Source organism: Pseudomonas sp. ADAK21, assembly GCF_012935735.1.
Classification (GTDB): domain Bacteria; phylum Pseudomonadota; class Gammaproteobacteria; order Pseudomonadales; family Pseudomonadaceae; genus Aquipseudomonas; species Aquipseudomonas proteolytica.
This window is the reverse complement of record NZ_CP052857.1, coordinates 5,840,222-5,896,597: the sequence shown is the minus strand read 5'-3', so window position 1 is coordinate 5,896,597 and position 56,376 is coordinate 5,840,222. Positions and strand designations below refer to the sequence as shown.

At 62.1% G+C, this 56,376-nt stretch carries 50 protein-coding genes and 1 riboswitch (2 of these 51 only partly in view); of the genes, 31 read left to right on the top strand and 19 right to left on the bottom strand.

Annotated features, from left to right (window positions below):
* The 3 genes in view from pvdO to pvdM are tightly spaced (at most 28 nt apart) and all read right to left on the bottom strand, a layout consistent with a single transcriptional unit that may run on beyond the window.
* Positions 1-343, bottom strand: the beginning of a protein-coding gene (pvdO, locus tag HKK57_RS26520; protein ID WP_169391136.1) for a dihydropyoverdine dehydrogenase. Its footprint begins 536 nt before the window's first position; 343 of the gene's 879 nt are visible here — the first part of the coding sequence; the start codon lies at positions 341-343; its stop codon lies beyond the left edge, outside the window.
* Between the two features lie 28 nt (positions 344-371).
* Positions 372-1,643, bottom strand: a complete 1,272-nt coding sequence (pvdN, locus tag HKK57_RS26515) for a pyoverdine-tailoring periplasmic protein PvdN (protein WP_169391135.1) — start codon at positions 1,641-1,643, stop codon at positions 372-374.
* Entirely contained in the window at positions 1,640-3,001 is a 1,362-nt protein-coding gene (gene pvdM, locus HKK57_RS26510; protein WP_169391134.1) for a pyoverdine-tailoring dipeptidase-like protein PvdM, read from the bottom strand. The genes pvdN and pvdM overlap by 4 nt, the downstream gene beginning before the upstream one ends.
* Positions 3,002-3,195: 194 nt before the next feature.
* Between pvdM and pvdP the strand changes: the two genes are divergently transcribed.
* Entirely contained in the window at positions 3,196-4,824 is a 1,629-nt protein-coding gene (pvdP, locus tag HKK57_RS26505) for a pyoverdine maturation tyrosinase PvdP (protein WP_169391133.1), read from the top strand.
* 245 nt (positions 4,825-5,069) lie between these two features.
* On the opposite strand, the gene HKK57_RS26500 is transcribed toward pvdP, so the two are convergent.
* From HKK57_RS26500 to HKK57_RS26490, 3 genes are read right to left on the bottom strand one after another with little or no spacing between them, the layout of a single operon-like run.
* Entirely contained in the window at positions 5,070-6,470 is a 1,401-nt protein-coding gene (locus HKK57_RS26500) for an efflux transporter outer membrane subunit (RefSeq protein WP_169391132.1), read from the bottom strand.
* 7 nt (positions 6,471-6,477) lie between these two features.
* On the bottom strand, positions 6,478-8,451 hold the full coding sequence (locus tag HKK57_RS26495) for a MacB family efflux pump subunit (RefSeq protein ID WP_133715622.1): 1,974 nt from the start codon (positions 8,449-8,451) through the stop codon (positions 6,478-6,480).
* Positions 8,452-9,624 (bottom strand): efflux RND transporter periplasmic adaptor subunit, encoded by a 1,173-nt coding sequence (locus HKK57_RS26490; RefSeq protein ID WP_092235484.1) that lies wholly within the window; start codon positions 9,622-9,624, stop codon positions 8,452-8,454.
* Positions 9,625-10,010: 386 nt separating this feature from the next.
* Between HKK57_RS26490 and HKK57_RS26485 the strand changes: the two genes are divergently transcribed.
* The 5 genes from HKK57_RS26485 (at position 10,011) to HKK57_RS26465 (ending at position 17,633) form a co-directional block, all read left to right on the top strand.
* The gene (locus tag HKK57_RS26485) at positions 10,011-11,348 is read left to right on the top strand and encodes a lysine N(6)-hydroxylase/L-ornithine N(5)-oxygenase family protein (RefSeq protein ID WP_029293121.1); all 1,338 of its coding nucleotides are present in this window, start codon (positions 10,011-10,013) and stop codon (positions 11,346-11,348) included.
* Positions 11,349-11,671: 323 nt separating this feature from the next.
* Positions 11,672-12,388 carry an MgtC/SapB family protein gene (locus HKK57_RS26480; RefSeq protein ID WP_029293117.1) on the top strand — a complete coding sequence of 239 codons (717 nt, stop codon included), beginning with the start codon at positions 11,672-11,674 and terminating at the stop codon, positions 12,386-12,388.
* Positions 12,389-12,810: 422 nt separating this feature from the next.
* Complete coding sequence (locus HKK57_RS26475; protein ID WP_029293115.1) at positions 12,811-13,437, top strand: response regulator transcription factor; 627 nt, start codon at positions 12,811-12,813, stop codon at positions 13,435-13,437.
* 1 nt (position 13,438) lies between these two features.
* Positions 13,439-17,083, top strand: a complete 3,645-nt coding sequence (locus HKK57_RS26470; protein WP_169391131.1) for a transporter substrate-binding domain-containing protein — start codon at positions 13,439-13,441, stop codon at positions 17,081-17,083.
* A 115-nt stretch (positions 17,084-17,198) separates the two neighbouring features.
* Entirely contained in the window at positions 17,199-17,633 is a 435-nt protein-coding gene (locus HKK57_RS26465; protein WP_029293111.1) for a hypothetical protein, read from the top strand.
* A 1-nt stretch (position 17,634) separates the two neighbouring features.
* Here HKK57_RS26465 and dkgB read toward each other — a convergent pair whose 3' ends face one another.
* The 4 genes from dkgB to HKK57_RS26445 form a co-directional block, all read right to left on the bottom strand.
* Positions 17,635-18,438, bottom strand: a complete 804-nt coding sequence (dkgB, locus tag HKK57_RS26460) for a 2,5-didehydrogluconate reductase DkgB (protein WP_169391130.1) — start codon at positions 18,436-18,438, stop codon at positions 17,635-17,637.
* Positions 18,439-18,749: 311 nt separating this feature from the next.
* The gene (locus HKK57_RS26455) at positions 18,750-19,664 is read right to left on the bottom strand and encodes an ABC transporter substrate-binding protein (RefSeq protein ID WP_029293107.1); all 915 of its coding nucleotides are present in this window, start codon (positions 19,662-19,664) and stop codon (positions 18,750-18,752) included.
* On the bottom strand, positions 19,661-20,020 hold the full coding sequence (locus HKK57_RS26450; RefSeq protein WP_029293105.1) for a (2Fe-2S) ferredoxin domain-containing protein: 360 nt from the start codon (positions 20,018-20,020) through the stop codon (positions 19,661-19,663). The genes HKK57_RS26455 and HKK57_RS26450 overlap by 4 nt, the downstream gene beginning before the upstream one ends.
* A complete protein-coding gene (locus tag HKK57_RS26445) occupies positions 20,020-21,960 on the bottom strand; it encodes a TonB-dependent receptor plug domain-containing protein (RefSeq protein ID WP_029293103.1) in 1,941 nt (646 codons plus the stop codon). The genes HKK57_RS26450 and HKK57_RS26445 overlap by 1 nt, the downstream gene beginning before the upstream one ends.
* Positions 21,961-22,052: 92 nt before the next feature.
* Positions 22,053-22,257: riboswitch (cobalamin riboswitch) on the bottom strand.
* Positions 22,258-22,359: 102 nt separating this feature from the next.
* Between HKK57_RS26445 and HKK57_RS26440 the strand changes: the two genes are divergently transcribed.
* Positions 22,360-22,911: a histidine phosphatase family protein gene (locus HKK57_RS26440; protein ID WP_169391261.1), complete on the top strand. Its 552-nt coding sequence runs from the start codon at positions 22,360-22,362 to the stop codon at positions 22,909-22,911.
* A gap of 47 nt (positions 22,912-22,958) precedes the next feature.
* On the top strand, positions 22,959-23,717 hold the full coding sequence (cobF, locus tag HKK57_RS26435) for a precorrin-6A synthase (deacetylating) (protein WP_169391129.1): 759 nt from the start codon (positions 22,959-22,961) through the stop codon (positions 23,715-23,717).
* A 134-nt stretch (positions 23,718-23,851) separates the two neighbouring features.
* Here cobF and HKK57_RS26430 read toward each other — a convergent pair whose 3' ends face one another.
* Both HKK57_RS26430 and HKK57_RS26425 read right to left on the bottom strand, forming a co-directional pair.
* A complete protein-coding gene (locus HKK57_RS26430) occupies positions 23,852-24,436 on the bottom strand; it encodes a hypothetical protein (protein ID WP_029293097.1) in 585 nt (194 codons plus the stop codon).
* A 73-nt stretch (positions 24,437-24,509) separates the two neighbouring features.
* Positions 24,510-26,318 carry a monovalent cation:proton antiporter-2 (CPA2) family protein gene (locus HKK57_RS26425; protein WP_070995227.1) on the bottom strand — a complete coding sequence of 603 codons (1,809 nt, stop codon included), beginning with the start codon at positions 26,316-26,318 and terminating at the stop codon, positions 24,510-24,512.
* Between the two features lie 195 nt (positions 26,319-26,513).
* On the opposite strand from HKK57_RS26425, the gene HKK57_RS26420 reads away from it, so the two are divergent.
* The gene (locus HKK57_RS26420; RefSeq protein ID WP_050492765.1) at positions 26,514-28,088 is read left to right on the top strand and encodes a DUF726 domain-containing protein; all 1,575 of its coding nucleotides are present in this window, start codon (positions 26,514-26,516) and stop codon (positions 28,086-28,088) included.
* A gap of 102 nt (positions 28,089-28,190) precedes the next feature.
* The gene (locus tag HKK57_RS26415; protein WP_029293091.1) at positions 28,191-29,510 is read left to right on the top strand and encodes an Nramp family divalent metal transporter; all 1,320 of its coding nucleotides are present in this window, start codon (positions 28,191-28,193) and stop codon (positions 29,508-29,510) included.
* A 1-nt stretch (position 29,511) separates the two neighbouring features.
* On the opposite strand, the gene HKK57_RS26410 is transcribed toward HKK57_RS26415, so the two are convergent.
* Positions 29,512-30,444 carry a LysR family transcriptional regulator gene (locus tag HKK57_RS26410; RefSeq protein ID WP_029293089.1) on the bottom strand — a complete coding sequence of 311 codons (933 nt, stop codon included), beginning with the start codon at positions 30,442-30,444 and terminating at the stop codon, positions 29,512-29,514.
* A 116-nt stretch (positions 30,445-30,560) separates the two neighbouring features.
* On the opposite strand from HKK57_RS26410, the gene HKK57_RS26405 reads away from it, so the two are divergent.
* From HKK57_RS26405 to HKK57_RS26390, 4 genes are all read left to right on the top strand, one after another.
* Positions 30,561-31,052: a DMT family transporter gene (locus HKK57_RS26405; RefSeq protein WP_178121282.1), complete on the top strand. Its 492-nt coding sequence runs from the start codon at positions 30,561-30,563 to the stop codon at positions 31,050-31,052.
* Between the two features lie 4 nt (positions 31,053-31,056).
* Entirely contained in the window at positions 31,057-31,512 is a 456-nt protein-coding gene (locus HKK57_RS26400) for a DMT family transporter (protein ID WP_070995228.1), read from the top strand.
* Positions 31,513-31,602: 90 nt separating this feature from the next.
* Positions 31,603-31,773: a metallothionein gene (locus HKK57_RS26395; RefSeq protein WP_029293082.1), complete on the top strand. Its 171-nt coding sequence runs from the start codon at positions 31,603-31,605 to the stop codon at positions 31,771-31,773.
* A 70-nt stretch (positions 31,774-31,843) separates the two neighbouring features.
* Positions 31,844-32,260, top strand: coding sequence for an SRPBCC family protein (locus HKK57_RS26390; protein ID WP_029293080.1), 417 nt, complete (start codon positions 31,844-31,846; stop codon positions 32,258-32,260).
* 9 nt (positions 32,261-32,269) lie between these two features.
* On the opposite strand, the gene HKK57_RS26385 is transcribed toward HKK57_RS26390, so the two are convergent.
* Both HKK57_RS26385 and HKK57_RS26380 read right to left on the bottom strand, forming a co-directional pair.
* A complete protein-coding gene (locus HKK57_RS26385; RefSeq protein WP_169391128.1) occupies positions 32,270-33,658 on the bottom strand; it encodes a sensor histidine kinase in 1,389 nt (462 codons plus the stop codon).
* Positions 33,636-34,319, bottom strand: a complete 684-nt coding sequence (locus tag HKK57_RS26380) for a response regulator transcription factor (RefSeq protein ID WP_029293076.1) — start codon at positions 34,317-34,319, stop codon at positions 33,636-33,638. Before HKK57_RS26380 ends, HKK57_RS26385 begins: the two co-directional genes overlap by 23 nt.
* A 379-nt stretch (positions 34,320-34,698) precedes the next feature.
* On the opposite strand from HKK57_RS26380, the gene HKK57_RS26375 reads away from it, so the two are divergent.
* A complete protein-coding gene (locus tag HKK57_RS26375; protein ID WP_092235530.1) occupies positions 34,699-35,586 on the top strand; it encodes a hypothetical protein in 888 nt (295 codons plus the stop codon).
* A gap of 144 nt (positions 35,587-35,730) precedes the next feature.
* On the opposite strand, the gene HKK57_RS26370 is transcribed toward HKK57_RS26375, so the two are convergent.
* Positions 35,731-36,636, bottom strand: a complete 906-nt coding sequence (locus HKK57_RS26370) for a MurR/RpiR family transcriptional regulator (protein ID WP_029293072.1) — start codon at positions 36,634-36,636, stop codon at positions 35,731-35,733.
* 241 nt (positions 36,637-36,877) lie between these two features.
* On the opposite strand from HKK57_RS26370, the gene HKK57_RS26365 reads away from it, so the two are divergent.
* The 13 genes from HKK57_RS26365 to HKK57_RS26305 all read left to right on the top strand — a co-directional run bounded on the left by HKK57_RS26365 (position 36,878) and on the right by HKK57_RS26305 (position 51,751).
* The gene (locus HKK57_RS26365) at positions 36,878-38,815 is read left to right on the top strand and encodes a bifunctional 5-dehydro-2-deoxygluconokinase/5-dehydro-2-deoxyphosphogluconate aldolase (RefSeq protein ID WP_169391127.1); all 1,938 of its coding nucleotides are present in this window, start codon (positions 36,878-36,880) and stop codon (positions 38,813-38,815) included.
* Positions 38,816-38,902: 87 nt separating this feature from the next.
* A complete protein-coding gene (iolE, locus tag HKK57_RS26360; protein ID WP_029293068.1) occupies positions 38,903-39,796 on the top strand; it encodes a myo-inosose-2 dehydratase in 894 nt (297 codons plus the stop codon).
* Positions 39,793-40,587 carry a 5-deoxy-glucuronate isomerase gene (iolB, locus tag HKK57_RS26355; protein WP_029293067.1) on the top strand — a complete coding sequence of 265 codons (795 nt, stop codon included), beginning with the start codon at positions 39,793-39,795 and terminating at the stop codon, positions 40,585-40,587. The genes iolE and iolB overlap by 4 nt, the downstream gene beginning before the upstream one ends.
* Before the next feature lie 33 nt (positions 40,588-40,620).
* Entirely contained in the window at positions 40,621-42,552 is a 1,932-nt protein-coding gene (gene iolD, locus HKK57_RS26350; protein WP_029293065.1) for a 3D-(3,5/4)-trihydroxycyclohexane-1,2-dione acylhydrolase (decyclizing), read from the top strand.
* A gap of 19 nt (positions 42,553-42,571) precedes the next feature.
* Positions 42,572-43,582, top strand: a complete 1,011-nt coding sequence (locus HKK57_RS26345) for a Gfo/Idh/MocA family protein (protein ID WP_029293063.1) — start codon at positions 42,572-42,574, stop codon at positions 43,580-43,582.
* Between the two features lie 137 nt (positions 43,583-43,719).
* Positions 43,720-44,766 carry a Gfo/Idh/MocA family protein gene (locus tag HKK57_RS26340; RefSeq protein ID WP_169391126.1) on the top strand — a complete coding sequence of 349 codons (1,047 nt, stop codon included), beginning with the start codon at positions 43,720-43,722 and terminating at the stop codon, positions 44,764-44,766.
* Positions 44,767-44,910: 144 nt separating this feature from the next.
* On the top strand, positions 44,911-45,084 hold the full coding sequence (locus tag HKK57_RS26335; RefSeq protein ID WP_166647900.1) for a hypothetical protein: 174 nt from the start codon (positions 44,911-44,913) through the stop codon (positions 45,082-45,084).
* Positions 45,085-45,132: 48 nt separating this feature from the next.
* On the top strand, positions 45,133-46,068 hold the full coding sequence (locus tag HKK57_RS26330; protein WP_029293060.1) for a sugar ABC transporter substrate-binding protein: 936 nt from the start codon (positions 45,133-45,135) through the stop codon (positions 46,066-46,068).
* 62 nt (positions 46,069-46,130) lie between these two features.
* A complete protein-coding gene (locus tag HKK57_RS26325) occupies positions 46,131-47,669 on the top strand; it encodes a sugar ABC transporter ATP-binding protein (RefSeq protein WP_029293058.1) in 1,539 nt (512 codons plus the stop codon).
* A gap of 21 nt (positions 47,670-47,690) precedes the next feature.
* The gene (locus HKK57_RS26320) at positions 47,691-48,728 is read left to right on the top strand and encodes an ABC transporter permease (RefSeq protein ID WP_029293056.1); all 1,038 of its coding nucleotides are present in this window, start codon (positions 47,691-47,693) and stop codon (positions 48,726-48,728) included.
* A gap of 438 nt (positions 48,729-49,166) precedes the next feature.
* The gene (locus HKK57_RS26315) at positions 49,167-49,571 is read left to right on the top strand and encodes a TraR/DksA family transcriptional regulator (protein ID WP_010173153.1); all 405 of its coding nucleotides are present in this window, start codon (positions 49,167-49,169) and stop codon (positions 49,569-49,571) included.
* 222 nt (positions 49,572-49,793) lie between these two features.
* On the top strand, positions 49,794-51,422 hold the full coding sequence (locus HKK57_RS26310) for a methyl-accepting chemotaxis protein (RefSeq protein ID WP_405045202.1): 1,629 nt from the start codon (positions 49,794-49,796) through the stop codon (positions 51,420-51,422).
* Between the two features lie 125 nt (positions 51,423-51,547).
* Positions 51,548-51,751, top strand: a complete 204-nt coding sequence (locus HKK57_RS26305; RefSeq protein ID WP_029293050.1) for a hypothetical protein — start codon at positions 51,548-51,550, stop codon at positions 51,749-51,751.
* A 7-nt stretch (positions 51,752-51,758) separates the two neighbouring features.
* On the opposite strand, the gene HKK57_RS26300 is transcribed toward HKK57_RS26305, so the two are convergent.
* Together HKK57_RS26300 and HKK57_RS26295 are read right to left on the bottom strand one after the other, a co-directional pair.
* Positions 51,759-51,995, bottom strand: coding sequence for a DUF2789 domain-containing protein (locus HKK57_RS26300; RefSeq protein WP_029293048.1), 237 nt, complete (start codon positions 51,993-51,995; stop codon positions 51,759-51,761).
* 67 nt (positions 51,996-52,062) lie between these two features.
* Complete coding sequence (locus HKK57_RS26295) at positions 52,063-52,329, bottom strand: hypothetical protein (protein ID WP_169389586.1); 267 nt, start codon at positions 52,327-52,329, stop codon at positions 52,063-52,065.
* Between the two features lie 388 nt (positions 52,330-52,717).
* Here HKK57_RS26295 and HKK57_RS26290 point away from each other — a divergent pair, with 388 nt between their 5' ends.
* The 3 genes from HKK57_RS26290 (at position 52,718) to HKK57_RS26280 (ending at position 54,496) form a co-directional block, all read left to right on the top strand.
* Entirely contained in the window at positions 52,718-53,167 is a 450-nt protein-coding gene (locus HKK57_RS26290; RefSeq protein ID WP_029293046.1) for a hypothetical protein, read from the top strand.
* On the top strand, positions 53,167-53,364 hold the full coding sequence (locus HKK57_RS26285; protein ID WP_029293044.1) for a hypothetical protein: 198 nt from the start codon (positions 53,167-53,169) through the stop codon (positions 53,362-53,364). The genes HKK57_RS26290 and HKK57_RS26285 overlap by 1 nt, the downstream gene beginning before the upstream one ends.
* A gap of 115 nt (positions 53,365-53,479) precedes the next feature.
* Positions 53,480-54,496 carry an ABC transporter substrate-binding protein gene (locus HKK57_RS26280; RefSeq protein ID WP_169391125.1) on the top strand — a complete coding sequence of 339 codons (1,017 nt, stop codon included), beginning with the start codon at positions 53,480-53,482 and terminating at the stop codon, positions 54,494-54,496.
* Between the two features lie 147 nt (positions 54,497-54,643).
* Here HKK57_RS26280 and HKK57_RS26275 read toward each other — a convergent pair whose 3' ends face one another.
* On the bottom strand, positions 54,644-56,376 hold the 3' portion of the coding sequence (locus tag HKK57_RS26275) for a TonB-dependent receptor (RefSeq protein ID WP_169391124.1). It continues 382 nt past the right edge of the window; the window shows 1,733 of its 2,115 coding nt (coding positions 383-2,115); the start codon falls outside the window, past its right edge; it ends in the stop codon at positions 54,644-54,646.

Sequence of the window (56,376 nt, the reverse complement as noted above, 5' to 3'; positions counted from 1 at the left end):
GCCCTGGTCGGTCGTCGCCGTCGGGCATTTTATAGCCGGTCTCTCGTATAAAACGGTCCCACTCGCCGGCCAGTACCTGGAAGCGGCTGATGGCCACGGGTTTAGCGAAGGTCACGTCATGGATCGGCCCCTCATCGGGCTGGCGGCCGACTTCATCGTCCGGGGTGCCCATCTTGAAGGTGCCGGTGGGCAGCACCACCATTTCCGGGCAGTGCTTGCAGTCCTTGAACACAGTGCCGGGCTTGGGCGGTGTTGCAGCCTGGGCGGCTGGCGCCAGGCAGGCCATCAATGCCGTCAGGGCCAGGGACTTGAGCAGCGTTGGGGTGAGCGGTTCATCGTTCATGAGTCGTCTCGATAACAAGAAAAAGGTGTCAAAGGGTTTTGTCGAGCAGCGCCAGGAAGCGGTCGACTTCATCTTCGGTATTGAGCAGGCCCGGCGCAGTGCGCACCACCGGGCCGACATCGCGGTTCACCGCGTCGCTGATGACCCGGTTGCGCATCAGGTAGGCGGCCACCTTGTCGCTGTCCTGGCCCTTGACCCGGAAGAAGCTGAAACCGGCCGACAGTTGCGGGCTGGCGGGGGTGACCAGCTCGATGTTCGGGCGTGCCTGCAAGCGTTCCTTGAGGTAGGTATTGAGGCTGTGGATGCGCTGCTGGACCTCGGCCTTGCCCAGTTGCAGGTGCAGCTTGAAGGCCTCATCCAGCGCCCAGCGGTGCTCAAAGGCGTGATAGCCGCCGGGGGAGAAGGAAGTAGCAAAGTCAGTGTCTTCGGAGAACGTCGGCAGGCTCGGGGTGAGGTTGGTCACTTGCTCCGAGGCGGCGCATACCAGGCCGGTGCCCCGTGGCCCGAACATCCACTTATGGGTGCCGGCAATAAAGAAGTCACAGTGCATGTCCGGGAAGGCCAGGTCTTCGACGCCAAAGCCATGCACGCCATCCACCACGTAGAGAATGCGGTCCTTTTCGTCACGCCCCTGGTTGTGGCGCTTGACCAGTTGGCCGATTTCGCCGATCGGCAGTTTCACGCCACTGCCCGACTGGACCCAGGTCATGCCCAGCACCCGGGTATTGGGGCGGATACTGCGCTCGATGTTCGTCAGCACTTCATCGACCGACACGTGGTGGGCGTTGGCGAACAACTTGATCTTGCGCACTTGGGTGGCGTCACGCTGGGTGCGGAACGCGAGGATGCTGTCAGTGGAAAAGTGTTCGTGCTCGGTGGTCAGGATTTCCTGGTCGGGGCGCACGCGCAGGCCGCCGTAGATCATCGCCAGCCCTTCGGTGGTGCTGCCGGTGAGGGCGATCTGGCCGGGCTTGGTCTGCAGATAACGCGCGGCCCATTCACGCACCTGGCCTTCGCGTTTCCAGGGCTCCTGCAGGTCCCAATCCATGGTCAGGCCGGGGTTGCGGTCAATGGCGGCGCGGTGGCGCTCGATGGCCTCGCGTACCGGCCTTGGGTGGGAGGTGATCAGGAAGTTGGAGAAGTGGATGTAGTTCGGGTCCTGGTCGAACAGTTGGCGCAGGCTGGCCCACTTATCGGCGGGTGCCTTGGCGCTGGCGGCCTGAACGTCCAGGCTGGCCCCCAACGGCAGGCTGGCGGCGAGGATGCCAGCCTGTTTGAGAAAGGTGCGGCGGTCGCTCATGGCATCTGCTCGCTTGGCGGCACGCCGGGCTTGGCGGACTGTTGCACCTGCTCCCACACCCGCAGGAAGTTGCCGCCCCACAGCTTGGCGATATCGGCTTCGGAGTAGCCACGGGTGAGCAGTTCGGCGGTCACGTTGCGCACCTCACTCACATCGTTCCAGCCCTTGACGCCGCCGCCCTCGTTGAAGTCCGAGGCGATACCGACGTGGTCGATACCGATCTTGCGTACGGTGTAGTCGATGGCATCCCCCAGGTCCTTGAGGCTGGCCTTGGGCTCCTCTTCGAGAATGGCGTAGAGCTCGCTGGCGTATTCGCCGAACTTCTGTTCCGGCCAGGCGGCAATGATCGGGTCGCCGGGCATCAGGGCCATCGCCAGGTTGGGCAGGGGCGGCAGGTCGAAACGCGCGCGCAGTGCGTTGAGCTTGTCCTGGATCGGTTGGCTCAGCGGGCGCAGATACCCGCCGAACGCCACCACTTGCACCACGCCGCCGCTGTTCTTGATCAGTTGCAGTTCTTTGTCGCTGAGGTTGCGCGGGATATCCACCGAGGCGCGGGGCGCGGAGTGGGACGCGACCATGGGCGTGCGGCTCAACTGCGCCACTTGCTCGAGGGCGGTGGTGGACATTTGCGACACGTCGATGATCACGCCCAGGTCGTTCAGGCGCTGCACCGCTTGCTTGCCGATGGGTGAGAGGCCGCCGAGGGCGTCCGGCGAGTCATTGAAAAACGGCAGCGGGCGCGAAGAGTCGGCCCAGCTGTTATTGCCGATGTAGCTGAAGCCGAACATGCGCATGCCCCGCGCCGTCCACATGTCCAGCAGGTTCAGGTCATTGCCCAGGGGGTAGGCGTTGAGCATGCTGATAAAGATCGCAAACTTGCCCTCGCCATGCAGGCGGCGGAAATCGGCCGGGGTGTAGGCAATGCCCACCTGGTTGGGAAAGTCGCGAACCGTGCCGGTAATGATCTTGTAGCGCACCTCTTGCTGGTTTCGGGCCTCGTCGACAAAGCCTGCGGTGGGTTTGTGCGGCGCGTTGGGGCCATTCCACAGTTCGGGCCAGCCGAACACCGTCAGCGCCGCCCCCGACAGGCGCCCGCGACTGGCCTTGGCCAGGTCGAACTGGCCGCTGCCGTCCTTGTCTGCTTCATGCCCGGCGGTGCCGAAGTCCAGGGGCACGGTGATATGGCTGTCGAACGAAAGCAGGCGGTCCTGCAGTTCATTGGCCTGCTTGATCACTTCCAGCGAATAGCCGGCGTTGCCGCGAAACCAGTGGTCCCAGGCAAAGCCTGCGCCGGCAGCGATGGCCAGGGCCAAGGGCAGACCGATGTATAGAGCCTTTTTCGAACGTGGTTTTGTCATTGCCATCTCAGTCGGTTCGCCTTTGAGGTGCAGGCGCAAGGGGCCTTTGCTATCTGGGAAGAACGAGCGCAGGCCCGGAAAATTTAAGTATCCCCACCATCAACGGTGGGAGCCGGCTCCCACAGTAAATTTGCTGTCCGGCAAAACGTTCTAGCTTGGATAAAGCCTGCTCCAAGGCTGACACAGGTAGGAACATGACGATTTCTCGACGAGGGTTTATCGCAGGCCTGGCGCTGACCGGCGCCGCCGTACCTGCAGCCTTTTATGCCCATCGCGAGTTGACGCGTGAGGAGTTCCCCATCACGCCCGAGGAAGCCACGGTGGACCTGGCGGACACCGCCGGCCAGCAGTTGGCGAACAGCCTGCGCGGGATCTGGAGCCTGCGCCTGGAGGGGCGTGATGCCGGGCTGCACGGCTTGCCCCTCGATGATCTGCAACTGTTTATTGATATCGCACCGCGTGGCCGTAGCGTGCGCGGCTACCTGGACACCGCTGGGCACCTGCGGGGGCCGGATGAGCCGCGCTACCAAGTCCTGGGTGATCTGGTTCCGGGCAATGCAGCGCTGCTGTACTGGCGCCTGATCGACCGCGACTCGCCAGATGGCATGCCGGCCTATGAATTCAAGATGAGCCTGGACGAAGTCTGGGACAGTTTCGGCAATGCTGGCAGCGGCACCCTCAGCGGGCAGATCCTCAACCTCGACCGGCCCCTGGCAGCGTTGGAGCTGGATAACCGGTTTGTCGCCACCAAGCAGTTGTTCCCCGAAGCCCGCGAACGAATCGGCCTGAACCCTGCGCTACTGGCCTGGTTGATAGCCCCCGAGCACCGCCTGTTCCACCAGCTCTGGCACGCCTCGCGGGACCAGTGGCACAAGCTGCCCGAAGACAAGCGCAATGCCCTGCGCGGTATCGGTTGGCAGCCCGGGCCACGGGATAACGAGCGCGACGCCCGTGGCCCGCGCAAGGATCGCAATGGTTCGGGTATCGACTTTTTCTTCATGCACCGGCACATGCTTGGCACCGCGCGTTCCCTGCAGGATTTACCGTCCTGGCCGCGCTTCCCGCAGCCCCAGCCAGAGCTTGAGCGTGATCGCCAGGGCTTTGCGCGCTACTTCGACAATCACGATGGCTTCGCACTGCCGCCGACCTGGACGGCCAGTGGCGACGAGCAGTACAGCCAGTGGGTCAGTGATATCAAGGCGGCCGAGACCTATCACAGCAACTTCCAGGTGTGGGAGTCGCAGTACCGCGACCCGCGTTACCTGGCCAAGTTGACCCTGGGCCAGTTTGGCTCTGAGGTTGAGTTGGGGCTGCACGATTGGTTGCATATGCGCTGGGCGTCGGTACCGCGCGACCCGTCCAATGGCGCGCCGGTGCCCTTTGCCCGGGATCCGGCGGATTTTGCGGCGCGTTGGTATGAGCCGGAGAATGACTTTTTGGGCGACCCGTTTTCCTCCCATGTAAACCCGGTGTTCTGGCATTTTCACGGTTGGATCGATGATCGCCTTGAGGATTGGTTTCGCGCCCATCAGCGCTTTCATCCGGGTGAGCTGAACCGCCTGGAGGTCAATGGTGTGCCATGGTTTGCGCCTGGGCGCTGGGTTGAGGTGGGTGATCCTTGGCTGGGGCCGGATACCCATGGTTGCAGCACTACCCCGGGACTGCAGATGGGCCGCACCGTGGAAATGGACCCGGAAACCATGAAACTGGCATTGCGCATCACCTTTGGTGCCGATGACGACAAACTGCAGGACTTGTTCCGCAAGGTGCCCAAGCGGCCGTGGTATGCGCGGCATTTGAAGGTCAAGGAACGCACGATTTGACCGCCGCGTGTGTGGGCTTATTGTGGCTAGCTGGCTTTTTGTGGGGCGCGGGCTTGCTGTGGCGAGCGGGCTTGTTGTGGCGAGCGGGCTTGCCCCGCGCTGGGCTGCGGAGCGGCCCCCCCTAAACCTCCCCGCGTTTATTCAGGCAGACCGAGGCACCTGGTTTTAGGGCTGCTTCGCAGCCCAGCGCGGGGCAAGCCCGCTCGCCACAACAAGCCCGCTCCCCACAACAAGCTCGCTACCTGTTAGATATCGGACGCCTGCCAACCGCCGCCCAGCGCCTTGTACAGCGCAATACTCGCCGCCAACCGCGCCTGGCGCAGTTGCACGTTCAAATCCTGGGCGGCATACAGCGTGCGCTGGGTTTCCAGTACGGTAAGCAAGTCCTCCGCGCCGGCCTCGTAGCGGCTTTGGGCGATGCGGAACGCGGTCTGCGCCTGGTCCAGCTCCTCGCGCTGCCACTGGCGCTGTTCGTCCAGCCGGCGAATGCTGCTCAGGGCTTTTTCCACATCGGCAAAGCCATTGATGATCGCTGCGCGATAGGTTTGCAGCAGTTCATCCTGGCGTGCCGTGGCCTTGTCACGTTCGGCGCTGAGGCGGCCGTTGTTGAAAATCGGTGCGATCAGCCCGCCCGTGAGGTTGTAGAACGGGTTGCGCAGCATATCTGCGGCGCGGTTGGCGCCGGAGCCCAGGTTGGCGGTAAGGGTGATGCTGGGCAGCATGGCGGCGCGGGCGACAATGATGTCGGCCTGGGCGGCCGCCAGTTGTGCTTCGGCACTGGCGATGTCCGGGCGGCGGCTGAGCAGGTCGCTGGGCACGCCGGCAGCGATGTTCGGCCAGCGCAGTTGATCAAAGGCCTGTGGCGTCAGTTGCAGCGCCTGCACCGGTTGGCCGAGCAGGGCGGCGAGGCTGATTCGGGCAGCTTCGGCGCGCTGGCGTACTTCTGGCAACTGGCGTTGCTGCGCGGCGACCAGGCTCTTTTGCTGGGCCAGTTCAAGCTGGGTGGCAGAGCCGGCTTCATAACGGGTCTGCACCAGCTTAAGGACGTTCTGCGCATTGGCCAGGTTCAGTTCGGCGATGCGTTGTTGCTCGTGCAGGGCCAGGAGCTGGGTGTAGGTGGTGGCCACGCCGCTGAGCAGGGTCAACTCCACCGTGGCACGCTCGAATTCACTGGCGCGCACCGCCAGTTCGGCACTGTCGCGCGCGGCGCGCTTGCCACCCCAGAAATCGATTTCGTAGGTGGCCGTCAGGCTGGCATTGAAGTAGTCCACCGCGTCGTTGTTGTTGTCGGCGTCCAGTTCGCTGTAGCCCTTGCCGCGCAGCAGTTTCTGGCGGTTGGCGTTGAGTCCGCCCTTGAGTTCGGGCAGCAACGGCGCGCCGGCCACCACGGCGCCGGCCTGGGCCTGACGCACTCGCGCCACGGCGCTGGCCAGGTCGAAGCTGGCGTTGCGAGCCTGTTCGATCAGTTGGTCGAGCTGCGGGCTGGCGAAGGCTGTCCACCATTGCTGGTTGGCGTGCAGGGCGCTGGCCTGGTTTGCGGTGGCCCAGGCAGGGGGTGGCTGCAGGCCGCTGTCCGGGCGCTGCGCCGGGCTGCTGCATGCGGCCAGCAGCACGCTGGCGGCGACAAGGGTCAAGTGCGCTTTCATAGGGCGATCATTCACTGGTAAGGGCTGTGACCGGGTCGAGCCGGGCTGCTTTGCGGGCGGGCATAAAGCCGAAGATGACGCCGGTGACCAGGGCGCAGGCGAAGGCGCCCAAGGCGGCAGGCAGCGAGAAGGCGACAGCCACGCTGCTGAGGATCAGCGCGCCACCCACCAGCAGGGCCAGGCCGATCCCGGCCACCCCGCCAACCACCGTGAGCATCACCGCTTCGGTGAGGAACTGGCGCAGGATGTCCCGCTGTCGAGCGCCGGTGGCCATGCGGATGCCGATTTCCCGGGTGCGTTCGCGTACGGTCATCAGCATGATGTTCATCACCCCGATGCCGCCCACCAGCAGCGAGATGGCGGCAATCGAACCCAGCATCAGCGACAGGGTGTTCTGGGTCCGCGCCTCGGCCTGGATCATCGCGGCGTTGTTGGTCAGTTCGAAATCGCGCTTGCCGTTGTGCAAGCGCAGCAGCAACTGGTCGATGGCTTTTTCTGCCTCATGCACCTTGCGCGCGTCGGCGGCGGCAATCACCACGTATTCCGGGTTGTAGCTGCCGAACAGGCGGATACTCGCGGCGGAGTAGGGGATGGCGATACGGTCGTCGCTGTCCTTGTCGCCGGAACTGGCACCTTTTTCGGCGAGCACACCGATCACCTGGAACGGCACGTTTTCGATCAGGATGTATTGGCCGATAGGGCTGGGGAGGTCCTTGAACAGCTTGTCGCGCACCCGCTTGCCAATGACCGCGACGGTCGCGGCGGCGCGTTCGTCAGCCTCGGTGAAGTAGCTGCCCTCGACCACCGGCCAGTTGAAGATCGCCGGGAAGTTGGTGTCGTTGCCACCCACGTAGGCCATGTGGTCGACGTTGCCGAAACGCACTCCGGCCTCCGCGCCATTGACCGGCATGATGCGCTTGACCTGTGGCAGCGCGGCCATCGCGGCGACGTCGTTCATGGTGATGATGCCGGGCGGTGTGCGCGGGTTGGGCGCCGAGCCGCTGACATAAAGGATATTGGAGCCAAAGGCGCCCATTTGCGCCATGACCTGGCGTTTGCTGCCTTCACCCACCGCAAGCATCACCACCACCGAGGCTACGCCGATAATAATCCCCAATAGGGTCAGGGCCGTGCGGAAGCGGTTGATCCACATCACCCGCCAGGCCGCCTGCACCGCATCCAGCAGTTCGGCTTTCCACGCACCGTTGTGCTCGGCGCCATCGGCCAGGCGTTGGCGCAGGTCCACCGCTTGCAGGGCCTTGGGGTTGGGCTCGGCGGCAGGTTGGTCGTGGGTGTTGGGGGTGTCGCTGATGATCAGGCCGTCGCGGATTTCGATGATGCGCTTGGCCCGGGCCGCCACTTCGCGGTCATGGGTAATCAGGATCACCACGTGACCCTGGCTGGCCAGCTCGTCGAGCAGGGTCATGACCTCGGCGCCACTATGGCTGTCGAGGGCGCCGGTGGGTTCGTCGGCGAGGATGATATGGCCGCCGTTCATCAAGGCCCGGGCAATCGACACCCGTTGCTGCTGGCCGCCGGACAGTTGGTGCGGGCGGTTGCCGGTGCGCCCGGCCAGCCCCAGGCGGGCCAGCAGGGCGGCGGCGCGGGCGTGGCGCTCGGCGGCGGGCGTGCCGGCATAGATCGCCGGCATCTCGACGTTTTCCTGGGCTGAGCCGGAGGGGATCAGGTGGTAGCCCTGGAATACAAAGCCAAAGGCCTCGCGGCGCAGCCAGGCCAGTTCGTCGGTGTCTAGTTGAGCAACGTTTTCCCCGGCGAACAGGTACTGGCCGACGGTGGGGCGGTCGAGGCAGCCGAGGATATTCATCAAGGTGGACTTGCCGGAGCCCGAGGCACCGACAATCGCCACGAATTCCCCGGCATGGATCGACAGGTCGATCCCGCGCAGCACGTCGACCTGAGGCGCATCACCGCCACCGTAGGATTTGCGGATGTCCCGAAGTTCGATCAGCGGCGTCAACATTCAGCCTCCGCTGCTTTGGGCGGGGCCGATCAGCAGGTGATCGCCTTCGTTGAGGCCATCGAGGATCTGGATGCGCAGGCGATCACTGATACCGACCCGCACCTCGCGGTCTTCGATGCTGCCGTCCTTGGCCACCACGCGGGCCAGTTGCATGTCGGGGCGGGTGCCGCCTTGCAGGGCTGCAACCGGCGCAGTCAGCGCATTGGTGACGCGGCTGGCGACGAAAAACACCTGGGCGGTCATTTCCGCCATCAACGCGTTATCGGCATTGTCGACATCCAGCAGCACGGTATAGAGCACCACGCGGCCGCTGCCACTTTTGCTTGAACTGCTGGGGCTGCCACCGCCCTGGCTGGTTTCGTTCAGGGGCTTGGGGGGGACCGGCAGGATCTGGCGCACGGTGCTGGTCCAGCGCCGGTTGCCACCGCTCAGGGTTGTGAAATAGGCCTGCATGCCAGGTTTGACATGGCCGATATCGGCTTCCGAGACTTCCGCCCAGACGGTCATGGGCGACAGGTTGGCGATCCGCAGGATCAGCGGCGTCTGCTGCTGGCTGTTGAGGGTCTGGCCTTCGCGGGCATCCACGGCGACTACCGTGCCGGAGATCGGCGCGTAGATGCGCGTGTAGCCCAGCTCGGCCTGGTCGACCCGCAGCGTGGCCTGGGCCTGGCTGATCTGGGCCTTGAACATGTTGATGCGTGCCTGGGTGGCGTCCAGTTCGGCCTGGGCAGTCTGCACGTCTTCATCGCGGGTGGCGCCACCTGCGGCCAGACGTTGCTGGCGCTGGAACTTCTGCTGCGCCAGGCGGTTTTGCGCGTGCTGCTCCTGCAGTTGGGCCTGCAGATTGGCGATGGAGTAACGAGTGGCGTCGAGCTTGGCTTGTTGGGTGGCGGGATCGATCTCGACCAGCAGGTCGCCTTCCTTGACCTGGGCGCCGGCTTCGACGTGAATCCGGCGGATCTGCCCCGACGCCTGGGCGCCGACATCGACGTAGCGCCGCGGCTGCAGGGTGCCGAGGGCGGTCACGCTGCTTTCGATATCGCCCCGGTGTACTTGCAGGGTGGCAAATTTATCCCGACCGGGCGGGATCAATTGCCAGGCGGCGAAGGCGGCCACGGGGATCAGGCAAAGTGCTGCCAGCAGAGCGCGCCGGGTGTGTCGGGGACGGTTCATGCACGGGTTCCAGCCAGGAAAGTTCGGACCGCAACTCAATCGCCCGCAAGGGCAGAGACAGGCGCGGGAAGCTGTCAGGTAAACGAGGTATTTGCTCTGAAATTTAACTGCTTACATACGCCGTTACAGCTGGGCGAAACGCCAGTATTGGACGGCGAGGGTGAGGCAATTCAAATCTAGATGAGAATTACTATAAATTAGAAGAGCCCAAACTGCCATCACTGTGCGGCCACGGCAGCTACCTTCGTGGCTGCTGGAGTGAATCAGGTGCGGGCCTTAAATTTTTTTTCATTGTCCTCGTTTCCTATCAACACATGGCCTGTTGTTCAGCAGGTCGCCCAGGCTTTCCGCCCCACCGCCACGGGGCTTATCCAGAGGACACTGGAATGACACAGGCAATTGCATCGCCCGCGGTTCACGACCTGATCGGTATTGGTTTCGGTCCTTCGAACCTGGCGCTGGCCATCGCCCTGCAAGAGCGCGAGAAAGCCCAGGGCAAGCTCGATGTACTGTTTCTCGACAAGCAGGCCGACTACCGCTGGCACGGCAACACCCTGGTGAGCCAGAGCGAGTTGCAGATTTCCTTCCTCAAGGACCTGGTGACCCTGCGCAACCCCACCAGCCCCTATTCCTTCGTCAATTACCTCAAGGCCCACGGGCGCCTGGTGGACTTTATCAACCTGGGCACGTTCTACCCGTGCCGCATGGAGTACAACGACTATCTGCGCTGGGTCGCCGGGCAATTTACCGAGCAGAGCCGCTATGGCGAAGAAGTGCTGGCCATCGAGCCGATCCTGCATCAGCAGCAGGTCGAGGCGCTGCGGGTGATCTCCCGCGATGCCCACGGCGAGCAACTGGTGCGCACCGCGCGCTCGGTGGTGGTCAGTGCCGGTGGCACGCCACGTATCCCCGAGGCGTTCAAGGCGCTCAAGGATGACGGGCGGGTGTTCCACCATTCCCAGTACCTGGCGCGCATGGCCCAGCAGCCCTGTGTCGAGGGCAAGCCAATGCGCATTGCGATCATCGGCGGCGGGCAGAGCGCGGCGGAGGCGTTTATCGATCTGAACGACAGCTTCCCTTCGGTACAGGTGGATATCATCCTGCGCGGCTCGGCCCTCAAGCCTGCCGATGACAGCCCGTTCGTCAACGAAGTGTTCTCCCCGGAGTTCACCGACCTGGTGTTCCAGCAGCCCAGCAGCGAGCGCGAACGCCTGGTCAACGAGTACCACAACACCAACTATTCGGTGGTGGACCTGGACCTGATCGAGCGCATCTACGGGATTTTCTACCGGCAGAAAGTCTCGGGCATCGCCCGTCACGCCTTCCGCACCCTGACCACCGTGGAAAAAGCCAGTGCCGGGCCACTGGGCATCGAATTGGTGGTGCGTCACAACGCTACCGGCGAGACCGTGATCAATCACTACGATGCGGTGGTCCTGGCCACAGGTTATGAGCGGCAGATGCATCGCCAGTTGCTGGCGCCGCTCGAAGCCTACATGGGTGAGTTTGAAGTGAGCCGCGACTACCGCGTGGTCACCGACGAGCGCTGCAAGGCCGGTATCTATATGCAGGGTTTCAGCCAGGCCAGCCATGGCTTGAGCGATACCTTGCTGTCGATCCTGCCGATTCGTGCCGATGAGATTGCCGCGTCGCTGCATCAACATGATCGGCACCTGGGCCAGGGGCGTTCGGTGCGTGACGTGCTGCTGGCCACCGCGAGCTGACAGCCTGGAGCGTCGTTCCCGTGCCCGCGGGAGCGACCCTTGCCTGAACCCTTGCTGAAGAACCCGCCGATTCGCCGCACTGTCACTTTGCTCGCGCAGACTGCGGGCGTAAGCTGCGCCGGTTTTCAACCATAGCGCAGACTTTCGTGAACAGACTTTCGAGTGACAGTTGTCGACCAGGCTTGGCCAGCTGACGCGCATCTTCGTGCCGTTGCCTCGCCGTTAAAGCGAGAAGCGGTATTTCGGTGGCGAACCTCCCTGGTTCCTGCCTTATCCCCCTTTTTTCGACGCTGATTCTGCGGGCAATCAAAGGGAGATTCATCATGCAAGCCCTCAACAACATCAATCTGGATTCCCTGATCGACACCGTGGTCAGCCTTAGTGCCGCCTTTATTCTGGGCGGGCTGATCGGCTTTGAGCGCCAGTTCCGCCAGCGCACGGCGGGGCTGCGCACCAACGTACTGGTGGCGGTGGGGGCGGCAATATTTGTCGACATGGCCAACCGCCTGGCCGGGGCCGAAGGCGCCGTACGAGTGGTGGCGTATGTAGTGTCTGGCATTGGCTTTCTCGGCGCCGGGGTAATCATGCGCGAGGAGGGCAACGTGCGCGGGCTCAATACCGCAGCCACGCTGTGGACGTCCGCCGCCGTGGGCGCCTGCGCCGGTGCAGACCTGATCCTCGAGGCGTTCCTGGGCACGATGTTTGTGCTGGCGGCCAACACGCTGCTGCGCCCGATCGTCAATAACATCAACCGCCAGCCGCTGGATGTGGTGTCTGCCGAGGTCACCAACATCCTCTACGTGATCGCCCGGCGTACCCAGCAGCAAGCGGTGATGGCGTTGCTGGAGTCGGAACTGGCGCGCTGTAACTACCCGGCCAGTGATGTCGACGTAAGGCCCTTTGGCAGTGATGAGGTCGAGATCGAGGCCACCCTGGCGGCCAACTCGGTGGATGGCGACGAACTGGATGCCCTGGTCACGCGGATCTCACAGTCGACCCTGGTGGTGCAAGCGTTCTGGAGCCCCAGCACCACGGACTGACGGCAAAGGCTTACACCAGCCACAACAAGCCCGCCTTACACAACTAGCCCGCTCCCCACAACTCGGCGGTTGCCCTCAACTGATCGGAACTAGTCAAAAACGGTTTCTCAAACACCTTGAAAGGAATTTGCCTTAGAAGAGGGAGGCGGTTTTTTGCGTGTATTTGACTACGCTCTAGTGAGGATTAGTCCTACGTGATGGTCGGATTTTCCCTTCGGTTAAGGCATCGTCGCGTTGTTAATGTTGCGCCGTTGCACCTAGCCAGGTTCCGTTGAAACGTTCTGTGTAGACAGTGCCGCTGGTCGGAACTGGTACTTTTCACAGGTACAGGGGTTTCGTGTGATGTGTAAGGGTATTGGCGCCGCAAGAATGGCAAGGCGCCAGTAATGCAACTAATCGGTGGTGTCTTCCCAGGGAGTCGCATGAGCAAAGCATTAATCGTGGATGATCATCCGTTCATTCGTGCAACCGTCAAGTACCTGTTGCGCCAGGAAGGCTTTGACAAGATTTTCGAGGCTGGCAACGGCGCTGATGCCTTACAGATTGCCAGGGAGGAGCGGCCTGACCTGCTCATTCTGGACTTGGCGATGCCCAAGTTGGGCGGGCTGGAGGTGATAAGCCGGGTCAAGACCTTGGGCCTGCCCTGCAAGATTCTGGTATTGACCTCGTATCTGGCGGTTTTTTTCTCGGCTCGTTGCATGCGCGCCGGGGCGATGGGATTTGTCGCGAAAACCGGTGAATTGGATGAGTTGCAGAAGGCCATCAAGGCGGTCATGTCCAACTACAGCTGTTTCCCCAGCCTGCCGACCAGCTCCGTGCGCAAGGACGACTTGCAGACCACGGAACTGCAACTGGTCGAAGCGCTTTCTGACCGGGAGCTAACGGTATTGCAAAAATTGGCGTTGGGCCTGGGCAACAAGGAGATCGCCCAGGACATGCTGTTGAGCCACAAGACCATCAGCACTTACAAAACACGGTTGAAGGAGAAGTTGCGCATGTCTTCGGTGGTTCATCTGTCCAAGTTCGCTCAGCGTAACCACCTGATCTGACATGTCGACGTCTCTTGGCAAGTGGCTCGCGGTACTCTGGCTGGCGAGCCTGTCACTCATTATCAACGTGGCGCTGGGCGCGCCACAGCAACTGCACCTGTTGGGGCACTCGAGTTTCGACGTCCCGCAGGTGCACCTCAAAGAGACGGACTGGCGTTGGCTGCGCGAGCGCCGCACGCTGGTCATGGGGGTGTCCGCCCCGGACTATGCGCCTTTCGATCTGACGAACAACAACGACGAACTGGAGGGGATCACCGCCGATTACGCGGCATTGATCGCGCAGATGTTGAACGTGACCATCCAGGTCCAGCGCTACGAGCATCGGGACGACGTCATCGCGGCTCTCAAGCGTGGTGAGGTGGACTTCCTGGGCACAGCCAATGGCTACGAGGCGGCGGATCGGCAATTGAAGCTTTCGCGCTCGTACGCCAACGACCAGCCGACCCTGGTGACGCGTGTCGGTGACAGCCAGGCCCTAAGCGCCGAGCTTGAGGGCAAGCGCCTGGCCATGCTCTATCACTACATGCAGCCTGAGGTAGTGGCCGCCTATTACGCCAACGCCTCCTTGCAGCTTTACCCCTCGACCTTCGAGGCCATTGGTGCCGTCGCCTTCGGCCAGGCGGACGTTTATCTGGGCGATGCCATCAGCACCAATTATCTGATCAACAAAAACCATCTCAATAACGTGCGCATGGCTGATTTTTCCAGCCTGGAGGTCAACCCCTTCGCGTTCGCAGTCGACGGCGACAATCTGCGTCTGCTGCGCATCGTCAATGCGGCGCTGGAGATGATTCCGGTCAGTGAGCAGATGGAAATCCTGCGGCGCTGGAGCGCCGGCAACCTGGGGGTGGTTGGCCGCGAGCGCCTGCGCCTGAGCGCCAGTGAGCAGCGTTGGCTGGACAAGCACCCACGGGTCAAGGTGACGGCGCTCGACAAGTTCCAGCCGTTGTCTTTTTTCAATGAGCACGGGCAACTGCAAGGGTTGAGCGCCGAAGTGCTGGCCCAGATCAGCTTGCGCACCGGCCTGAAGTTCGATGTGGTGCGTGGTGAGTCACTGCCCCGTCAAGTCAGCCAAGTCAGCGAGGGCAGCGCGGACATGATCGCGTTCATCACCCCGAGCATGGCCCGTGAGGACCTGATCCGCTTTACTCGCCCGTACCTGAACAACCCGTTTGTGCTGATCTCGCGCGACGATGGCAGCCGTCCGATCACCATCGAGGACATGGCGGGCAAGCGCCTGGCGGTCATCCGCGGCAGCGTCCAGCGCGAGATCATCAGCCGCGAATATCCCGATATCCACTTGGTGGACGCCGAGGATTCCGCGCAGGCCATGGCGTTGGTCGTCAGTGGCACGGCGGACGCGACGGTCAACGCGCTGATCATTGCGCGCTACATCATCGCCCAGCACTACCGTGATCGCCTGCGCATCACCAGCACGGTCGGCTCGCAGCCCGCGCGAGTGGCCTTTGGTGTGGGGCGCGGCCAGTTGGAGTTGTACTCGATCCTGGACAAGGCGCTCTTGAGTATCACGCCCCAGGAGATGGATGAGCTGACCAATCATTGGCGTAGCGAAGTGGTGATTGATGACAGTTACTGGCTACGTCACCGCAACACGATTATCCAGGGGTTCGCAGTGGCCGCGCTGCTGTTGACGATCACCCTGGGGTGGGCGATTTACCTGCGCAGCCTGATTCGCAAGCGCGGCCAGGCCGAGCGCGCGCTGAGCGACCAGATGCGTTTCATGAGCGTGCTGATCGACGGCACGCCGCACCCGATTTATGTGCGTGACCGCCTGGGCCGGTTGATGGCGTGCAACAGTGCCTACCTCAATGTGTTCGGCTTCCGGCTCGAAGATGTGATTGGCAAGACCGTGGTCGAGACTGACACCGGCAACCACCCCCAGGCCCAGTCCTACCACGAAGACTACTTGCGCCTGATGGAGCGCGGAGAGCCGCAGATCCACGACCGTGTGCTCAAGGTGCCGGGCGGGGCGACCCTGACCATTTATCACTGGATGCTGCCTTACCGCGACGGTGACGAAAAGGTCGTGGGCATGATTGCCGGGTGGGTGGACGTCAGTGAGCGCCAGCGTTTGCTGGGGCAACTGCAAGAGGCCAAGGAGGGGGCAGACGCCGCCAATCGGGCCAAGACCACGTTCCTGGCGACCATGAGCCACGAGATCCGCACGCCGATGAATGCGGTGATCGGCATGATCGAGTTGGCACTGAAAAACGCCGAGCAGGGCCGTATCGACCACGATGCCCTGGCGGTGGCCTCTGATGCTTCGCGGGGCATGCTGGAGTTGATCGGCGACATTCTCGACATTGCCCGGATCGAGTCCGGCCACTTGTCCCTGACCCTGGAACCGTCGAACCCGCGCGAACTGCTGGCCTCGGTGGCCCGCATCTTCGAAGGGCTGGCACGGACCAAGGGCCTGATGCTCAAGGTTGATTTGGACCCGCTGGTGGACCGTTACGTGATGATCGACCCGTTGCGCTTCAAGCAGGTGGTCTCCAATTTGTTGAGCAATGCCATCAAGTTTACTGCCAAGGGCCATGTGCATTTGTGCGCCAGAGGCTCGCCGGCAGTCGCCAATGGCTACGTGAGCCTGCGGCTGGTGGTGGAAGACAGCGGGGTGGGTATCAGCGTCGAGGACCAGGCGCGGCTGTTCAATCCGTTTGTCCAGGGGCGCAACACCGACCAGTCGGCGCGCAGTGGCTCCGGCCTGGGCCTGGTGATTAGCCGCAGCCTGTGTGAAATGATGGGCGGCCAACTGAAATTGAGCAGCCGGCTGGGGCAGGGGACCCGCGTAGAGGTCACGCTGTCCCTGGCGGTGGCGTCCAGCACCAGCGCCGAGCATGAGTCGGTTGCACTGGACGCGTCGCCAGCTCACATGTTGAACATCCTGGTGGTGGATGATTACCCCGCCAACCGCCAATTGCTGACCCGGCAACTGAGCTTCCTGGGGCACCGCATCACCACCGCCAACGATGGTGTGCAAGGCTTGGAGCGCTGGCAGGCCGAGCGTTTCGACGGGGTGATCACGGACTGCAATATGCCGCTGAAAAATGGCTATGACCTGGCGCGGGAAATCCGTGCCGATGAGCGTGCCCGGGGATTGGCGCCTTGCCTGTTGCTGGGGTTTACCGCCAACGCCCAGCCCGAAGAAACCGAGCGTTGCCTGGCGGCAGGGATGGATGGTTGCCTGTTCAAGCCCACGGGGCTGGAGGACCTGCATGCCGCGCTTGCGTCACGTACCGCCAAGCCGTCGGTCCAGGCCGAAGTGCAGGCTGACGTCATGCCGGATATGGACTTGAGTCGGTTGCTGGCGTTGACCGGCTCCGACGTGGACGCCATCAAGGAGTTGCTGGCCCCCCTGCTCGAAAGCCTTGCCGCCGACCGTACGCTACTGCAGGCGTTGGCCAATAAACACGACTATGCCCAGTTGCATGACCTGGCTCATCGCACCAAGGGCGGCGCGCGCCTGGTCTCGGCCCAGGTATTGGTCAGCCACTGTGAGGCGCTGGAAGCCGCCTGTGAACAGCGCGACCCTCAGGCATTGGCCGCTGCGGTGGCGGGCGTGCAGCAAGCCATTGACCAGTTGCATCAGGCCCTGACGGACTACTGCGATCATGCTCAAAGGTAGGATTTGGGAGAAATCCTACGCTCTGGGGGAACTCCGCTGATTTTGTAGACCATTTATGTCTGGAACAGTAGCGCGCTCCTTCCGGCCACGAGCGCGACCTGCTCAGGGACTTGCCATGCCCACCAAAGCACTGACCATCCTGATCGCTGATGAACAGCACCTGCAACGGCTGCACATCGAAAAAATGCTTAACCAGTTGGGCTATTACCGGATCGTCCCGGTGCAGACTGTCGAGGAAGTACTGATCCTCACCGACATCCCGGCCGAGCCCTTTGATGTGCTGGTCATCCATGCGGGCCTGGCCGCCAGCGCCGGCGGGGAGTGGGTGCTGCGCCAGCAACATCCGCAGGTGCGCCATGTGCTGGTCTATGCCGACCAGGACCTGGAGCCAGCGGTCTCTCTTGCGCCCCTGGTCCTGATGCGTTTGCCAGGCGCGCTCGACAGTGTCGCCCTGGAACACTTCATGGGCATCATCGACCCGCCGTCACCGGTCAGCGGCTTGCGGGTCTTGCCATGGCTGCGGGAACTGGCGCGCAGCCCGGTGGTTTAGCTCAGTCCCATCGCGGCGCAATGCCCTTGGGGCTGGTCAGGCGATGGCCACGCTCAAGGCCGTTGATCTGCGCCATATCGGCTTCGCTCAAGGTCAGTTGCACGGCCTTGAGGTTGCTCTGCAGGTTGGCGCGTTGGGTCGAGGACGGAATCACCGCATACCCCGATTGCATGGCCCAGGCCAGGGTGACCTGTGCGGGCGTGGCCTGGTTGCGCTGGGCAATCGCCTGGATCAGCGGGTCTTTGAGCACTTCGCCGTAGGCCAGGGTCATGTACGACGTAATCTGGATACCGTGGCGCGTGGCGAAATTCACCACGGTGCGGTTTTGCAAGTACGGGTGCAGTTCGATCTGGTTGGTGGCGATGTTCTCGGCACCGACGGCGGCGATGGCTTCTTTCATCAGCGCCACGGTGAAGTTGGAAACACCGATCTGCCGGGTCAGGCCCAGGCGCTTGGCTTCCAGCAACTGCCCCATGAACTCGGCGACGGGCACCTGGTTTTGCGGTGATGGCCAATGGATCAGGGTCAGGTCCAGATAGTCGGTCTTGAGCTTGCGCAGGCTTTCCTTGAGGCTGGGTATCAGTTGGCCTTCGGCAAAATTGGCGATCCAGATCTTGCTGGTAATGAACAATTCATCGCGGGGGATACCCTTGTCGGCGATCGCTTGGCCGACATCGGCCTCGTTCTCATAGATCTGTGCGGTATCGATGGCCCGGTAGCCCAAGTCCAGGCCGGTACTGACCGAATCGATGACCACCTGGCCTTGCAGGCGGAAAGTGCCAAGACCGAATGCGGGAATAGACATGAGTGACTCCTGTTGTGGCATGAACAATGGCGTTGAGTATCAGCCGCACGCGCCTGCGCAAACACCCACGATTGTTCAAATCACTCTTGACCAGAAGTCATGAGTCCCATTGTGGTGATAAGGCGAGCTTGCAGGGGACAGAGGGCTACCCACCACTGGCCTTTCTTGTGGCGAGCGGGCTTGCCCCGCGCTGGGCGGCAAAGCCGCCCCAACAGCCTCACCACGTTCTACCAGATACACCGAGGTGGCTGGTTTTGGGGCTGCTGCGCAGCCCTGCGGGGGACAAACCCCCTCGCCACAACCGTAGGTTTCTACAGATTTTTGAGTTGGCGGGCCAGGTCCAGTACCACTTTGCCGCTGCCGACATTGGGCACCAGGTGGGTAAACGGGATATCGATCATGCGGTTTTCCCGCACGGCCCGCAGGCGCGACAGCACCGGGTCGCGGGTCAGCAGCTGGCGTTTACGGCTGGCCGGGGACCATACGGCATCGGCCAGCAGAATCACGTCCGGGTCGCTCATCAATAACGTCTCACTGCTGACCGTGACCCGGTATTGATTGATTCCGGCCAACAGGTTGCGAGCCCCGGCCGCGGCCAGCAGGGCGCTGACGAAACCTTGCCGGCCCTCGCTGTCCAGGCCGTTGACTTCACTGTCGAGATAAAACACCGACAAGGGTTTTGCCGGCTTGGCCAGTGCCTGGGCGCTGGCCAGGTCAGCGTCCAGGGCCTCGATCAGGTCGCGGGCCCGCTGCGGTTTGTGCAGCAAGTTGCCCAGGGTCAGCAGGTCGGTGCGAATGTGGCCGAAGTAATCCAGGGAGCGCCCGGCACACGCCGACTCCAGCAGATACGAGCCCACGCCATTACCGGCCAGCCCGGTACGCGAGGTGATGCCGTTGCCAAAGGCCGTGGCAAAACCGCCCACCACCAGGTCCGGCCGCTGCCCATATAACACCTCGCTGGCCGGATAGCGCGGGGCAATCACCGGCACACCGAAGTACCTGCCCTGTTTATGCGCGGCACCGTTGTCATCCAGGTACGCCACGCCTACCAGCGCCGGGCCGGCGCCCAGGGCCAGCAGCATATCGGCGGCGTGCTGGTTCAGGGCGACGATGCGCGACGGCGGCGCATGGGGCAGTTGCCAATCCTGCTGGCAATTGCGATAGCCGTCCGCCAGGGCCGGCGCACTGCACAACAGGGCGATGGCCAACCCTCCCAGGCGCTTCATGGGCGCTCCCGGATCAACAGCTCTTCGACCACTTCACCGCCCACCAGGTGCATATCCACCAGGCGCACGGCGTCGGCCTTGCTGTGTATCCCATACCAGCAGCGCTCCGGGTATACCGTGAGCACCGGCCCCAGGTTGCACGGGAACTGGCAATGGGTACGCGTGAGCAGCACACCACCGGGCACTTCGATGCGCTGGTGTTCCAAGAGGCGCCGACGCAGGGTTTTCCATAGTTGCAACGCGCCCCGCTGGGTGCAGCGCGGGCCGGTGCACAGCAGCACATGGCGGGCATGCTCGGGGATGCGGGACCAGTCGGGGTGGGTGTCCACCCCGTCGATTTGGGTGATCTCAGTCATCAGAAGCGATACGTGTAACGCACCTCAGAGGTGAATGGCCGGCCCAGGTTGTCGACATTGCTGGAGCGGCTGGTGACGTAGTCGCGGTCGAACAGGTTTTCTACCAGCAGGCTCACGCGGTGCTGGTGGGCGTTGTCGAGGTAGCGATAGGCGTCGGCGTCCACCACCGAATAGTGGCCGTATTCGACTCTTTTCGAGCTGGTCACATCGTGGATATAGCGGATGGCCGCGCCGGCGCCCCACAGGCGATTCTGCGATTCGAACCCCACCCGCGAGCGGGCGAAGAAGCTCGGCACATCATTGATGGTGACCCCGGTGCGCGACTCGGTCAGGTTGCGGGTCATGTCCGCCTGCAGGCTCCACTGATCGTTGAGCGCCAACTTGGCATCGGCTTCGAAGCCGCGTACCTGGATCTGACCCTGGCCGTTGACCCACTGGATGTCGTCGAGGGTGATCAGGTCGGTGATCTTGCGCTTGAACAGGGTCACGCTGGCGCTGAACTCGCGGTCGGCCAGCAGGCCCTTGTAGTCCAGGCCCAGTTCGGCGTTGCGGCTTTTCTCCGGCTTGAGGTTGCGGTTGCCGATCTCGTCGCCGGGTTCGTTGACGAACAGTTGCTCGGCATTCGGCAGCTTGTAGGCCGTACCGTACTGGCCGCGCAGGGCCCAGTTGGCGTTGAGGTCGTAGAGCGAGGTGAGCATGCCGACCGTGGCGCTGTCGCCGCCGCTCATGGTTTCGTGGCGCACGCCGAGGCTCGGATGCCAGTCGGGCAGGGCGTCGATCTGCGGGCGCAACTGGGTGTAAACGGCGTGGGCTTCGGCCTTGTTGTTGTCGATGACCAGCACATCGTCCTGGCCCTTGAACCACTGGTTGTCGGTACCGAATACCAGCACATGGCCGCCCGCAAGCTCGGCCTTGCCCTCGGCCTGCACGCCCCAGTCGGTAAAACCCCAGTAGTCATCGTGATTGCGCACCACGGTGCCGCCGTCGGCGGTGTTGTTGACCCGTGAGTAGCGGGTATCCCAGTCGTTGATATGGCCCTTGACGAAGTAGCTCAGCCGCTCGTTGATGCTCTGTTCGAAGGTCGCCGTGGCAATCTGCTGCACGCGGTCGTTGGTGGTCTTGCGGTTGTTGGTGGCGCCGGCGAAGTCCAGGTTGGCGTCGGTGTACTGGTAAAACAGCTCCAGGCGCGAGTCATCGCCAAAAGACTGGATGGCCTTGGCGCCGAGTGTGGTGACTTCGTAGGAGCGTTTCTTGTCGGTGACGTTGCTCATGTCGCGGTTACGAAAGGGCTGGTAGCCCTCGGACACGTTATGGCTGACATAGGCCAGCAAACCCAGGTCGCCCAGGCCATTGCTGAAAATCCGCTCGGCCCGAGCATCGCCGGTGGTGCCGCCAAAGGTATCGACGCCCAGGTTGGTTTCGCCGGATACGTCGCGCGTCTGCGGGCTGCGGGTGACGATGTTGATGACCCCCGCCACGGCCTGGGTGCCGAACAACAGGCTCTGGCCGCCCTTGAGCACTTCGATGCGTTCCACGGCGTTGGCCGGCAAGGTATCCAGGTACAGGCCACCGTACAGGCGGTTGTTCAGGCGTACGCCGTCGAGCAGGATCAGGGTGTCGTCATTGCGCCCGCCCAACAGGGAATAGGTGCCGTAGTCGAACGGGCCGTTTTTCGGGGCCACGTAGAAACCGGGGATGAACATCTGCATCGCCCGCGTGATATCTGCGCTGGGGCCGGCGCGTTCGATCTGTTGGCGGGTGACAATTTCGACCTTGCTGCCGTACTGGGCCATGTCGGCCACGGTGGTGGATTCCACCGACGGCGCGGAAACGGTCTGTGCCTTGAGTTCCAGGGCACTATTGTCAGCGAGTAGCAGGGGACTGAACAGACAACCCAACAGCAAGGTTGGGCCAGAAGTGACGCCGCGTTGAAAAATCATAGTCTTCTCGAAAAGTATCTTCGCAGAAGCACGCAGGAGAAGGTATCGAGCACACGCCAATACCGGCCCATGCCCGCCCACCGCAGGATTTTGCCAAACAGAAATTCCAGGCCGGTCTCCGGGCTCACGCGTATCGAACCCTTCACCTTCCCATGGCGTTCTGGCCACAGTGGTGTGTCGAAGGGGTCACGCGTATACCGTTGCGGGGGCAGCACCGGACTTGCTCGATCGAGCGTACCGGTTTCCCGTTTCACCCCATGCACGGCGGCATGAGGCACCTGAAACAGGCCGGCATCTGAACATTCCCGCGACCGTTGGTCAACTTCTCCAGTGGCCGAACCGGTGGGTCTGGATCGTTGTAATATGTTTGCTTCGCTTGATCACCAGAGCCGCACGTCCATGCAGAGCACCCGATTGACGCTGATTTGCCATGGTGCGACCCGCGCGCAAAAGCGTGGGCATTTCGCCCTTGATGAAGCCCTGGAAACGCCGCCGTCGCCCTTGAGGCTGGCCGCACGTTTCAAAAAAGCGCCACGCCTGTTATGCGGGCCTGAGACCAGGGCCCGGCAAACGGCGACGCTGTTCGGTCAGCACGCCATGATTGATGACGGGTTGCGCGATATGGACGTGGGCCATTGGCGCGGTCGGGATATCAATGACATCGACCGCGACGAACTGACGACCTGGCTCACCGACAGCACCAGCGCGCCTCACCGTGGTGAGTCAGTGACGCAGTTGTGCGAGCGCGTCAGCCAGTGGCTGCAACGCGTCGCAGAGCAGCCCGGCCATGTGCTGGCGGTGACGCATCCCGCGGTGGTTCGTGCTGCGTTGCTTCATGTCATGCAGGCACCCATCGCTATGTTTTACCTGATTGATGTGGAGCCGCTGTCTTCTACCGAGCTGCGTTTCAACAACGTCTGGCGTCTGCGCCTGGAAACGCACGAGACCTGAGTGGCGCGAACATGGCAAAATCCCGGCCCCGCACTGAGAACACCTTCATGAAAAAGATCCTGATCATCGGCATTGGCGCCGGCAACCCCGACTACATCACGATGCAGGCGGTGAAGGCGCTTAACCGTACCGACGTGTTTTTTCTGATGGACAAGGGCCAGAGCAAGGACAAACTGATCGACCTGCGCCGGGAGATCTGCCAGACCTACATCGACGCCGGGCATGCCTACCGCTTTGTCGAAGCCGACTGCCCCGAGCGTGTGCGTGGCGAGATCGACTACACCACGGCTGTGCAGGATCTGAACCGCGACAAGCAACAGACTTTCGAGCGGATGATCAACGAACAAATGGCCGACGGCGAAGTGGGGGCCTTCCTGGCCTGGGGCGACCCGGCGTTGTACGACAGCACCATCCGCATCCTGCAGGCGATTCTGGCCAGTGGCAGCTGTACGTTTGAGTTCGAGGTCATCCCCGGGATCACCAGCGTCCAGGCCCTGGCGGCCCAGCATAAAGTGCCGCTGAACTGCATCGGCCGTTCCATCGAGATCACCACCGGGCGCCGGCTTGCGGCGGGGCAGGTCGGTGATGCCGATACGCTGGTGGTGATGCTGGACGCCGAGGACTCCTACCGGAGCGTCGCGGATCAGCAAATGGACATCTACTGGGGCGCGTACCTGGGCACCCCGGATGAAATCCTGATCAGCGGCAAGGTGGCCGAAGTGGCCGACGAAATCGAGCGCGTGCGCAAGGCGGCGCGCCAGGCCAATGGCTGGATCATGGACACCTACCTGCTGCGCAAGCCGTAGGGAGGAATGCAGTTAAACCTGTGGGAGCGGGCTTGCCCGCGATAGCGGTGTGTCAGTAGACATCTAACTAACTGACCCACCGCAATCGCGGGCAAGCCCGCTCCCACATTGGATTTGTGGTGCTTAGGAGGATGTCACTTGCCGCTGGTAATCTGCCTGACCAGCAACTCATGCCCCGTCACATCTTCAGCCCGGGAGATGGCCTGTATCACCAGCAACCGGTTGCCAGAACCCGCGAGAAACATCGAGTTCAAGGTCTTGCCGCCGCCCATGCTGGCGGTGCCATCAACCTGGCGCAGGCCCACGCCCTTGACCAGGAGTTTCTTCTGCGCCAGTTTCTTGTAGTCCGGCAGGCTGGTGCCTATCTCCTTGAGGAAACCTTTAACCGCGCTATCGAGAAACAGCGGTTCGTCGTCCTTCAGGTCGATGCCATCGTTGCGCAGGGTCTGGGCCACCACCACTACGCTTTTTGACGCCTTGTTGATATACATCGTGCTGTTGGCGCCCGCAGTGCCTTGGGTTTGTACGCCGGCGGGCAAGGCCTCGGCGACGTAGCCCTTGGGCAGGGTGAAGGTGAACTTGCCGTCCAGGGTCGAGACGATCTGGAATTCATCCGGCGGCAGCGGGGCCGGCTTGGCGGCCGCGAACAGCGGGCTGGCGCCCAGGCTGACGGTCAGCGCCAGGGCCAGGCGGGCTGCGGTTTTGCTGAGGCTGAGCATGAGGTCTTCCAATGGATGAACGAAATTGCGTCATATTCTGTCAGAAAATTCGCAACTTCGTTCTGATCCATCCTCAGACCTTCCCGGACTCTTCCTCAAGGCGGTCCATTTCAAACAAACGGGCCAACTCCGCACGGGACTCCTGGGCCGACTGCATCACCTTGGCCGCATCGTCATACACCGCGTGCTGGGCGGTCAGCAGTTGCAGGTCGTGGTGCTTGAAGCGGTTGATCCGCGCATCGGCCTGGGTCTCGCTCAGTCCCAGGCCGACCAGGGTGCGGCGGCTCATTTCCAGGCTGGAATAGAAGGTTTCACGCACCGGTGACGCGTCCAGGTCCACCAGGCGATGCACGTGCTGACGGTTGCGGGCACGGGCGATGATTTTCATGTGCGGGTAGAGGTTGCGCACCAGTTCGGCGGTCTTGATGTTGATTTCCGGATCATCCATCGCGATCACAAAGTACTCGGCCTGGTCGACCTTCGCGGCATGCAGGATTTCCGGGCGCTGGGGGTCACCGTAAAACACCGGCATGCCGCCGAAACTGCGGGTCAGCTCGATGGTTTCCACGGAGGTGTCGAGGGCGATAAACGAAATGTTCTGCGCCCGCAGGATCCGCGCCACGATCTGCCCCATACGGCCCATGCCCGCGATCACCACCCGTGGCGCGTCGCTCTCGATGGCGCGGTACTCTTCTGGCACTTCCACCGGTTTGGTCTTGGGTCGAAACAGCTTGGGGCACAGCAGCAACAGCAGCGGGGTGAGGGCCATCGACAGGGTGATGGTCAGCACCAACACGTCGTACAGATGCGGAGCGAACAGGCCCTGGTCGCGGCCGATCTTGAACACCACGAAGGCAAACTCACCACCGGCCGCCAGCACCACACCCAGGCGCACTGCGCTCTCGCGGTTGAGTTCGCCGACCATCTGCCCGACCGCGTACAGCAGCGGCAACTTGATAGCGATCAGCAGCAGGGTCAGCCCCAGCACCACAAAGGGCGTGCTGAACAACAGGCCGATATTGGCGCCCATGCCCACGCTGATAAAGAACAGCCCCAGCAACAGGCCTTTGAACGGCTCGATTTGCGACTCCAGCTCGTGGCGGTATTCCGAGTCGGCCAGCAGCAGGCCGGCGAGGAATGCGCCGAGGGCCATGGACACGCCCACCAACTCCATCAGCCAGGCGGTGCCGATCACCACCAGCAGCGCGGTGGCGGTGGACACCTCGCGAAGGCCGGTCTTGGCGACGATGCGAAACACCGGGCGCAGCAAGTAGCGACCGCCGATGATCACCACGGCGATACTGCCCAATACCTGCAAACCGTGGTTCAGGTCCTGGGCGGCGGTGGTGGTGTGGTCACTGCCGGCCAGCAGCGGCACCATAGCGATCAGCGGGATTGCCGCGATGTCCTGGAACAGCAGGATCGCAAAGGCCAGGCGCCCGTGGGGGCTGTTCAGCTCCTTGCGTTCGGCCAGGCTTTGCAGGCCGAAGGCCGTGGAGGACAGCGCCAGCCCCAGGCCCAGCACAATCGCGCTGTTCCATGACTGGCCAAACGCCCAGAGCGCCACTGCGCCCATCACCATGGCAGTCAACAACACTTGCGCCAGACCCACGCCAAACACCGCCTTGCGCATCACCCACAGGCGTTTGGGCGACAGTTCCAGGCCGATGATGAACAGCAACAACACCACCCCCAGTTCGGAGAACTGCGCGACGCTTTGCGGGTTGCCCACCAGGCCCAGTACCGAGGGGCCGATAATCACACCGGCGAACAGATAGCCCAGCACCGCCCCCAGTTTCAGGTGCTTGGCCAGGGGCACGGTGAGCACCGCGGCCAACAGGAACACCACGGCCGCTTGTAACAGGTTGCCTTCATGGGGCATCGCTTACTCCAGGATCTTTGAGGCGAATCGACAGGGCGCTATTAGAACGCGGTTTGGCGTTTTTGAATCTGAATTTTTACTAAAACCTTGGCCACGCGAGTGGCTCTGTCATCAGTAGATTGCTGTCTATCGCCATCCATGCAGGGCGGGTTCTTGCTACTATCGCCCTCCGTCGTCACCAGGAGCCAGCGCCTCATGCAACACCAGTGGGATGAAATGCACCGCACCCGCAAGCCCTCGTTCGTGCTGTGCGGCGAGCCCCAGGGGCAGGTGCTCAATCTCTATGTCCATGGCTATTCTGCGTTTTTCAACCAGCAACAGTTGGCCAGTTTCCAGGCGCAACTGGCGGGGATCGAGGGCTCGACCAACCTGATGCTGTTCTGGCCCGCCGGGCATTTCCTGGAAAACCTGTTCGCGCCCTTCAAGGACATCATCACCTCGATGCTCGGCGGCGGCACCCTGGGTGCGGCCACCGTGGGCCTGGGCAAGGCGGTGGGCTATTTTCTCGATCACTACAAAAGTGTCGAGGCGCGGGTGGACGAAGTGGCCAGGACGCTGTTGGAGGAACTGGCCAACTACCTGCACGCCGAGTCGATCGACGTGCGCCAGATCAACCTGATCGGCCATTCCCTGGGCGCTCGCCTGCTGGTCAAGAGCCTGCTGGCCAACCCGGAACTGGCCCGGGAGCTGCCGCTCAATCACCTGTTGTTGATGGGCGGCGCGATTTGCACGTCCAGCCCCTGGGAGCAGGTATCGGCGCCGCTCAAGGGGCGGGTGATCAACTGCCATTCCAGCAAGGACTGGGCCCTGGCGCTCAAACCGGATGCCGAGCGCTGCATTGGCCGATACGCCATCCCCCTGACGCCATCCCTCAAGGGCAAAGTGACCAATGTGCATCTGGTCACCTTCGACCACGCTGCCTACTGGCCGCAGTTGAAAACCGTGGTGCAGTACACCGACTTGCTGCACGAGCGCCGCGGCATGATCCGTGCGGACCAGCGCAGTGCCGAGGTGCGTTTTGCCGAGGAAGACGTGGACCTGTTGCCGGTGCTGCGTCAGGCACGGGCGCCAGAGCTGCAGTTTCTCGCCGAGTTGATGGCCGCCAAGCGCAGCGCGACCATCGATGCCCAGGTGCGCGACCCATTGCAACTGGCCATCGAGTTGCAGCGCATGGGCGGTGACAGCTTTATGAACCTGGCCCGTGGGCATGGGGTGAGTTATCGCCAATTGGCCCAGGACGTGGCCCTGCGCGTTGGGCTCAAGTTTGACCAGCCCCTCGACAGTGTGGCCCTGGTGAGCCTGGAAGAGCGGGTCGCCGAGACCCTGATCGAGCAGTACAAGGACAAACTCAGCCTGGCCGACCGCGCGGTGTTCGAGGCCGAACTCCGGGCGGCGGCGCAAAAGGAGCAGGGCTTTTTCAACCGATTCGATGTCGGCCGTTCGGCCACCACTGCCTTGAGCGGCACGGCGTTGGCCGGGCTGACCGGGTTTATCCTGCGCCGAGGTGCGGCCACGGCGATTCCGGTGGTGGGGCAGGCGCTGGCGGCGGCTATGCTGCTGGTGAGCGGGGTGCGGGCGTTTTCCGGGCCGGCGTATTCCATCACCACCCTGGCGGTGTTGGTGCTGGGGGTGATTCGCCAGCGTATGGAACGTGAGGCGCTGAATCAGGAAATGGATCTGGTAGCGCAGGTAGTCGAGGCGCTTGATCTCCGTGGCGAGGGGGCTTGTCCCCCGTTGGGCTGCGCAGCAGCCCCAGTAAGCCTCACCTAGATACCGGGATAGCAGGTTTTGGGGCTGCTGCGCAGCCCAGCGGGGGACAAGCCCCCTCGCCACCGGTAACACCGATACCCATATATTTGTCTGGTACCCAACGTGAAATTCAGCCTGCCGAAAATTGCCACTGCCCCGTTCTGCCCCCCGGAAGTGGCGGGCACCATCCCCGTTGATCCGCGCGCGTCGTTTTTCAAACGGGTGCTGCAGTTTGCCGGCCCTGGCCTGCTGATCTCCATCGGCTACATGGACCCCGGCAACTGGGCCACGGCCATCGAGGCCGGCTCGCGCTACGGCTACAACCTGCTGTTCGTGGTTTTGCTCGCGAGCCTGGCGGGGATGGCGGTGCAGTGCCTGTGTTCGCGGCTGGGCATCGCCACTGGCAAGGACCTGGCGCAATTGTGCCGCGAACGCTACAGCCAGCGTTCAGCGCGCACGCAATGGGTGCTGGCGGAAATCTCGATCATCGCCACCGACCTGGCCGAGGTCCTTGGCTGCGCCCTGGCGTTTCACCTGCTGCTGGGGGTTTCGCTGACGACCGGCATTGTCATCACTGCCTTTGACACGCTGCTGATCCTGGCCCTGCAAAACCGTGGCTTCCGGCGCCTGGAGGCGATCATGCTGGCGCTGGTGGCGACCATTGGCGTGTGTTTCTTCGTCGAACTGGTGTTGATCAAGCCTTATTGGCCGGACGTCATGCGCGGTTTCACACCGTCCCTCTCGGCGATCAGTGACGCCGCGCCGCTGTACCTGGCCATCGGTATCCTCGGGGCCACGGTGATGCCCCATAACCTGTACCTGCACACGTCCATCGTGCAAACCCGCCTGTTCGGCAAGGACCTGGCCAGCCGCCAGGACGCGGTCAAGCTGGCGCGCATCGATACCATCGGCTCCCTGGCCCTGGCCCTGCTGGTCAACTCGGCGATCCTGGTGCTGGCGGCTGCGGCGTTCCACCAGACCGGCCATACCGAGGTGGTAGAAATCCAGGACGCCTACCACCTGCTGGACCCGCTGGTGGGCGGTGCCTTTGCCAGTATCCTGTTCGGCATTGCCTTGCTGGCGTCCGGGCAAAGCTCGACCTTCACGGGCACCATCGCCGGCCAGGTGATCATGGAGGGCTACCTCAACTTGCGGATTCCCTGCTGGCAACGCCGCCTGATCACCCGTGGCCTGGCGCTGATCCCGGCGTTCCTCGGGGTGTGGTTGATGGGCGACGATGCCATCGGCAAATTGCTGGTCCTCAGCCAGGTGGTCCTCAGCCTGCAGTTGCCCTTTGCCTTGTACCCGCTGATCCGCATGACCGGCGACCGCCAACTGATGGGGCCGTTCGTCAATCGCCTGCCCACCCGGATCCTGGCCTGGAGCCTGTTCAGCGTGATCAGTGGCGCCAACGCCTGGTTGATCGGCCAGTGGCTGTTCTGATTCAGCGGTCCCAGTAGGGCACGCTGCCGAAGCGTTCGACAAAAAAGTCGATGACCGTGCGGACCTTCACCGACAACCGCCGGCTGCCGGGCCACAGGGCGGCAATCTGCTGCGGCTCCAGGGTGGTTGCCACTTCGTAGTCGGTCAGTACCGCCTGCAAGCGCCCGGCGCGCAGGCTGTCGCCGATCAGCCAGGAAGGAAACACCACGAACCCCAGGCCTTGTTCGGCAGCGCGGGCCAGGGTGTCGGCGTGGTTGCCGGTGATCGGGCCCTTGACCGTGTAGGGCGTCCAGTCGCCCTGTTCGCGGCGAAAGTACCAACGCTGCTGGCCGTTCACGCCCTTGTACGCCAGGCATTGGTGATTGATCAGCTCATCGGGATGGCGCGGCGTGCCGCAGCGCGCCAGGTACTCGGGGCTGGCGGCGATGCGGTAGCGCTGGGGCGCAAAAATGCGAGCCTGCATCCCGGAGTCGTTGAGCACACCGATTCGGAACAACAGGTCGGCGCCTTCCTGCAAGGGGTCGACGTAGGTGTCGGTCTGCTGGATATCCAGTTGCAGCTTGGGGTATCGCTGGCACAACTCGGCCAGCCAGGGCGACAGGTGCCGTTGGCCGAAGACCATGGGCGCATTGATCCGCACCAGGCCGCTGGGTTCGCTTTCCTGTTCTTGCAGGGCCTGCCCGGCTTCTTCCAGCTGTTGCAGCATCAGGCGCGCATGATGCCCGAGCAAGCGCCCGGCTTCCGTGGGGCTGACCGCACGGGTATGCCGATAGAGCAATTGCTGGCTCAGGGCCTGTTCCATCAACTGGATCTGCCGGGAAATGGAGGAGGGCGCCAGGCCTTCGCGGCGTGCGACTTCGGAGAAGCTGCCGTGGTCCAGCACCGCCACAAACAGGCGCAGCGCCTTGAAACTCAACTCGTTGAAGCCCTGCATGGTCACTCCGTTCTGTGCGTGTTGCGCAAAGGTGTTGTCTGCATGCTCCCATTTATCGCACAGCAGGGCCACCGGATAATGCGCGCCATTGTTCTTCTCTGACGTGTAGGTGGTGTATGCAAACTTCTTCTCTCGAGGCCGCGACCCAGACGCCGGCCCGCCCCAAGCACCGGCTGGGCCTGCTGCTATTGCCGCTGGTGATCCTGGCGGGCATGGGCCTGTCGGTGGAAGCTGGCCTGTTGGGCCCGTTGGGCGCCCAGGTGGGGCACCTATGGGCGACCTTGAGCATCTTCGGGGTGGGTACGGCAATCCTGCTGCTGCTCCTGCTGTTCAGCGGCCCGCAAAAAGGCCCGGCCCTCAATGAACTGCCGCGCTGGCAACTGATCGGTGGCTTTCTGGGGCCGATGTATGTGGTGGTGCTGACCCTGGCCACGCCCCATATCGGGATTGCCATGACCATGATTGCGATCCTCTCCGGCCAGGTCGGCAAGAGCGTGCTGATCGACCACTTCGGCTGGTTTGGCACCGCCCGCAAGCGGGTCAATGGCGAACGCTGGATTGCGCTGCTGTTGATTGTGATAGCGCTTGTTTTGATTGCACGGGGTTAAGGCGATGAATCTGATTCTATTGTTGGTGCTGGTGGTTGCCGCAGGCGCGGTGTTGAGTGTGCAAGCGGCGATCAATGGGCGCCTAGGGCAAACCGTCGGCGTGCTGCGCAGCAGCCTGGTGACGTTCTCGGTGGGCACGCTGGTGACCGGCCTGTTGATTCTGTTCTTCGAACCGGCCCAGGCCGTGAGCCTGCTCGAGGTGCCCAAGTGGCAATTGACCGGGGCGTTGTTCGGCGTGGTGTACATGATGGTGATGGTCGGCGCGGTACCCATCGTGGGCACGGCGGTGGCGACGGTGGCGGTCATCGTCGGCCAATTGGCCATGGGCATGCTGATCGACAACTTCGGCTGGATGGGCAACACGGCCATCGAACTGTCCACTAGCCGGGTGTTGGCGATGCTGTGCCTGGCATTGGCGTTGGTGTTCATGTATCGCAGCAGTACACGCCAGGCTGATTAACGGCGCTGAACCTTGGGTGTCGGCCGGCAGTCACTGCTTAAGGTGCCGGCATTCGCTGCACCGGGACGACCATGAAAAAGGAGTCTGATCATGCCAGATCCAACCTGTGCCTGCCCTCATTGCAAATGTGTACTGGGGCAGAACGCTGTGACCAAAGACGGTAAGGGCTATTGCTGCCAGGGTTGTGCCGAGCATCATGCCCATGGTGAGCCGTGCGAGTCGGCCACCGGGTGCGAGTGTGCCAAGTCGGCCCACGGCTGACCGGCCAATAGCGCCAACACCGCCAGGCAGCGTAAGCTGCCTGACTTTCCCCCTGTCGTGGAGTTTTATCGTGGCCAAAGCAGCTGCTTGCATTGAAATCCCGGTCTCGGCCGATCAAGTCTGGCAACTGGTCGGCGGGTTCAACTCGTTGCCCGATTGGCTGCCGCTGATTGCCAAGAGTGAGCCGGGCGAAGGCGGGCGTGTGCGCCACCTGCAAACCGTGGATGGCGCGGTGGTGGTCGAGCATTTGCAGACCTTTGATAACGTGGCGCGTACCTACAGCTATACCATCAGTGAGTCGCCGTTCCCGGTCAGTGCGTATCTGGCGACATTGCAGGTTCAAGCGCTGGGCGAGCACTCGGCCAAAGTCACCTGGTCGGGTGTGTTCACCCCGATTGCCGGTGTGACCGATGCAGAGGTTGAGGAGCTGTTCAGCGGCGTTTACACCGGCGGCGTTGAGGCGCTGCGCAAAAACTTCCCGGCCTGATTGCTGTTTCTACAGAGGGGTTTGTGCGCGGCAGTGCAGGGTCAATCGCGCGCCGCCGCGCTCGCTGCTGCCGACTTCCAGTCCAAAGCCATGCAGGTTGACGATCGCCGCCACAATCGACAGGCCCAGGCCAAAGCTGCCCTGTTGCTGACCGTCACCAACCCGGTAAAAACGCTGGAACACGGCCACCCGTTCCACTTCGGGAATCCCTGGGCCGGTGTCCACTACCTCGATGCATGTGCTGCCGGCATCATTGATGCCGCGCAGCAGCACCTCGCCGCCCGGCGGGGTGAACTTGATTGAATTGCTCAGCAGGTTGGCCAGGGCCTCGAACAGCAGCGCCCGGTCGCCGATAACCGAGGGCAATGCTTCGGGGGCTTGCAACAGCAGTTCCAGCTGACCTTCTTCCGCCAACGGCAGGTAGAAGTCATGGAGTTCCTGGAGCAAGGGCAATGGATCGAACACCTGGAAGCCGGAGCGGCGTTGACGGTCTTCCAATTCGGAGATGCGCAGCAAACCGCGAAAGCGCGCCATCAACGTGTCGGTCTCGCTGATCACCTCATCGAGCTGCAAAGCCTGGGGCGAGCCGTCGGCGGTCTGCTGCTTGATCCGATACAACTGCGCACGCAAGCGGGTCAGTGGGGTGCGCAGGTCGTGGGCAATGTTGTCGCATACGCCCTTGACCTCGTTCATCAGCTTTTCGATGCGCTCAAGCATGGCGTTGACGATGGCCGCCAGCATGTCCAGTTCGTCGCGGCGGTTGGACAGCGGCAGGCGATGGGTCAAGTCGCCGGCGACGATGGCTTCGGCGCTGGCCTGGATCCCGCGAATCCGCCGCAAGGGGCGCCGGCGTAGCAGGTGCCAGCCGGCGACGCCGGGGATGATGGTCAGCGAGATTGCCCAGAGCAGGGCCTGCAGAATGATCCGGGTCACGCCCAGCAACGAGCCGTTATCGCGCACCAGCACCAGCCAGCGGCCATCCTGGGTGTGGGTCGCCACCGCATCGCAACTGCCCCGGGGCAGTTTCGGGTCGTCCGATTCGGTGCAGTTGGCCAGGGCATGGATGTGCCCGTCGAGGGGCAAGTCTGCCGGGATCTGCTGGATCGGGCCGCTAAGGGGCCGTTGTTGCCCATCGAACAGGCCATAGGCGTCAATGCCCTTCATATCGAAGGTCATGCTGGTGGCCAGGGCTTCATCCAGTTGCGCGCCCTCAAAGCGCTGGAACAGGTGCCGGCGCTGCATCAGCGAGTGGCGCGAGAGGTCGCCCAGGTAACCCGAGACTTCGTAATAGAGCACCCCCATGAGGATGCAACTCCAGGCCACGAACAGCGAGCTGTACAGGGCCAGCAGGCGGCTGCTGGAGGAGCGCCAGCCGTTAGACGGGTTCAGCAATGACATAGCCCGAACCTCGTACCGTGCGGATCAGCGGCGTCAGGCCCGGCGGGTCGATTTTCTTGCGCAGGCGGCCAATGTGCACGTCGATCAGGTTGGTGCCCGGGTCGAAGTGATAGCCCCAGACTTCCTCGAAAATCATCATCCGCGAGAGGATCTGCCCGGTGTTGCGCATCAGGAATTCCAGCAATTTGTACTCGGTGGGCAGCAGGCTCAGTGGTTGGTCGGCGCGACTGGCTTCGCGGCTGATCAGGTTCAGTTCCAGGTCGGCCACGCGCAATGCGGTTTGCGCGGTCTTGAGCGCATTGTTGCGCCGCAGCAGCACCTCGACCCGGGCCGCCATCTCGTCGGAGGCAAAGGGTTTGGTCAGGTAGTCATCGCCCCCGGCGCGCAGCCCGCGCACCCGCTCATCCACGTCGGAGAGGGCGCTGATCATCAGGATCGGCGTCGCCACCCCGAGGGTGCGCAAGGTGGTGACGATGGCCAGGCCATCGAGCTCCGGGAGCATGCGGTCGAGGGTGATCAGGTCGTAATCGCCACTCACCGCCCGCGATAGGCCCTCGCGGCCGTTGTCGACCCAATCCACGTCCAGTCCATGACTGCTCAACTCGGCGACGATCTCGCGGGCCGTCACGGCGTCGTCTTCGATGGTCAAAATGCGCGTCATAAGGGTTACCTGGTCACACGGAAGTGGGGGGCATTTTGCCAAGAAATGATCGCGAGGTTTCTAAAAGAAAATTCATGTAGGGCTCGGTCTATGTGGGAGCGGGCTTGCCCGCGATGGCGCACGGTCAGTTGATAAATAGTTGACTGATATACCGTCATCGCGGGCAAGCCCGCTCCCACAGGGGGTTGGCGGATGGCTTGGGAATGCATAACGCCCGCCACTTACGCGGCGTTCTTGCAAGTTGCATGATCCTAGGAAGTTCAACTTACTTATCTCATTGAAATTAAAAGGTTTTTATTTTTGTGGCTACTGGCACGGCGCCTGCACTGTCCCTTTTGACAGATGTAACACCATTTTTCACGCCTGGAGCACAACAACAATGATGACATCCTCATCCACTTTGCAAGAGTCGAGCACGCTCTCCGGGGTTTCCTGGGGGGCGATCTTTGCCGGGGCCGCAGCTGCCGCTGCATTGTCCCTGGTCCTGGTGTTGCTGGGCTTCGGCCTGGGCTTTTCGGCGGTGTCGCCGTGGGCCGACAGCGGCATCAGCGCCAAGGGCCTGGGCATTTCCACGATTGTCTGGCTGGCCTTCACCCAGATTGTCGCGGCGGGGCTGGGCGGTTATATCGCCGGCCGGCTGCGGGTCAAGTGGGCCAATATGCATGGCGATGAGGTGTACTTTCGCGACACCGCCCACGGCTTTCTCGCCTGGGCCGTGGCCACGCTGGTGACCGCAACCCTGGTGGTCGGCTCGGTCAGCAGTATTGTCGGTGGTGGTGTACAGGCAGGTGCCAGCGTGGCTTCGGGTGCCGCCAGCGGCTTGACCCAGGCGGCCGGCAACGCGGCCAATGGCGATGACTTCGGCTATTACGTCGACAGCCTGTTCCGCGATGATCGCCCGGCAGCGGCCAGTGATGACGCAGTGCATGGCGTGGTGGCGCGGATCTTCGCCCGCACCCTGGGCAACGATGGCCAACTGGCCCCGCAAGACCGCGCCTACCTGGCGCAGTTGATCAGCCAGCGCACCAACCTCAGCCAGGCCGATGCCGAACGGCGTGTCGACCAGGTCTACGGTGATGCCCGCAAAGCCCTGGAAGATGCCAAGTTGAAGGCCAAGCAGGCCGCCGATACCGCCAGCAAGATCGCCGCCGTGACCTCGTTGTGGACCTTCGTCGCGCTGTTGCTCGGTGCCTTCTTTGCCAGCTTCGCCGCAACCTTCGGCGGTCGCCGTCGGGATGCCGTGGTGTACCTGGAAACCATTCGTTAATTAAAGGAGAACGTCATGCGCTCATTACTGCTGTGGTTCCTCGGTGTGCCTATCCCGGTCATTATCCTGATCGCGATCTTTATGCACTGATCCACTGAGGTGCTTGATCAAGGCCGCTCCTGCATCGCAGGGGCGGCCTTTTTTTTAATCGTCAAACCCCACCTGCTCGTGAATCTCATCGACCTTCAGCTCCAGCCGGTACGCCACGGCAATAAACAGCGCCTGGCACAGGCACAGCGTGGCACTCAGCGAGCGGAACGCAAACGACGACCCTTCATTGACCAGCAACACCGTGTTGGCACGCTTGGCCAGCGGTGACAGGTTGCTGTCGGTGATGATCAACGTCTTGGCCTGGTGATGCTGGGCGATGCGCAGGCAGTGCTGGGTTTCCTTGCCGTAGGGGGTAAAGCTGATGGCGATCACCAGGTCATTGGCACGCACGCTGCGCATCTGTTCGCGGTAGCTGCCGCCCAGCCCCGAGACCAGGTGGATGCGCTTGTTGGTGTGCTGCAGGTTGTAGACCAGGTAGTCGGCCACTGCAAAAGACCGGCGCACCCCGACCACGTAGATATTGTCGGCGTTGACCACCAGGTCCACGGCTTTCTCGAAGGCGGCGTCGTCCAACTCCAGGCCCAGGCGCTCGATGCCAGACAGCGTGGCATTCACGCATTCACGGGCCAGATCGCCGGCGCTGGCTTTCTGCGACTTGTTGGCGATCATGCTGCGAATGCGCTGCTGATAGTTCTGCACCGGCGTGGTCTTGTGGGTATACGCCTCGCGAAACAGCGCCTGCATTTCACTGAACCCGCTGAAACCAAAGCGCTGGGAAAAGCGCACGATGGCCGATGGGTGGACTTCGCATTCCCGGGCGATATCGCTGATGCGATCGACCATGATCCGATCGCTCTGCTGGCTCATGTAACTGGCGATGCGCTTGAGCTGGCGGGGCAGGCTTTCGTATTCATCGGTGATCAGCTGCAACAGACGCTCGGCATTGATCGGAGGGCTGGCGAGCGTCTCGGTGGGAGCCTGCTGATCGGTGCGGGACATGGGCAATCCTTTTGGCTTGTTCTTACAGGGCAGGTGAGCGGCACCTTGCCCCTGACAATAGGTCGATGGGCGCAAGTCTACAGGGAAGGCGGCAAAAAATATCTTAATGGAATATATATTCCACATAAAATATTTATGGAATAAATATTGATTGATGGCGTGGGACGTCCTAGTCTGCATCCACCAAGAGCGTCGCCATCACGATGGCCGGCGCGGGCTGATAAAAATAACAGGAGCCAGCATGGGCCAGACTCGTTTTGCCAGTGGGCGTCAATTGGATCTGATTTGTCTTGGGCGCCTGGGCGTCGATCTGTATGCGCAGCAAGTCGGGGCGCGGCTGGAAGACGTCACCAGTTTCGCCAAATACCTGGGGGGTTCTTCCGCCAACATCGCCTTTGGCACCGCGCGGTTGGGGCTCAAGTCGGCGATGTTGAGCCGGGTCGGCGACGATCATATGGGGCGCTTCCTGGTGGAGTCGTTGGTGCGTGAGGGCTGTGATGTCAGCGGTATTACCGTCGACCCGCAGCGCCTGACGGCCATGGTCCTGCTGGGCCTCAAGGACCGCGAAACCTTCCCCCTGGTGTTCTACCGCGAAAACTGCGCCGACATGGCCCTGTGCGCCGCGGATATCCGCGAACCCTTGATTGCCAGCAGCAAGGCGCTGTTGATCACCGGCACCCATTTTTCTACCGATGGCGTGTACCAGGCCAGCCTCCAGGCCCTGGACTACGCCGAGCGGCACGGCGTCAAGCGCGTGCTGGATATCGACTACCGCCCGGTGCTCTGGGGCCTGGCGGGCAAGGCTGACGGCGAGACGCGTTTTGTTGCCGACCAGAACGTCAGCCAGCACCTGCAAGGCATCCTGCCGCGCTTTGACCTGATTGTCGGCACCGAGGAAGAGTTCCTGATTGCCGGCGCCAGCCAAGACCTGCTCAGCGCCTTGCGCACCGTGCGTCAACTGACGACCGCCACGCTGGTGGTCAAGCTCGGCCCGCAAGGCTGCACGGTGATCCATGGGCCCATCCCGGCGCGCCTGGAAGACGGCGCGATCTACCCCGGTGTGCGGGTCGAAGTGCTTAACGTGCTGGGTGCCGGCGATGCGTTTATGGCGGGCTTTCTCAGCGGCTGGTTGAACGACGCCGATGACGCGCGCTGCTGCCAACTGGCCAATGCCTGCGGTGGGTTGGTGGTGTCACGCCATGCCTGCGCGCCGGCGATGCCGACCCCGGCCGAGCTTGAGTACCTGTTCAGCAGCCCGGTGCCGATCACCCGGCCGGACCAGGACCCGGTGTTGCAGCGCCTGCATCAGGTCAGTGTGCCGCGCAAGGCCTGGAAGCAGCTGTTTGTGTTCGCCTTCGATCATCGCTGGCAACTGCTGGAGCTGGCGCAAAAAGGCGGCCAGGACCCGGCGCGGATCACTGCGATCAAGCAGCTGTTTATCCAGGCGGTCGAACGCGTGGAGGGCAAGCTGCGCGAGCAGGGCGTCGAGGCCGATGTGGGCATTTTGGCCGACCAGCGTTTTGGCCAGGATGCGCTGAACGCCGCCACCGGCCGTGGCTGGTGGGTCGCGCGCCCGGTGGAGGTCCAGGGCTCGCGGCCGCTGGCGTTCGAGCACGGCCGTTCGATCGGCAGCAACCTGATCGCCTGGCCCCAGGAGCAGATCATCAAGTGCCTGGTGCAGTTTCACCCCGACGACGAGCCGCTGCTGCGCCTGGAGCAGGAAGCGCAGCTCAAGGCCCTGTATCAAGCGGCGCAAACCAGTGGCCATGAACTGCTGTTGGAAGTGGTGCCACCCAAGGATCATCCCTCGACCTACCCGGATGTGCTCTACCGCAGCCTCAAGCGCTTGTACAACCTGGGCATCTACCCGGCGTGGTGGAAGATCGAGGCGCAGACGGCCGAGCAGTGGCGCAAGCTCGATGAGCTGATCGAGGAGCGCGATCCCTATTGCCGGGGCGTGGTATTGCTGGGCCTCAATGCCCCGGCAGATTCTTTGGCCGAGGGCTTCCAGCAGGCCAGCCAGAGCCGGACCTGCCGTGGGTTTGCCGTGGGCCGGACGATCTTCCAGGAGCCGAGCAGGGCATGGATGGCGGGTGAAATTGACGACGAAACGCTGATCCAGCAGGTGCAGCAGACCTTCGAACAACTGATCCAGGCCTGGCGCAGCGCGAGAACTTAAACACGCTCAACTGTAGGCGCAGGCAAGCCAGCTCCCACAGAAGCAGATTTCAGCAGCCTCAAGGTTAAAACAATAAAAGGTGCAGCCATGCCCGCAATCCGTATTGGCATCAACCCCATCTCCTGGAGCAACGACGACCTGCCGGCCCTGGGCGGCGAGACGCCCTTGAGCACCGCGCTCAGCGAAGGCAAGGCCATTGGCTACGAAGGTTTCGAGCTCAATGGCAAATTCCCCAAGGACGCCAAGGGCGTGGGTGATGTGTTGCGTCCCTACGACCTGGCGCTGGTCTCCGGCTGGTACTCCAGCCGCCTGGCCCGGCGCTCGGTGGCGGAGGAAATCGACGCCATCGCCAGCCATGTGCAACTGCTGCGCGACAATGGCGCCACGGTGCTGGTCTACGGCGAGGTGGCCGACTCGATCCAGGGCGCGCCGATCCGCCTGCTCGAACGCCCGCGCTTTCACAGCGAACAGGCTTGGCAGGCCTATGCCGACAAGCTCACCGAACTGGCGCGCTTTACCCTGTCCCAGGGCGTGCGCCTGGCCTATCACCACCACATGGGCGCCTATGTCGAATCCCCGGAAGACATCGACACCTTGATGCGCCTCACTGGCCCCGAGGTTGGCCTGCTGTTCGATTCGGGGCACTGCTATATGGGGGGCGGCGAACCGGTCCAGGTGCTGCGCAAGCACCTGGACCGTATCTGCCATGTGCATTTCAAGGACGTGCGCAAACCGGTGGTGCAACTGGCGCGCAACCAGATGTGGAGCTTCCCCGACTGCATCGTCAACGGCACCTTCACCGTGCCTGGCGATGGCGATATCGACTTTGCCGAGTTGCTGGACGTGCTGCTGGGCGCCGGCTACAGCGGCTGGTTGGTGGTGGAGGCCGAGCAGGATCCGGCTGTGGCGCCCAGCTATATCTATGCGAAAAAAGGCTTCGATACCTTGCGCGCGCTGTTGGATGCGAGGGCCGGACAATGAGCCTGTTGGTCAAAAGCACGCCCCGCGGGCAAACCCTGGTCGCGCTGCCGGCCGGCGGCCTGGAGTATGTGGGGTTTAGCGCTTACCGCCTGGGCCTGGGGCAAGCGCTGGCGGTCAGTGCCGACGACAAAGAGCTGTGCCTGGTGCTGCTCAGTGGTCGGGTGACGATCGAAGGCGAAGGTTTCAGTTGGCAGAACCTCGGGGATCGCCGGTCGGTGTTCGAGGATAAATCGCCGTTCGCAGCCTACCTGCCGCCAAACACGGTTGCCCAGGTGACGGCCCTGAGCGATGTGCAGATCGCCGTGTGCGCTGCGCCGGGCTCTGCTGCCGCCGGTCTTGCGCCCCGGCTGATCCGCCCCGAGCACTGCAAGCGCAGCGTGCGCGGCAAGGGCGCCAACACCCGCTATGTCTGCGACATCCTGCCCGATAGCGAACCGGCTCACTCGCTGCTGGTGGTGGAGGTGCGCACGCCGTCCGGGCATTCCTCCAGCTACCCGCCACACAAGCACGATACCGATGACCTGCCGCACCAGAGCTTTCTGGAAGAGACCTACTACCACCAGGTCAACCCGCCCCAGGGCTTTGTGTTCCAGCGGGTGTACACCGACGACCGCAGCATCGACCAGGCCATGGCCGTGGAAAACCACGACCTGGTGGTGGTGCCCAAGGGCTATCACCCGGTCAGCGTGCCGTATGGCTACGAATCGTATTACTTGAACGTGATGGCCGGGCCCAAGCGCGCCTGGCACTTTCACAACGACCCGCAGCACAGTTGGTTGCTGGATCTCTAACAACGCAAAATGCAAAAGACACGGGTGCCAAACATGACCACAACCCGATTGACCATGGCCCAGGCCCTGGTGAAGTTCCTCGATAACCAGTACATCGAAGTCGATGGCGTGCAGAGCAAGTTCGTCGCCGGGGTGTTCACCATTTTTGGCCACGGCAATGTATTGGGCCTGGGCCAGGCCCTGGAGCAGGACAGTGGCGATCTGGTGGTGCATCAGGGCCGCAACGAGCAGGGCATGGCCCATGCCGCGATTGGTTTTGCCAAGCAGCACCTGCGGCGCAAGATCTACGCCTGTACGGCGTCGGTCGGCCCCGGCGCGGCGAATATGCTCACCGCTGCCGCGACCGCCACGGCCAATCGCATCCCGCTGTTGCTGCTGCCGGGCGATGTGTATGCCTGTCGCCAGCCGGACCCGGTGTTGCAGCAGATCGAACAATTCCATGACCTGAGTATCAGCACCAACGACGCGTTTCGCGCCGTGAGCAAATACTGGGACCGCATCAACCGCCCCGAGCAGTTGATGAGTGCGGCGATCCACGCCATGCGCGTGTTGACCGACCCGGCCGAAACCGGCGCCGTGACCCTGGCCTTGCCCCAGGATGTGCAGGCCGAGGCCTGGGATTACCCCGATTACTTCCTGCAAAAACGCGTGCACCGCCTGGACCGCCGCCCGGCCACCGACGCGATGCTGCAAGATGCCGCCGCGCTGCTCAAGTCCAAGCGCAAGCCGCTGATTATCTGCGGTGGCGGGGTCAAGTACTCCGGCGCGAATGCCGCGCTGCAAGCGTTTGCCGAGCGCTTTCAGATCCCCTTTGCCGAGACCCAGGCCGGCAAGAGCGCCATCGTCTCCAGCCACCCCTTGAATGTCGGCGGCATCGGTGAAACCGGGTGTTTGGCCGCCAACCTGCTGGCCCGGGACGCCGACCTGATCATCGGCATTGGCACGCGCTACAGCGATTTCACCACCTCCTCAAAATCGCTGTTCCAACACCCCGAGGTGCAGTTTCTCAACCTCAATATCAGCCCCGGCGATGTGCTGAAACTCGACGGGGTCCAGGTGTTGGCCGATGCCAGGGTCGGGCTGCTGGCACTGGCCGACGCGCTGGGCGATTACACCGCGCAATGGGGCGAGCAGCCACACCTGGCCCGTGCGCAAGGGGATGCCGAGGTAGACCGGGTCTATCAGGCGCGCTACACCGACGCCGACTTCACCCCCGAGATCAGTGACCACATGGACCCGGCGGTGCTGCGCGAGTTTATCGAGCTGACCGGCTCCTGCCTGACCCAGAGCCAGGTACTGGGTGTGCTCAACCAGACCCTGGCCGACGACGCGGTGATTGTCGCCGCCGCCGGCAGCCTGCCGGGGGATTTGCAGCGCAGTTGGCGCAGCAAAGGGGTCAATACCTATCACGTGGAGTACGGCTATTCGTGCATGGGCTACGAGATCAACGCGGCCCTGGGCGTGAAGCTGGCGGAGCCTGCGCGCGAGGTCTACGCCCTGGTCGGCGATGGCTCCTACATGATGCTGCATTCGGAGCTGGCGACCTCGATCCAGGAGCGGCGCAAGATCAACGTGGTGCTGCTGGACAACATGGCCTTCGGGTGCATCAACAACCTGCAGATGGGCAATGGCATGGACAGCTTCGGCACCGAGTTCCGCTTCCGCAACCCTGATAGCGGCAAGCTCGATGGCGGCCTGGTGCCGGTGGATTTCGCCATGAGCGCAGCGGCCTATGGCTGCAAGACCTACAAGGTCACAACCCTTGCGCAACTGCACGCCGCGTTGGCCGATGCGCGCGGGCAAAGCGTGTCGACGCTGATCGACATTAAGGTTTTGCCCAAGACCATGATCCACGGCTATCTGTCGTGGTGGCGGGTCGGTGTGGCCCAGGTGTCCACCAGCGAGCGCACCAATGCCTGCGCCAAACAACTCAATGAACGCCTGGCCAAGGCCCGGCAGTACTGACAATAAGAGGAGTGTTGCCATGTCTTTGAAGCTGGGTGTGATCGGTACGGGCGCGATCGGCCGGGACCATATCCGCCGTTGCAGCCAGACCTTGCTCAACAGCCAGGTGGTGGCGGTCACCGATATCAACCTTGAACAGGCGGCCCAGGTGGTGGCGGACCTGCAACTCAATGCCGAGGTGTACGCCGATGGTCATGCGCTGATCCAGTCGGCGCAGGTCGAGGCGGTGTTGGTCACCTCCTGGGGGCCGAGCCACGAGGAGTTTGTACTGGCGGCGATTGCCGCGGGCAAACCGGTGTTCTGCGAAAAGCCCCTGGCGGTCACGGCCCGGGGCTGCCGAAACATCGTCGAGGCCGAAGTGGCCCACGGCAAGCGCCTGGTCCAGGTCGGTTTCATGCGCCCGTACGACCAGGGCTACCAGGCCCTCAAGGCAGTCATCGACAGCGGCCAGATCGGTGAGCCGCTGATGCTGCACTGCGCCCACCGCAACCCGACGGTGGGCGAGAACTACAACACCGGCATGGCCATTACCGACACCTTGATCCACGAACTGGACGTGCTGCGCTGGTTGCTGGCCGATGACTATGTGTCGGTGCAGGTGGTGTTCCCGCGTAAAACCAGCAAGGCCCTGAGCCATTTGCGCGACCCGCAGATCGTGCTGCTGGAAACCGCCAGGGGCACGCGGATCGATGTGGAAGTGTTTGTGAACTGCCAGTACGGCTACGACATCCAGTGTGAAGTGGTGGGGGAGACCGGGATTGCCAAATTGCCGGAGCCGTCCCAGGTGCAATTGCGCAGCGGCGCCAAGCTGTCGAATGCGATTTTGATGGATTGGAAAGACCGCTTTATCGCAGCCTATGACGTCGAGCTGCAGGCCTTTATCGATGGCGTGCGTGCCGGCCAGGTGGGTGGGCCATCGGCCTGGGACGGGTTTGCCGCGGCGGTGGCGGCGGATGCGTGTATCGAGGCCCAGGGCAGTGGGCAGATCGTCAAGGTCAGCTTGCCGGATCGCCCGGCGTTCTACGGCTAGCGCGGTCAATGCAGGAGCTGGCTTGCCGGCGATGGCGGTGGATCAGGTTAGAAATACTTGACTGATCTACCGCCATCGCAGGCAAGCCAGCTCCTACATTTTGATTGGGTTTGCAGATCACGAAGAGGAGTTGGTTCATGCGCATCGGACTGGTTGGGTACGGCCACGGTGGCCGTTTTTTTCATGCCCCGCTGATTGCCACATTGCCCGGGGCGACGTTTGTTGGCGTGGTGACACGCTCCCCCGAGCGGCGCCAGCAACTGGCGACGGAGCATCCCGGAGTGCCCGCCTTCGACAGCATTGGGCAGATCGTCGAGGCCGGGGTGGATGTGCTGGTGATTTCCACCACCCTCAAGGGCCGCCCGGCGCTGGTGCTGGAGGCTATCGAATACGGTGTGGCGGTGGTCAGCGACAAACCTTTTGCCAGCAATGCCGAGCAGGCCCGGGCACTGATCACCGCCGCCGAGCGCGAAGGGGTGAAGCTCAGCGTCTACCAGAACCGGCGCTGGGACTCCGATTACCTTACCTTGCGCAAGCTGATCGACGCTGGCGCCCTGGGCACCATCACCCGCTTTGAGTCCCGTGTGGAGCGCTACACCCCACACGCGCTGGGCAATGCCAGTGGCGGCGGGTTCCTGCGGGACCTGGGCAGCCATCTGGTGGACCAGGCCTTGCAACTGTTCGGCCCGGTGGAGCGGGTGTTTGCGCAATTGCAGTACAGCGCCGAGCACCCCACGCTCGATCATGGCTTCTTCGTCTGCCTGACCCACGTCAACGGGGTGATATCCCACCTGTGGGGCAGCGCCCTGCAAAACTGCCCGGCCCCGCGCTTGCGGGTCAATGGCACGGCGGGTTGCTATACCGTCGAAGGCCTGGACGGCCAGGAGGAAGCGCTGTTGGCCGGCAAGAATCCAAAGACCGAGGGCGAACACTGGGGCGCCGAAGAACACCGACGCTGGGGCTGGTTTGAACAGGGCGCGGAACGCGAGCGTATCCCCTCGGAAAAGGGCGCCTGGAACCAGTTCTATAGCCAGTTGCAAAGCGCCGTCCAAGGCCAGGGCGAGTTACCGGTGCAAGCCAGGGATGCCTGGGAAACCACCCATGTACTGGATGCCGCCAGGCTCAGCGCCGAGCGCCGGCAAGTGGTGGAGATGGCGACGCTGGAAGGCCGAGAGTGGAAATAGAATAAAATTCTAAAATCAGTTGATATGGAAATTATTTTCCAATAAAGTCATTTCCAGGTTGCCGAAAGTCCCTCTCGACCTTCCTTTATAAAGAAGGCGCGGGGACTCAACAAAAACAAGATCAAAACAACCAGGTACCGTCAGATGAAAATCTTCAACGCTGTACTGCGCGTGTTACGTACTGCCTTCCCGCCCCGCACACGACCCTTCTATTTTTCTTTTCTCAATGTCCTTTGCGTCGAAAGCAAGGGCGCCCTGGTGTGCTGCATTCCAGGTGCGCCGGTGGTACGGCTGCCTGCTGCAAACTCATCGCTCTGATAGACGCTACTTCCAGAAAACCAACAAGAAAGTGGAGACAGACCGTTCATGAAGACCCAGATCCGTTTCGCCTCGCTGGCCTTGTCGATGATGCTCGCCAGTGGCGTGGCCGCGGCCGCCGATATCAAGATTGGCGTCAGCATGTCGCAGTTCGACGACACCTTTCTCACTTACCTGCGTGAAGATATGGACAAGCAGGCCAAGTCCTACCCCAAGGGCGATGGTGTGCAATTGCAGTTCGAAGATGCCCGCGCCGACGTGGTCAAGCAACTGAGCCAGGTCGAGAACTTTATCAGCCAGAAAGTCGATGCCATGGTGGTCAATCCGGTGGACACGGCCTCTACCGCGCGCATCACCAAAGCCGCCGTGGCAGCCGGTATCCCGCTGGTGTACGTCAACCGCCGCCCGGACCAGACCGACCTGCCCAAAGGGGTGGTGACGGTGACGTCCAATGACGTCGAGGCCGGCAAGCTGCAAATGCAGTACCTGGCCGAGAAGATGGGCGGCAAAGGCAAAATCGTGATTCTGCTGGGCGACCTGGCCAACAACTCGACGACCAATCGCACCAAGGGCGTCAAGGAGATCCTGGGTAAGTATCCGGATATCAAGATTGAGCAGGAGCAGACCGGGATCTGGCTGCGGGACAAGGGCATGACCCTGGTGAACGATTGGCTGACCCAGGGCCGTGAGTTCAATGCGGTGGTCGCCAACAACGACGAAATGGCGATTGGCGCGGCCATGGCGTTGAAAACCGCCGGCGTCAAACCGGGCAGCGTATTGATTGGTGGGGTTGATGGCACGCCCGACGGGTTGAATGCGATTACCAAGGGTGAGATGGCGCTCTCGGTGTTCCAGGATGCCAAGGGGCAGGCGGTCGGTTCGGTGGAGGCGGCAGTGAAAATGGCCAGGGGCGAGGCGGTCGAGCCAAACGTCGTGGTGCCTTTCCAACTGATCACCCCGGACAATGTCGCGTCATTCAAATAGCGTTCAATCACAACAATAAGCCAGCAGGGTGGTCACGATCGCCCTGCCGATGGAGCCCCGATATGCTCGCTCAAGCGACTGCTTTGCAGCCCACAGGCCTGGAACAACCCTACCTGCTGGAAATCGCCCATATCAGCAAAGGCTTTCCCGGCGTCGTGGCCCTGGACGATGTGCAACTGCGGGTGCGCCCCGGCTCGGTCCTGGCGCTGATGGGGGAGAACGGCGCCGGCAAGTCGACGCTGATGAAAATCATCGCCGGCATTTACCAGCCAGACGCCGGCGAAATCCGCCTGCGGGGCAAGCCGGTGGTGTTTGAGACGCCCCTGGCCGCCTTGCAGTCGGGTATCGCGATGATCCACCAGGAACTCAACCTGATGCCCCATATGAGCATCGCCGAGAATATCTGGATCGGCCGCGAGCAGCTCAATGGCCTGCGCCTGGTCAACCACCGGGCCATGCACCGCTGCACGGCCGAGTTGCTGGCGCGGCTGCGGATCAACCTCGACCCCGAGGAACTGGTCGGCAACCTGAGCATTGCCGAGCGGCAGATGGTGGAGATTGCCAAGGCGGTGTCCTACGACTCCGACATCCTGATCATGGATGAGCCGACGTCGGCGATTACCGACAAGGAAGTGGCCCATCTGTTTTCGATCATTGCCGACCTCAAGGCCCAGGGCAAAGGCATCATCTACATCACCCATAAAATGAATGAAGTGTTTGCGATCGCCGATGAAGTGGCGGTGTTTCGCGACGGCGCCTATATCGGCCTGCAACGGGCCGACAGCATGGACAGCGACAGCTTGATCTCGATGATGGTCGGGCGTGAATTGAGCCAGCTGTTCCCGGTGCGCGACACACCCATTGGCGAGTTGCTGCTGTCGGTGCGCGACCTGCGTCTGGATGGGGTGTTCCAGGGCGTGTCCTTCGACCTGCATGCCGGTGAAATCCTCGGCATTGCCGGGCTGATGGGGTCGGGCCGTACCAATGTGGCGGAAACGATCTTCGGCATTACCCCAAGCGACGGTGGCGAAATCCGCCTCGACGGCCAGGTGCTGCGCATCAGCGACCCGCACATGGCTATCAAGCAGGGCTTTGCGCTGTTGACCGAGGATCGCAAGCTCACCGGCCTGTTCCCGTGTCTGTCAGTCCTGGAAAACATGGAAATGGCGGTGCTGCCCCATTACTCGGGCAATGGCTTCATCCAGCAAAAAGCCCTGCGTGCCTTGTGCGAAGAAATGTGCAAGAAGCTGCGGGTAAAAACCCCCTCCCTTGAGCAGTGCATCGACACCCTGTCTGGCGGCAATCAGCAAAAGGCCCTGTTGGCGCGCTGGCTGATGACCAAGCCACGGCTGTTGATCCTCGATGAACCGACCCGTGGCATCGACGTCGGCGCCAAGGCGGAAATCTATCGCTTGATCGCCTTCCTGGCCAGCGAGGGCATGGCGGTGATCATGATTTCTTCGGAACTGCCGGAAGTGCTGGGCATGAGCGACCGGGTGATGGTGATGCACGAAGGCGATTTGATGGGCACCCTGGACCGGGCCGAGGCCACCCAGGAAAAAGTCATGCAGTTGGCTTCCGGTATGACGGCAGTCCACTAACCAATAAAAAGGTGACGGGTAATGAACGCAATACTGGAAAGCAAACCCGAGGAAAAGAAGCCCGCCACGGCACCGGTAAAGAGTCGGCGGCGGTTTCCGACCGAGTTGAGCATTTTCCTGGTGCTGATCGGTATCGGCCTGGTGTTTGAAGTGTTTGGCTGGATCGTGCGGGACCAGAGCTTTTTGATGAACTCCCAGCGCCTGGTGCTGATGATCCTGCAGGTGTCGATTATCGGCTTGCTGGCGATTGGCGTGACCCAGGTGATCATTACCACGGGGATCGACCTGTCCTCGGGCTCGGTGCTGGCGCTGTCGGCGATGATTGCCGCGAGCCTGGCGCAAACTTCGGACTTTTCCCGCGCGGTGTTTCCATCGCTGACGGACTTGCCGGTGTGGATCCCGGTGGTGGCCGGGCTGGGTGTGGGGCTGTTGGCTGGGGCGATCAACGGCAGCATCATCGCCATTACCGGGATCCCGCCGTTTATCGCGACCCTTGGCATGATGGTGTCGGCCCGCGGCCTGGCGCGCTATTACACCGAGGGCCAGCCGGTGAGCATGCTGTCGGATTCCTACACGGCCATCGGCCATGGCGCGATGCCGGTGATCATTTTCCTGGTGGTGGCGGTGATCTTCCACATTGCCCTGCGCTACACCAAGTACGGCAAGTACACCTACGCCATCGGCGGCAATATGCAGGCGGCGCGTACCTCGGGAATCAACGTCAAGCGGCATTTGATCATCGTCTACAGCATCGCCGGGCTGCTGGCGGGGCTGGCCGGTGTGGTGGCCTCGGCCCGTGCGGCGACCGGGCAGGCCGGGATGGGCATGTCTTATGAGCTGGACGCGATTGCCGCTGCAGTGATCGGCGGTACCAGCCTGGCGGGCGGGGTAGGACGCATCACCGGCACGGTGATTGGCGCGCTGATCCTCGGGGTGATGGCCAGCGGGTTTACCTTCGTGGGGGTGGATGCCTACATCCAGGACATCATCAAGGGCCTGATCATCGTGGTGGCAGTGGTGATCGACCAGTACCGCAACAAGCGCAAGCTCAAGCGCTGAGCGGGTCCTGAACCTATAAAAGCTCAAAATCGGGGCTTGGCTTGTGTGGGAGCGGGCTTGCCCGCGATAGCGGTGGGCCAGTTGATAAACAGTTGACTGACCCACCGCCATCGCGGGCAAGCCCGCTCCTACATTTGTCCACCGGTAGCCGTTCGCTAACCGTTTGTCTTCTATATAGCTCCACAACACTGAATTTCTTGCTATAAACGCACTCCGATAACCGCCTGCCGAGCCCGTCCTGGTGCCTTTTGGGGGAATGTCGGACAAATTGCCTGTCATTTCAGTTGCTGCGCCCTCAAGTCAGCCGTAGACTGCCGCCCCTCGTAAATTGAGTGCCGGGTGGCGCTTGGAATGGACGGCGTCTTTCCCCGATCTGCAGAGGTTGGCCGGAACGCTCCCTTATTCGCCTTAATGCACGTATTTTTTATAGAGAAATCAATGACAAAGGAAAAGTTGCTGGCCATGCCGGCGGATGACTACATGAATGCCGAGCAGCACGCTTTTTTCGAGCAGTTGTTGCAAGACATGAAAGTCGAGCACCACGAGCGCATTGAGCAGAACCGCATCGCCATTGAAAGCCTGGATACCCCGGCTGACCCGGCTGATGCAGCTTCGGTAGAAGAAGAGCGCACCTGGTTGGTCAATGCCATCGACCGTGACCAGCGCATGCTGCCGCAACTTGAGCAGGCCCTGGGCCGTATCAAGGAAGATTCCTTTGGCTGGTGTGACGACAGCGGCGAGCCTATCGGCCTCAAGCGCCTGCTGATCAGCCCGACCACCAAATACTGCATCGAAGCGCAAGAGCGCCACGAGCAAATCGACAAGCATCAGCGCCAAGCCTGATCTGTCCGCCCCTGTAGGAGCGAGCCTGCTCGCGAAAGTCGTCAACGATTACACGTGTATTCTGGATAAACGTGTTGTCCCTGAGTTCTTCGCGAGCAAGCTCGCTCCTACATCAGGTGAGCGTCAGCAACCTCATCCCCCAGTCTATTGATCTGCTGCAAGCCCTAACACCAAAGGCCCATAGATAATGGCTAATTAGTGGCGTTTAATGCAGAGACAATAATGACAAGCAGTGGGGTGACAAGCATGGCCGGGGATGGATCTCTGATGGGCGCCGTCGTGGCGCCACACGCGGTGAGCCGCCAACTGCCTGGCTGGGTAACACCGCTCCTGCAAAGCATCGCCCTGGTGCTGGTCCTGTTGGGCCTGGCGTTTGTCGACCTGTCGATCTACCTCTGCGTACCCGTCGCCCTGCTGCTGGTCTGGCTGCCGCGCCTGAAAAAACCGCCCCGCAGCCTCGCACCTGATGTGGCCGAGGATGCCATGGGCGCGTTGACTCGCGATCTGTCCTACACCACCAGCCATAATGCGTTGTCAGCCGCTGGCGTGGCCTATTCGGTCAAGCAACTGGCGGCCCGGGTGCAATCGCAATTGGGCGCCGCCCAGCAAATTGTCAGCAGTGCCGAAGTGATGATTGGCACCGAGCAACTGACATCCCAACTCAGTCGTGAAGCCCTCGGCGCGGCGGGCCAGGCCCATCAGCGCAGCACCGAGGGGCGCGCGGTGCTGGGGGAGTCCATCAGCCGCATGCATCAACTCAGCCAGCGCGCCAGTGATAGCCGGCAATTGATCGAGGCCCTGAGCCAGCGCAGCGAAGAGATCCAGCGCGTGACCCTGGTGATTCAGTCCATTGCCAGCCAGACCAACCTGTTGGCCTTGAATGCCGCCATTGAAGCCGCCCGTGCCGGCGAGCATGGGCGCGGGTTCGCCGTGGTGGCCGATGAAGTGCGTGGGCTGGCGGGTCGTACGGCGACCGCCACCGATGAAGTGGGGGTGATGGTGGCTGATATCCAGCAGCGTACCGCGCAGGTGGTGGAGCAAATCCGCCAACTGTCCGTGGATCTGCAGGCTGGTGTCGAGCAGGTGGAACACGCCGGCGAGCAACTGGAGAGCATTGCCACCTTGGCGGCGGGCGTGGAAGGCCAGGTCAACGCCATTGCCCAGGGCACGGAGACCAATCGGGTGCAACTCGACAGCCTGTTCCACGCGGTGGAGCAGATGCGTAGCGACTTGACCGTCAGCGACCAGCAAACCCAGCAGTTGGCCGAGGCCGCGGTGCAAATGGAAGGGCAGGCCGAAACGATCAGCGAGCGTCTGGCCGAAGTCGGGCTGGACGACTATCACCAACGAATCTACGACCTGGCCCGCGAAGGCGCGAGCCGCATCGGCGCGCAGTTCGAGGCGGATGTCCAACAGAACCGCATCAGCCTCGATGACTTGTTCAATCGCAGCTACACCCCGATTGCCAACAGCCACCCAACCAAATACCACAGCCGTTTCGACGGCTACACCGACCAGGTGTTGCCGGCTATCCAGGAAGCCTTGCTGCCCCGTCACGAAGGTTTGGTGTTCGCCATTGCCTGCACGCCACAGGGCTATGTGCCGACGCACAACAAGGCGTTTTCCCAGGCGCTGACCGGCGATGCCGCGGTGGACGCCGTGAACAATCGCACCAAGCGCAAATTTGAAGACCGCACCGGGATTCGCTGCGGCAGTCACCAGCAGGCGGTGCTGTTGCAAACCTATACCCGCGATACCGGGGAGCTGATGCACGATCTGTCGGTGCCAATCATGGTCAATGGCCGACATTGGGGTGGCTTGCGCCTGGGCTACAAACCCGAAGGGCGCTAGGCCCAGGCACCGATTGTTGCGCGTTATGCAAGGAAGCTTTTACGGCGATAGCTTTTTCCAGCGAAAGGAACCGCTTAAGATGCTGCACATTGTTAGCTAGCTAACTAATCCTGCGGAGAACTTCCATGCAAAGCAAAGTCGATGTGGCGGTGATGATTGGCAGTGGTGTGCCACAGACCCTGCGTGCGCTGGGCCTGAGGGCCTGCTGGGTGGTGTTGCTCAATGGTGAACAGCGCGGCACGGCCTTCGCCAGCCGCGACGAAGCCCAGGAATGCCGCGCCGCCTGGCAGGCACTGCTGGACCTGGAGCAATCCGACCGCCTGCATTGAGTGGCGGTTAAACGTTTTGGTGCAGGCGCTGGTTGAGTTCATCCACGGCAATCGCCCAGTCCGCATCTTCGCGTAGTTCTTCCTTGAGGAACTGCGCCTGTTGCGGGCTCCAGAAGGGGGCGTCGATCAGCTTCACATCTTCTGCCAGGGGATGTTGATCGATAAAACGATCGATTGCTGCCGGCGAGGCTTCCAGCCCCAATTGTTCGAACAGGTCGTGCAGGGTATGGGTGGGCGCGTCCATTTCATTCTCCAAAAGAGTGAGTCTCTACGGGTATGGGAGGCGCACCAGCGCGCATAGTTCGATTTGTTCAAGCCGCGCCTTGACGGGACGTCTTGCCCAGAAGCGCTTCCAACTCCTTGGCCAAGGCACAGGCCTTGTTGTGATCGCTGCGAAAGCCTTTGATCCTGCCGCTGGGTACTTCCAGGATATGGAAAAAATTCCTCCCGGCCGGGATGACCCGGTACAGTGCAAAACCTGCGCACACGCCATGGGCGTACACGCTGTAGAATAGCGCGCTATCCTTGCAGGGCAGGGTGCCGGAAGTCTGTGTCGGTTGGCGTTGAACTCGTTGCATGGCCAGCTCCTGTCGATCTGTTGACCTGCTTGCAGCATTTCGGGTGGTTTTAAGCCGTGTTGCTGTTCTAATATTGTTGTTGGCAGCCCACGTTCGGTTCCATCCAACGTTTTTCCGTTGTTTTTGGCTGTCGGAAACCACTCTTTCAAATGGGGTATTCTCTGAAGTGGGGCGTCCAGTGTTCTCTGGCCGATAAACCTGTGATTTGCTGCACTGCCTGACGACTTGTACAAGGCCTGTCAGGCCAGGCTGTACGAGTCTGGCGGGAATCAACTTCAGTAAGTTTTTTCAATGTGTCGTGCCGTATCGGCCTTTTTTGTGCTGCCTGCCTGGCGGGCAGCGCTTTTTTTGATGTGGGGGCGTTTCCTTGGCAGTCAGTAATCTGGATATGCACGCATTGTTCGTGCTGGGTGATTTGCGCGCGAAGTTGGTTAAACAGTTTCAGTCGCGGTTTGTTTACATCACTGAACAAACCCCTGAAGGCATTTACATTGCCGAAATCGATACCGAAACAGCGCTAGTGGTAGATGACAAACCCCGTTTGGAACTCAAGGTCGGCGATCATTTTCGCGCGGCGGTACTGCCCAGTCGTGAAGGTGGCAAGTTCGAACTGAAGTTTCGCGACATCAAGTTGACGGTCTATGGCCTGGGGGACTACGCGTTTGTTTCCACGGCGCAGGGCGAGGGCATTGTGTTCAAGGAAGGCCACAGCGTGATGCTGGTGTTCGCGGCCAATGAACAATTGCAGGAAGGCCTGAGCAAAACCCTCAAGGCCGTGACCGGCAAGGCCGCCAAGTGGCGCAAGGGTGAGCTGGTGAGCTTCAAGGCCAGCGAATAATGAGTGAAGGCCGGGCCCTGTTTCACCAGCAACATCAAGCGCAGGCCCAAGCCAAGGCCGCCGAACTGCTTGCCCGCAAAGATGATCTGCAGGGCGCCTGGTTGAACTGGGTCGCCAGTCAACTCTATGCACTGCGGCCCGCCGAGTACGCCAGCATGGTGCGCCGGGAGCTGCAGCGTTTGCACCAACAGCCCTGAATACCTGCAACCCTTTGAACCTCTACTACAGTTCTGTGGACTTAATTGTTCAGGGCTTTGGCGGCGTGACAGCAAAGCCATCCGCCATGGCTGTGTAAACGCGAGGTTCAAAGGCATGAAAGCAATTCGAGCGCTGTTGGCAGCGTCCCTTACCACCCTGGGCCTGTCGATGGCGGCCGCACCGGTAACGGCTGCCCAGGCGCCCATTCACTTTGCCGACCTGAATTGGGAAAGTGGCAGCCTGATCACTGAAATTCTGCGGTTTATCGTCGAAAAGGGCTATGACCTGCCCACCGATACGCTGCCTGGCACCACCATCACCCTGGAAACCGCCCTGGCCAAAAATGATATCCAGGTGATCGGCGAGGAATGGGCGGGACGCAGCCCGGTTTGGGTCAAGGCGGAGTCTGAAGGCAAGGTGGTCGGCCTGGGCGATATCGTCAAGGGCGCGACCGAAGGCTGGTGGGTGCCTGAATACGTGATCAAGGGCGACCCGGCCAAGGGCATCGCTGCGTCGGCGCCTGAGTTGCGCAGCGTGACCGACCTGGTGCGCTACAAAGACGTGTTCAAGGACCCGGAAGCCCCGGGCAAGGGGCGCTTTCTCAACAGCCCCATCGGCTGGACCTCGGAAGTGGTCAATAAGCAGAAGCTCAAGGCTTACGGCCTGGACGAGAGCTACGTCAACTTTCGCAGCGGTTCTGGCGCGGCGCTGGACGCGGAGATCGCCTCGTCGATCCGCCGTGGCAAGCCGATCCTGTTCTATTACTGGTCGCCGACGCCACTGATGGGGCGCTACAAGCTGATCCAGCTGGAGGAGCCACCGTTCGACGCCGAGGCCTGGAAGACCCTGACCGACGCCGACAACCCCAACCCCAAGCCAACGCGTTCGTTGGCGTCCAAGCTGAGCATTGGCGTGTCTACGCCGTTCCAGCAGCAGTATCCGCAGATTGCGCAATTCTTTGAGAAGGTCGATTTCCCGATTGAACCGCTCAACCAGGCCCTGGCGAAAATGAGCGAAAAACACACCCCGCCCCGTGAAGTGGCGCAGGCGTTTCTCAAGGAACATCCGCAGGTATGGAAGGCCTGGCTGACAGAGGACGTGGCCGCCAAGGTCGAAGCCAGCCTCAAATAACCTTTCATATGAAGGTCCAAATGTGGGAGCGGGCTTGTGTGGGAGCGGGCTTGCTCGCGAATGCGCAGTGTCAGTCACCAGATGTATAGACTGACCCACCGCATTCGCGAGCAAGCCCGCTCCCACAGGTTTAACTGCATTCCAGCCTTAGAACCTGGTCTGCACCGCCAACTCGAAGGTGCGCGGCGATCCCAGGTAATACGCTGGCGACACATGGGCAAACTGCGCATACACCTCATTGGTCAGGTTGCGCACCCGGCCTGTCACCGAGGTGTGTTGATCGACCTTGTAGGTGAGGAACGTGCCGAACAGGGTGTATGCCGGCACGGTCAGGGTGTTGGCATTGTCGGCGTACACCTGCGCCACGTACCGCGCGTCCACGCCACCTTGCCAGGCCGGGGTGATGTCATAGGTCAGCCACAGGTTGCCCACTCGCTTCGGCACGTTGGTCGGGGTATTGCCCTTGCGCGACACCACCGCACCGCTGGCGATTTTCTCGTTGAAGTCATCGTATTGCGCGTCGACCCAGGCGAAGTTGCCCTCAGCCAACAGCTTGGGAGTGATGCGCAACGAACTGGCCAACTCGATGCCCTTGGACGACTGCGCGCCCACCGCAAGGCTGCGGGTAGGGTCTTGTGGGTCGGTCACCGCAAAGTCCTTGCGTTCGATGTGGTAGGCGGCAACGGTGGCTGAGCCGCGCCCGTCCAGGTAATCGAACTTGCTGCCCACTTCCCATTGCTTGCCAGTGGAGACATCAAACACCTGGGTGGTGCTGGTGGGCTGTTCGGCAGCGGTGCTGTATTGCACATAGACATTGGCCGCTGGGATGAACTGGTAGGTCAAGCCCACGCGCCCGGTAACCGGCTCCCAACGGCGTTTGACGTTAGGCTGATTGTCGCGATGGCTGGTCACGTCCAGGTCGATGGCGTCATAACGCAGGCCGGTCAGCAGCGACAGCTGGTCGGTCAGGCCCAGGCGGTTTTCGACGAACAGCGCCTTGGTCGTCACTTCGGTGGTCTTGTCCTTGATAAAGCCTGGTTTGGTGCCAGGAAGGTCGTAGAAATGCCCAGGATCGTAGTGGTTCGGGTCTACTGCGTTCTTGCCGGGCACATTCAGCGGGCTGGCGGTGGTGCTGTTGACCTTGTATTCGAAACCGCCAGACCAGGTGGTGGCCAGGCCGAACACGCTACTGTCATGGCGCAGCTCGAACTGGTTGCCGTCCTGCTCGCCCTGATGGCGCACCTGATAGGCCGTCGAACGGTTCACCACGCTGTTGTCGGGGCTGTACTGGTAGGTCTCCAGGTTGCGGTAGTCGCGCTGGCTGTCGAGGTGATAGAGGGTGTTGCGCAGGGTGGTGGTGTCGTTGATCCGGTAGTCGATGATCGAGCGGGCCCAGATCGTGCGTTGCTCGTAGCGGCCATCGGCGACGTTGTAGTTATTGAAACGGTTGTGCTTGTCGATCTTCAGCTCGCCGGCCTTGGGGTTGAGCACCGGGGTGCCCCAGTAGGGGCTGTCCTCGTGTTCATCCTGATACTCCAGGGCCAAGGTGTGGGACAGGTTGGGCGTCAAGTCACTGAGCAAGGAGAAGGCCACGCTCCAGGCATCGCGTTGCTGGCGGTCGATATGCGTGTGGTTGGTGTTGCGGCTGACGTCCAGGCGCGCGTAGTGCTGCACCTCGGCGACGGGTTCGGTCAGGGCGTGGTTCAGGCCCAGGGCGATGCCGGTGGTGTCGTAGCTGCCGTAGTTGAGCTGGCCTTCGACGGCCTGTTCTTCGCGGGTGGCGAGCTTGGTCACGTAGTTCAGCGAGCCGCCCACGGAGCCGGCGCCGTTGATCAGCGAGGAAGGGCCGCCCACCAGTTCGACCCGGTCATAAATCCATG

Excerpts from the sequence above, each read along its gene's own strand:
- pvdN (WP_169391135.1), bottom strand. The coding sequence starts at position 1,643 with ATGAGCGACCGCCGCACCTTTCTCAAACAGGCTGGCATCCTCGCCGCC.
- HKK57_RS26385 (WP_169391128.1), bottom strand. The coding sequence starts at position 33,658 with ATGTCATTGCTGAACCCGTCTAACGGCTGGCGCTCCTCCAGCAGCCGC.
- pvdM (WP_169391134.1), bottom strand. The coding sequence starts at position 3,001 with ATGACAAAACCACGTTCGAAAAAGGCTCTATACATCGGTCTGCCCTTG.
- HKK57_RS26480 (WP_029293117.1), top strand. The coding sequence starts at position 11,672 with ATGCAAGCCCTCAACAACATCAATCTGGATTCCCTGATCGACACCGTG.
- HKK57_RS26405 (WP_178121282.1), top strand. The coding sequence starts at position 30,561 with ATGCAAACTTCTTCTCTCGAGGCCGCGACCCAGACGCCGGCCCGCCCC.
- HKK57_RS26325 (WP_029293058.1), top strand. The coding sequence starts at position 46,131 with ATGCTCGCTCAAGCGACTGCTTTGCAGCCCACAGGCCTGGAACAACCC.
- HKK57_RS26445 (WP_029293103.1), bottom strand. The coding sequence starts at position 21,960 with ATGATTTTTCAACGCGGCGTCACTTCTGGCCCAACCTTGCTGTTGGGT.
- HKK57_RS26340 (WP_169391126.1), top strand. The coding sequence starts at position 43,720 with ATGCGCATCGGACTGGTTGGGTACGGCCACGGTGGCCGTTTTTTTCAT.
- HKK57_RS26470 (WP_169391131.1), top strand. The coding sequence starts at position 13,439 with ATGTCGACGTCTCTTGGCAAGTGGCTCGCGGTACTCTGGCTGGCGAGC.
- iolD (WP_029293065.1), top strand. The coding sequence starts at position 40,621 with ATGACCACAACCCGATTGACCATGGCCCAGGCCCTGGTGAAGTTCCTC.
- HKK57_RS26380 (WP_029293076.1), bottom strand. The coding sequence starts at position 34,319 with ATGACGCGCATTTTGACCATCGAAGACGACGCCGTGACGGCCCGCGAG.
- HKK57_RS26310 (WP_405045202.1), top strand. The coding sequence starts at position 49,794 with ATGACAAGCAGTGGGGTGACAAGCATGGCCGGGGATGGATCTCTGATG.
- HKK57_RS26475 (WP_029293115.1), top strand. The coding sequence starts at position 12,811 with ATGAGCAAAGCATTAATCGTGGATGATCATCCGTTCATTCGTGCAACC.
- HKK57_RS26455 (WP_029293107.1), bottom strand. The coding sequence starts at position 19,664 with ATGAAGCGCCTGGGAGGGTTGGCCATCGCCCTGTTGTGCAGTGCGCCG.
- HKK57_RS26330 (WP_029293060.1), top strand. The coding sequence starts at position 45,133 with ATGAAGACCCAGATCCGTTTCGCCTCGCTGGCCTTGTCGATGATGCTC.
- iolB (WP_029293067.1), top strand. The coding sequence starts at position 39,793 with ATGAGCCTGTTGGTCAAAAGCACGCCCCGCGGGCAAACCCTGGTCGCG.
- HKK57_RS26410 (WP_029293089.1), bottom strand. The coding sequence starts at position 30,444 with ATGCAGGGCTTCAACGAGTTGAGTTTCAAGGCGCTGCGCCTGTTTGTG.
- HKK57_RS26300 (WP_029293048.1), bottom strand. The coding sequence starts at position 51,995 with ATGGACGCGCCCACCCATACCCTGCACGACCTGTTCGAACAATTGGGG.
- HKK57_RS26420 (WP_050492765.1), top strand. The coding sequence starts at position 26,514 with ATGCAACACCAGTGGGATGAAATGCACCGCACCCGCAAGCCCTCGTTC.
- HKK57_RS26430 (WP_029293097.1), bottom strand. The coding sequence starts at position 24,436 with ATGCTCAGCCTCAGCAAAACCGCAGCCCGCCTGGCCCTGGCGCTGACC.
- HKK57_RS26465 (WP_029293111.1), top strand. The coding sequence starts at position 17,199 with ATGCCCACCAAAGCACTGACCATCCTGATCGCTGATGAACAGCACCTG.
- HKK57_RS26365 (WP_169391127.1), top strand. The coding sequence starts at position 36,878 with ATGGGCCAGACTCGTTTTGCCAGTGGGCGTCAATTGGATCTGATTTGT.
- HKK57_RS26395 (WP_029293082.1), top strand. The coding sequence starts at position 31,603 with ATGCCAGATCCAACCTGTGCCTGCCCTCATTGCAAATGTGTACTGGGG.
- HKK57_RS26400 (WP_070995228.1), top strand. The coding sequence starts at position 31,057 with ATGAATCTGATTCTATTGTTGGTGCTGGTGGTTGCCGCAGGCGCGGTG.
- cobF (WP_169391129.1), top strand. The coding sequence starts at position 22,959 with ATGAAAAAGATCCTGATCATCGGCATTGGCGCCGGCAACCCCGACTAC.
- HKK57_RS26305 (WP_029293050.1), top strand. The coding sequence starts at position 51,548 with ATGCAAAGCAAAGTCGATGTGGCGGTGATGATTGGCAGTGGTGTGCCA.
- HKK57_RS26370 (WP_029293072.1), bottom strand. The coding sequence starts at position 36,636 with ATGTCCCGCACCGATCAGCAGGCTCCCACCGAGACGCTCGCCAGCCCT.
- dkgB (WP_169391130.1), bottom strand. The coding sequence starts at position 18,438 with ATGTCTATTCCCGCATTCGGTCTTGGCACTTTCCGCCTGCAAGGCCAG.
- HKK57_RS26290 (WP_029293046.1), top strand. The coding sequence starts at position 52,718 with ATGCACGCATTGTTCGTGCTGGGTGATTTGCGCGCGAAGTTGGTTAAA.
- HKK57_RS26500 (WP_169391132.1), bottom strand. The coding sequence starts at position 6,470 with ATGAAAGCGCACTTGACCCTTGTCGCCGCCAGCGTGCTGCTGGCCGCA.
- HKK57_RS26320 (WP_029293056.1), top strand. The coding sequence starts at position 47,691 with ATGAACGCAATACTGGAAAGCAAACCCGAGGAAAAGAAGCCCGCCACG.
- HKK57_RS26425 (WP_070995227.1), bottom strand. The coding sequence starts at position 26,318 with ATGCCCCATGAAGGCAACCTGTTACAAGCGGCCGTGGTGTTCCTGTTG.
- HKK57_RS26285 (WP_029293044.1), top strand. The coding sequence starts at position 53,167 with ATGAGTGAAGGCCGGGCCCTGTTTCACCAGCAACATCAAGCGCAGGCC.
- HKK57_RS26345 (WP_029293063.1), top strand. The coding sequence starts at position 42,572 with ATGTCTTTGAAGCTGGGTGTGATCGGTACGGGCGCGATCGGCCGGGAC.
- iolE (WP_029293068.1), top strand. The coding sequence starts at position 38,903 with ATGCCCGCAATCCGTATTGGCATCAACCCCATCTCCTGGAGCAACGAC.
- HKK57_RS26450 (WP_029293105.1), bottom strand. The coding sequence starts at position 20,020 with ATGACTGAGATCACCCAAATCGACGGGGTGGACACCCACCCCGACTGG.
- HKK57_RS26375 (WP_092235530.1), top strand. The coding sequence starts at position 34,699 with ATGATGACATCCTCATCCACTTTGCAAGAGTCGAGCACGCTCTCCGGG.
- HKK57_RS26295 (WP_169389586.1), bottom strand. The coding sequence starts at position 52,329 with ATGCAACGAGTTCAACGCCAACCGACACAGACTTCCGGCACCCTGCCC.
- HKK57_RS26335 (WP_166647900.1), top strand. The coding sequence starts at position 44,911 with ATGAAAATCTTCAACGCTGTACTGCGCGTGTTACGTACTGCCTTCCCG.
- HKK57_RS26280 (WP_169391125.1), top strand. The coding sequence starts at position 53,480 with ATGAAAGCAATTCGAGCGCTGTTGGCAGCGTCCCTTACCACCCTGGGC.
- HKK57_RS26440 (WP_169391261.1), top strand. The coding sequence starts at position 22,360 with ATGCAGAGCACCCGATTGACGCTGATTTGCCATGGTGCGACCCGCGCG.
- HKK57_RS26485 (WP_029293121.1), top strand. The coding sequence starts at position 10,011 with ATGACACAGGCAATTGCATCGCCCGCGGTTCACGACCTGATCGGTATT.
- HKK57_RS26490 (WP_092235484.1), bottom strand. The coding sequence starts at position 9,624 with ATGAACCGTCCCCGACACACCCGGCGCGCTCTGCTGGCAGCACTTTGC.
- pvdP (WP_169391133.1), top strand. The coding sequence starts at position 3,196 with ATGACGATTTCTCGACGAGGGTTTATCGCAGGCCTGGCGCTGACCGGC.
- HKK57_RS26315 (WP_010173153.1), top strand. The coding sequence starts at position 49,167 with ATGACAAAGGAAAAGTTGCTGGCCATGCCGGCGGATGACTACATGAAT.
- HKK57_RS26495 (WP_133715622.1), bottom strand. The coding sequence starts at position 8,451 with ATGTTGACGCCGCTGATCGAACTTCGGGACATCCGCAAATCCTACGGT.